The organism is Candidatus Thiodiazotropha endolucinida (genome assembly GCF_001715975.1).
In the GTDB taxonomy this organism is placed as follows: Bacteria; Pseudomonadota; Gammaproteobacteria; order Chromatiales; family Chromatiaceae; genus Thiodiazotropha; species Thiodiazotropha endolucinida.
Genome location: NZ_MARB01000011.1, coordinates 115,343 through 163,040, shown reverse-complemented (window position 1 = coordinate 163,040; position 47,698 = coordinate 115,343). Strand labels below are relative to the sequence as shown.

The 47,698-nt window shown below is 53.6% G+C and carries 42 protein-coding genes (1 of these 42 only partly in view); 16 read left to right on the top strand and 26 right to left on the bottom strand.

Features of this window, described 5'->3' with window-relative positions:
* The first annotated feature begins 271 nt into the window (after nt 1-271).
* The 4 genes from CODIS_RS20480 to CODIS_RS11120 all read left to right on the top strand — a co-directional run bounded on the left by CODIS_RS20480 (nt 272) and on the right by CODIS_RS11120 (nt 4,782).
* The gene (locus tag CODIS_RS20480) at nt 272-724 is read left to right on the top strand and encodes a CDGSH iron-sulfur domain-containing protein (protein ID WP_083220699.1); all 453 of its coding nucleotides are present in this window, start codon (nt 272-274) and stop codon (nt 722-724) included.
* A gap of 311 nt (nt 725-1,035) precedes the next feature.
* Nucleotides 1,036-1,899 (top strand): NHL repeat-containing protein, encoded by an 864-nt coding sequence (locus CODIS_RS11130; protein WP_069124885.1) that lies wholly within the window; start codon nt 1,036-1,038, stop codon nt 1,897-1,899.
* Between the two features lie 410 nt (nt 1,900-2,309).
* Nucleotides 2,310-3,509, top strand: coding sequence for a PilZ domain-containing protein (locus tag CODIS_RS11125; protein WP_069124884.1), 1,200 nt, complete (start codon nt 2,310-2,312; stop codon nt 3,507-3,509).
* 13 nt (nt 3,510-3,522) lie between these two features.
* Nucleotides 3,523-4,782: a hypothetical protein gene (locus CODIS_RS11120; protein ID WP_069124883.1), complete on the top strand. Its 1,260-nt coding sequence runs from the start codon at nt 3,523-3,525 to the stop codon at nt 4,780-4,782.
* Between the two features lie 278 nt (nt 4,783-5,060).
* Here CODIS_RS11120 and CODIS_RS11115 read toward each other — a convergent pair whose 3' ends face one another.
* The 12 genes from CODIS_RS11115 to CODIS_RS11060 form a co-directional block, all read right to left on the bottom strand.
* On the bottom strand, nt 5,061-5,699 hold the full coding sequence (locus CODIS_RS11115) for a DUF2796 domain-containing protein (RefSeq protein WP_083220698.1): 639 nt from the start codon (nt 5,697-5,699) through the stop codon (nt 5,061-5,063).
* A gap of 59 nt (nt 5,700-5,758) precedes the next feature.
* Nucleotides 5,759-6,214: a Fur family transcriptional regulator gene (locus CODIS_RS11110; protein WP_069124882.1), complete on the bottom strand. Its 456-nt coding sequence runs from the start codon at nt 6,212-6,214 to the stop codon at nt 5,759-5,761.
* 33 nt (nt 6,215-6,247) lie between these two features.
* On the bottom strand, nt 6,248-7,210 hold the full coding sequence (locus tag CODIS_RS11105; protein ID WP_069124881.1) for a metal ABC transporter substrate-binding protein: 963 nt from the start codon (nt 7,208-7,210) through the stop codon (nt 6,248-6,250).
* A 27-nt stretch (nt 7,211-7,237) separates the two neighbouring features.
* On the bottom strand, nt 7,238-8,104 hold the full coding sequence (locus CODIS_RS11100; RefSeq protein ID WP_069124880.1) for a metal ABC transporter permease: 867 nt from the start codon (nt 8,102-8,104) through the stop codon (nt 7,238-7,240).
* Nucleotides 8,105-8,141: 37 nt separating this feature from the next.
* On the bottom strand, nt 8,142-8,879 hold the full coding sequence (aztA, locus tag CODIS_RS11095) for a zinc ABC transporter ATP-binding protein AztA (protein ID WP_069124879.1): 738 nt from the start codon (nt 8,877-8,879) through the stop codon (nt 8,142-8,144).
* 129 nt (nt 8,880-9,008) lie between these two features.
* Nucleotides 9,009-10,016 (bottom strand): nickel/cobalt transporter, encoded by a 1,008-nt coding sequence (locus CODIS_RS11090; protein ID WP_069124878.1) that lies wholly within the window; start codon nt 10,014-10,016, stop codon nt 9,009-9,011.
* A gap of 8 nt (nt 10,017-10,024) precedes the next feature.
* Nucleotides 10,025-10,633, bottom strand: coding sequence for a DUF1007 family protein (locus CODIS_RS11085; protein ID WP_069124877.1), 609 nt, complete (start codon nt 10,631-10,633; stop codon nt 10,025-10,027).
* A 46-nt stretch (nt 10,634-10,679) separates the two neighbouring features.
* Nucleotides 10,680-11,138 carry an RNA polymerase-binding protein DksA gene (gene dksA / locus CODIS_RS11080; protein ID WP_083220701.1) on the bottom strand — a complete coding sequence of 153 codons (459 nt, stop codon included), beginning with the start codon at nt 11,136-11,138 and terminating at the stop codon, nt 10,680-10,682.
* A 93-nt stretch (nt 11,139-11,231) separates the two neighbouring features.
* A complete protein-coding gene (locus tag CODIS_RS11075; protein ID WP_083220695.1) occupies nt 11,232-11,468 on the bottom strand; it encodes a hypothetical protein in 237 nt (78 codons plus the stop codon).
* A gap of 4 nt (nt 11,469-11,472) precedes the next feature.
* Nucleotides 11,473-12,699 carry a zinc metallochaperone GTPase ZigA gene (zigA, locus tag CODIS_RS11070; protein WP_201259026.1) on the bottom strand — a complete coding sequence of 409 codons (1,227 nt, stop codon included), beginning with the start codon at nt 12,697-12,699 and terminating at the stop codon, nt 11,473-11,475.
* Between the two features lie 46 nt (nt 12,700-12,745).
* Entirely contained in the window at nt 12,746-13,381 is a 636-nt protein-coding gene (locus tag CODIS_RS11065; RefSeq protein ID WP_069124876.1) for a DUF1826 domain-containing protein, read from the bottom strand.
* A gap of 3 nt (nt 13,382-13,384) precedes the next feature.
* On the bottom strand, nt 13,385-14,050 hold the full coding sequence (locus tag CODIS_RS11060; RefSeq protein WP_069124875.1) for a DUF1826 domain-containing protein: 666 nt from the start codon (nt 14,048-14,050) through the stop codon (nt 13,385-13,387).
* A 133-nt stretch (nt 14,051-14,183) separates the two neighbouring features.
* Here CODIS_RS11060 and CODIS_RS11055 point away from each other — a divergent pair, with 133 nt between their 5' ends.
* On the top strand, nt 14,184-14,381 hold the full coding sequence (locus tag CODIS_RS11055) for a hypothetical protein (protein WP_069124874.1): 198 nt from the start codon (nt 14,184-14,186) through the stop codon (nt 14,379-14,381).
* A 12-nt stretch (nt 14,382-14,393) separates the two neighbouring features.
* Here the strand turns inward: CODIS_RS11055 and CODIS_RS20475 are convergent, their stop codons facing one another.
* Together CODIS_RS20475 and CODIS_RS11045 are read right to left on the bottom strand one after the other, a co-directional pair.
* Nucleotides 14,394-14,750: a hypothetical protein gene (locus tag CODIS_RS20475; RefSeq protein ID WP_083220700.1), complete on the bottom strand. Its 357-nt coding sequence runs from the start codon at nt 14,748-14,750 to the stop codon at nt 14,394-14,396.
* Nucleotides 14,751-15,197: 447 nt separating this feature from the next.
* The gene (locus CODIS_RS11045; protein WP_083220694.1) at nt 15,198-17,795 is read right to left on the bottom strand and encodes an EAL domain-containing protein; all 2,598 of its coding nucleotides are present in this window, start codon (nt 17,793-17,795) and stop codon (nt 15,198-15,200) included.
* 428 nt (nt 17,796-18,223) lie between these two features.
* Between CODIS_RS11045 and CODIS_RS11040 the strand changes: the two genes are divergently transcribed.
* Complete coding sequence (locus CODIS_RS11040; protein ID WP_069124871.1) at nt 18,224-19,339, top strand: AI-2E family transporter; 1,116 nt, start codon at nt 18,224-18,226, stop codon at nt 19,337-19,339.
* Nucleotides 19,340-19,463: 124 nt separating this feature from the next.
* A complete protein-coding gene (locus tag CODIS_RS11035; protein WP_069124870.1) occupies nt 19,464-19,667 on the top strand; it encodes a putative motility protein in 204 nt (67 codons plus the stop codon).
* A 19-nt stretch (nt 19,668-19,686) separates the two neighbouring features.
* Here the strand turns inward: CODIS_RS11035 and CODIS_RS11030 are convergent, their stop codons facing one another.
* The 3 genes from CODIS_RS11030 to dctP all read right to left on the bottom strand — a co-directional run bounded on the left by CODIS_RS11030 (nt 19,687) and on the right by dctP (nt 23,448).
* Entirely contained in the window at nt 19,687-21,051 is a 1,365-nt protein-coding gene (locus tag CODIS_RS11030; protein ID WP_069124869.1) for a TRAP transporter large permease, read from the bottom strand.
* A gap of 2 nt (nt 21,052-21,053) precedes the next feature.
* The gene (locus tag CODIS_RS11025) at nt 21,054-22,190 is read right to left on the bottom strand and encodes a TRAP transporter small permease subunit (protein ID WP_069124868.1); all 1,137 of its coding nucleotides are present in this window, start codon (nt 22,188-22,190) and stop codon (nt 21,054-21,056) included.
* A 112-nt stretch (nt 22,191-22,302) separates the two neighbouring features.
* On the bottom strand, nt 22,303-23,448 hold the full coding sequence (dctP, locus tag CODIS_RS11020; RefSeq protein ID WP_069124867.1) for a TRAP transporter substrate-binding protein DctP: 1,146 nt from the start codon (nt 23,446-23,448) through the stop codon (nt 22,303-22,305).
* A gap of 1,125 nt (nt 23,449-24,573) precedes the next feature.
* Between dctP and CODIS_RS11015 the strand changes: the two genes are divergently transcribed.
* Nucleotides 24,574-25,254 carry a VPLPA-CTERM sorting domain-containing protein gene (locus CODIS_RS11015; RefSeq protein WP_162420194.1) on the top strand — a complete coding sequence of 227 codons (681 nt, stop codon included), beginning with the start codon at nt 24,574-24,576 and terminating at the stop codon, nt 25,252-25,254.
* Between the two features lie 190 nt (nt 25,255-25,444).
* Here CODIS_RS11015 and oadA read toward each other — a convergent pair whose 3' ends face one another.
* The 3 genes from oadA to CODIS_RS11000 form a co-directional block, all read right to left on the bottom strand.
* The gene (oadA, locus tag CODIS_RS11010; RefSeq protein WP_069124865.1) at nt 25,445-27,286 is read right to left on the bottom strand and encodes a sodium-extruding oxaloacetate decarboxylase subunit alpha; all 1,842 of its coding nucleotides are present in this window, start codon (nt 27,284-27,286) and stop codon (nt 25,445-25,447) included.
* A gap of 14 nt (nt 27,287-27,300) precedes the next feature.
* Nucleotides 27,301-28,719 (bottom strand): acetyl-CoA carboxylase biotin carboxylase subunit, encoded by a 1,419-nt coding sequence (locus CODIS_RS11005; RefSeq protein ID WP_069124864.1) that lies wholly within the window; start codon nt 28,717-28,719, stop codon nt 27,301-27,303.
* Between the two features lie 284 nt (nt 28,720-29,003).
* A complete protein-coding gene (locus tag CODIS_RS11000; RefSeq protein ID WP_069124863.1) occupies nt 29,004-30,224 on the bottom strand; it encodes a class II fructose-bisphosphate aldolase in 1,221 nt (406 codons plus the stop codon).
* A gap of 155 nt (nt 30,225-30,379) precedes the next feature.
* Here CODIS_RS11000 and CODIS_RS10995 point away from each other — a divergent pair, with 155 nt between their 5' ends.
* Nucleotides 30,380-31,303 (top strand): LysR family transcriptional regulator, encoded by a 924-nt coding sequence (locus tag CODIS_RS10995; protein ID WP_069124862.1) that lies wholly within the window; start codon nt 30,380-30,382, stop codon nt 31,301-31,303.
* A gap of 287 nt (nt 31,304-31,590) precedes the next feature.
* The gene (locus tag CODIS_RS10990) at nt 31,591-34,305 is read left to right on the top strand and encodes a cation-transporting P-type ATPase (RefSeq protein ID WP_069124861.1); all 2,715 of its coding nucleotides are present in this window, start codon (nt 31,591-31,593) and stop codon (nt 34,303-34,305) included.
* 124 nt (nt 34,306-34,429) lie between these two features.
* Here CODIS_RS10990 and CODIS_RS10985 read toward each other — a convergent pair whose 3' ends face one another.
* Complete coding sequence (locus tag CODIS_RS10985; protein WP_069124860.1) at nt 34,430-35,986, bottom strand: methyltransferase regulatory domain-containing protein; 1,557 nt, start codon at nt 35,984-35,986, stop codon at nt 34,430-34,432.
* 267 nt (nt 35,987-36,253) lie between these two features.
* Here CODIS_RS10985 and rsmA point away from each other — a divergent pair, with 267 nt between their 5' ends.
* From rsmA to CODIS_RS10970, 3 genes are all read left to right on the top strand, one after another.
* A complete protein-coding gene (gene rsmA / locus CODIS_RS10980) occupies nt 36,254-37,045 on the top strand; it encodes a 16S rRNA (adenine(1518)-N(6)/adenine(1519)-N(6))-dimethyltransferase RsmA (RefSeq protein WP_069124859.1) in 792 nt (263 codons plus the stop codon).
* 307 nt (nt 37,046-37,352) lie between these two features.
* Nucleotides 37,353-38,213: an HD domain-containing protein gene (locus tag CODIS_RS10975; protein WP_069124858.1), complete on the top strand. Its 861-nt coding sequence runs from the start codon at nt 37,353-37,355 to the stop codon at nt 38,211-38,213.
* A 272-nt stretch (nt 38,214-38,485) separates the two neighbouring features.
* Nucleotides 38,486-39,016 carry a pentapeptide repeat-containing protein gene (locus CODIS_RS10970; protein WP_069124857.1) on the top strand — a complete coding sequence of 177 codons (531 nt, stop codon included), beginning with the start codon at nt 38,486-38,488 and terminating at the stop codon, nt 39,014-39,016.
* Between the two features lie 81 nt (nt 39,017-39,097).
* Here the strand turns inward: CODIS_RS10970 and CODIS_RS10965 are convergent, their stop codons facing one another.
* Nucleotides 39,098-39,787 (bottom strand): class I SAM-dependent methyltransferase, encoded by a 690-nt coding sequence (locus CODIS_RS10965; RefSeq protein WP_069124856.1) that lies wholly within the window; start codon nt 39,785-39,787, stop codon nt 39,098-39,100.
* A 447-nt stretch (nt 39,788-40,234) separates the two neighbouring features.
* On the opposite strand from CODIS_RS10965, the gene lon reads away from it, so the two are divergent.
* The 3 genes from lon (at nt 40,235) to CODIS_RS10950 (ending at nt 44,434) form a co-directional block, all read left to right on the top strand.
* A complete protein-coding gene (gene lon, locus CODIS_RS10960; RefSeq protein WP_069124855.1) occupies nt 40,235-42,625 on the top strand; it encodes an endopeptidase La in 2,391 nt (796 codons plus the stop codon).
* Between the two features lie 114 nt (nt 42,626-42,739).
* Complete coding sequence (locus tag CODIS_RS10955; protein ID WP_069124854.1) at nt 42,740-43,939, top strand: NnrS family protein; 1,200 nt, start codon at nt 42,740-42,742, stop codon at nt 43,937-43,939.
* A gap of 171 nt (nt 43,940-44,110) precedes the next feature.
* The gene (locus CODIS_RS10950) at nt 44,111-44,434 is read left to right on the top strand and encodes a sulfur globule family protein (protein WP_069124853.1); all 324 of its coding nucleotides are present in this window, start codon (nt 44,111-44,113) and stop codon (nt 44,432-44,434) included.
* Between the two features lie 228 nt (nt 44,435-44,662).
* Here CODIS_RS10950 and CODIS_RS10945 read toward each other — a convergent pair whose 3' ends face one another.
* The 4 genes from CODIS_RS10945 to CODIS_RS10930 form a co-directional block, all read right to left on the bottom strand.
* Entirely contained in the window at nt 44,663-45,205 is a 543-nt protein-coding gene (locus CODIS_RS10945; protein WP_069124852.1) for a thioredoxin family protein, read from the bottom strand.
* Between the two features lie 34 nt (nt 45,206-45,239).
* Nucleotides 45,240-45,686 carry a single-stranded DNA-binding protein gene (ssb, locus tag CODIS_RS10940; RefSeq protein ID WP_069124851.1) on the bottom strand — a complete coding sequence of 149 codons (447 nt, stop codon included), beginning with the start codon at nt 45,684-45,686 and terminating at the stop codon, nt 45,240-45,242.
* 66 nt (nt 45,687-45,752) lie between these two features.
* The gene (locus tag CODIS_RS10935) at nt 45,753-47,132 is read right to left on the bottom strand and encodes an MFS transporter (RefSeq protein WP_069124850.1); all 1,380 of its coding nucleotides are present in this window, start codon (nt 47,130-47,132) and stop codon (nt 45,753-45,755) included.
* Between the two features lie 288 nt (nt 47,133-47,420).
* A protein-coding gene (locus CODIS_RS10930) for a porin (protein WP_069124849.1) crosses the window boundary here: on the bottom strand, nt 47,421-47,698 show its 3' portion. It continues 736 nt past the right edge of the window; the window shows 278 of its 1,014 coding nt (coding positions 737-1,014); its start codon lies off the right edge, out of view; its stop codon occupies nt 47,421-47,423.

The window sequence follows — 47,698 nt, the reverse complement described above, 5'->3', positions numbered from 1 at the left end:
ATCAATCGCTAGATTGAGCGGTAATTACACCGCCAAACGAATTTGACGGCTGACGACGGGTAAAAATCAACAGCCTGCTAGCAGTATTCGGATTGGGCGGAGTGGGTGATTAGGCGGAACAAACGATTCCAAATGAACTGTTGTGAAAAGGGATTCTTGAAAACTGTCTGTACCGCGCACTGGCTCTATATCCCCAGCAAAATACTGATTTCTCTATTGTATCTAATCCAGTAAATTCGGACCCAAAAATCAACAGCCTGCTAGTGGCGCACTGGTCTACAGAACCAAAGATGGCCGGATAACTGAAACTGCAACATCTGAAAACACTTTAACCGTAAGTTACCAGGGCCCCTATTTTTTAACAGGTGATTTGGCAATCGAACAATCACCCAGCGATATGCCCGGCATTCAATTTCGAGCAGCATTATGCCGCTGTGGTTTATCAAAAAACAAACCATTTTGTGATAATAGTCATGAAGGACAATTCAAAGACTATGGTGCGGTGGGAGAAACCGGTGAGCCATTAAAGGAAACCGGCGGTAAATTAAACATTACCCCATTAAAAGATGGTCCGCTCTTGTTATCGGGAAATGTCACCTTTAAAGCCAGTAGCGGCCGCACCGCCTGGTATGGTAACAACGCGGCCTTATGTCGTTGTGGTGCTTCGAAGAACAAACCGTTTTGTGATGGTACACATAAAAATATAGGGTTTAAAACAGACTAGTCATGAATCTTGACAGGTACGAGTACACGGCAGCTTCATGAATGGAGCTGCCATTTAACATGTGTATGTGAGATTGAAAAGCGACTTAGCCAGTCACAAAAAATAGAACACAATCCTTTTGTTCAGCATCACACCAGGAAAACGATTGACCGATGCCAAATCTGCGATCAGCACAACTCTCATTTGAAGAGTTACAGAATAAGAAAAGAGGAGTTGTAACGATTTAACAGACCGCATTTTAGGTCTGATTTCCAGAAAATCACCTATTATTTGATAAGCACCTTAACTCCACAGAAAGTGAGGCCATTGACATGCAATCTCATATCGTTGCCGCATTGCTGTCGAGTTTGGTGGCCTGGCCGTTGCACGCCGAGATCACGGCAAGGTTTGTGCATGCCAGCAAACCCATTCTCTCAAACCCACATGACCTCAAATTGACTCCGAATGGTCGCTATCTGTTCGTCTCTGACGTGGGTAACGATCGTATCGCCATCCTCGACCCGGAATCACTCGACTTGATCGATGCATTTGGGGAAGACCATCAATCCGGCACTCACGACATCGACTTCGATCTCAAGGGCCAGGCATATGTCGCCGATACCCACAACAATCGTGTGATCATTTACTCGGTGAGCGGCACCAATGCCAGCCAGATCGGTGAACTGACAACAGGCATCCGGGGCCCTGAAGGCGTCCTGGCCCACCCTAATGGTCGCATCTATGTGGCCGGCGCCTGGTCGAACAACCTGGTCGTATTCGAAAACGGAGTAATGGTCAATGAACGTCGCGGCCTCTCAGCACCGCACGATCTCGAACTTGCGGCCAATGGCTCAGATATCTGGCTGGCGGACGCGGGTAATGACCGTATACTATTGTTATCGGCAGACCTTGAGGTCAAAAGTGAGCTGACCCGTGAATTCTACGACTTCAATGGTGTGCGGTACATGGATCTGCTCGATGACGGCAGCCTGGTCGCGGCGGACAAGAACAACCACCAGGTCAAAATCATCACACACGATGGAAAGCTTGGCCTGGTACTCGGTGACGGCAGGCCCGGCCACGGCCCCGATAAGTTCAGGACTCCGGAAGGCGTGGAAGTGCGCGGAACCGATCTTTGGCTGTCGGACTCCGGCAACGACCGCATCGTCCGTTACCGTTTGATGTTGCCGCCCTGATTACGCCTTACGAGATCAAGCACTTGTTGCAGACCATATATGCGCCTATAGATTCAACATCTTAGTATTATTTGACAAACCATCGATCCCGAGCGGCGACCACCACTGGCCCACTTCAATTAACACTTGTTTACAAATCTGAAAATGGTGCCCGCCGGTTTAGATTCTCACGTTTTATGTAACAGCGCTCCAATTTGAAACCTGAACTATTACTTTTTGATTTTTTTAAATATATTTTGAATTTTCATTATGCCCTCGTCGTTTCATCAACCCTCCCAAATCCTGTAAGCCCCACTGAAATAGCGGGCTTTCCTACCCGAACCCGACGGGTTAACGTCACCCATGACAATCAGACCCGTTAAAGATTAAAGCCTAATTGGCGATACGAGCTGTTAACCAAGAATGAGTAAATGACAGTAACGACCAATCTGATGCAAACGAAAAGAATACGATCAGAAAGGACAATCAGCGCCAGGCAGGTACCGAACGATTCAAATGAGTTTCTTCAGCGGGTTGAGCGCCAACGCCTTGACAGCGAGTGCCTGCGCCCGTTGGATCTCAGATCGCATGTAAAGCATCCTTGCAAACGCTTCTCCTATCGCGGTCGAACCCTGTGGCTTGACCCGGAGGGACACCAGCTCTTTCTCGATGGATTGAAGAAAAATGCCGGGGTATTTACCGTAGAGACCTATGAATCTATTCTCAGGCAAGTTGCCGGCGAGGTAACGAAGTCAGCACAGGTAAATAACGCAGGAAACCGTGACAGCGATACAGCTGGGTCCCAAATCATACCTGTCTTATTATCATCAAATGCTTTAGTTTCGGATCGGGCCGTCAACAATCTCGCAATCGACCTCTCCTATTTTGAAAAACGGGTCTATGACAGGTTTAAGATTTCCCTGAATATGGATGTCATCTGGAACGGGCAGACCTATGAAGCTGAAACCCGTGATATCTCCCAATCCGGTTTGCAACTACGTGTGAAAATGCCGATTGATATTTCGGAGAGCGACCTGGTGCGCGTGGATGTAATGCCCTCCGTCGGGCGTCAGCTTGACCATCCTGAACTCGATTATCGTGTTGTGCGAATTCGTCGCCTGTTGAACGATACCCTTTTGGCATTACAGTGTATTGAGAGTGAAGCTAAGGATGGCCTGACGGTGATTTCAGACCATATCAAAACTTCAACTAAGGCGGCATTAGCTGAACAGACTGATCCCGAAGATGCACTGCTGACTGTGCAAGCCCTGTTGGCGGAACGCTTTTACATGCGTTCCACATCCATACTGCCGTTCTTTATATTTGAATGCCAGGATGGAGAATCACCTTTGCGCATCATCTTCGGCAATCAGGTAAACAAGCGATCCTTGAATGTATTCGGTAACTCACAGGGTAATTACGATTTCACTCCTCTGGTCACACCAAAGCGCATCAAGCTGTTAACCAGACTGGCATTACGTGACAGCAAGGCGGACACGCTGATAGCAGTCTATCGTTCCCCGGAGCATGCGGAACCGCAAGTCATAGCCGATCTTGAGTGCAAAAAATTACAAACAATGGTGTCGACTTCTGACGCGATATTCGGATCAGCCGGGATTCCGTATATTTAAGGTCGTCGCGCGGGTGGCCCGCCGGCCCGTGGAGATGCGAATTGAGGATGCACTGGATCCGCTTCCCGATCAGAGTGACAAGTTTGTACGCAAACTACTCATGGATGCCATAGCTCTATCGATCGTAGGTGCCATGATCGACGTGACTGACCAGGTTCGTAATTGGCCTCATGACGACAGCTTTGACCGCAATCTCTATGAGGAACCGATCATCTATGGTGATGACCAGCAATCCCTTGAACCTCCTCAAATGGTACCCATTCACTACATCCAGGAAAACCGAAGCGAAGACCGCTTTCTGGGGCAGATGCAGGTTGAGGTCGGTGTCGCCGGACGGCTCTATCTGGGCAAGACCCGGGATGTATCTGCCCACGGGTTGTCCGTCGAGATTGCAGATTCAAGTCTCGCTTTAGTCAGTGAGCGCAAGGCAACGATAACCTTTCCAAAACTGGAGGCGAGAAGCTCAAGCCTGGCACGTATCAAAGGTACCTTTCGCAACGTACCGGCAGAGATCGTAGGTGGACCGGCGAATGGGGAGCAGCTGTTACGTCTCAAAATCAGTAATGCCAACAAAGGCCGTCAGTTTTCCAATGCATTTTCCGGATTCCTGGCAAAACGCCAATCTGGCCTGCTACTCGAGACTTCGCATACGCTGCGTGCCGCCACATCACGCCTCTACTCATCGATCTTTATCGAAAGCAGCTCGACCCTGCCGGTCTTCATCTATTGCAGATCCCAGAACGACTGGACTTTCCGACTCGGCATCACTGCCTCCCCCTCACCGTTGGTTAATTACTTCGAGGTTGCCGACGGCGAATTCGATTTCAGTGTCTTGACCATGAATGGCCGCTTACAGCGGATTATGCAGGAAGTGATCGAACAGGGTTCGGCTGAGATCATCCTCTACCTCTCTAAAGAGCGTCGCGGGAGCATACCTGAATTTGAAATCAAATCCCTGGCCGAATTCGAAATTAGCGATGAAACACAACGAACTGATTTCGTACATCATGCTATGGGCCATGATTTTCGCTGTATCAAGATAGTCGTCAACCATCCTGATGTACCACCGAAAGCAGAGATTGAACAGGCGATCGATCGACTGGTACAACTTTCCCCTGGCCGCTGTGAACGCCTGAAAACCGATTTCAATAACCTGATTGCCATTGGAGACGTTGTTGATATCACCGGGCTGGTTGAGGACGTTTGGAATGAAACACCGATACCCGGCGCTACTGGAGATACAAGCGGGACAAATGAAAAGTCTGTTACCTAAATTGTAGAAATCTAAACTTGATCTGACAGATAGAAAACCCAGTATCAATATCATCTGACAGTGTCGCGCCCAGCAAAGAACGGACATAAAGAGATTTCTGCTTAAATGCCCGCTACGCGACCTTTTCAGACCTCATGAGTTGACATCGATAACGTCTGCTGATGACCTAGGAGCAGGTTTTCAACCTTAAGCTCAGGCGAGCGGTATCGCAGAGCGACGAAGAAGCGGTGCGGCACAGGGTGACTGGCTTAAACCCCGAACCTAAACAAGCCAGCACCTCAGAACTTGACGACATGGTCCTTCGCTGTAAGCTCTCTCGCACCCTGCTTGCTCTCGATGACGTACTGAACGTTAAGCACTTCCGTGGCGGGGAAGACCTCGAACAGTTCGACGGTCAGCTGCGTCAGTTTAGCGGGCAGTTCACACTCGAAGTGATAGGTGACTTCGATATCCGAGTGAGTTTCCTCGCCCTCGTGCTCCTCATGTCCATGTTCGCCTTTCCCTTCATGGTCGTGATCGTCCGAGTGCTTGTCAGGGTAGTCGTCATGCTCTTCCTCAAGCAATGCGGAAGTGACTATCGCTTCTTCCATGCGGCAGCCAGCCTCGTTGTTAAAACGGAAAAGTTGATCACCATTCTTCAGTGCGGCCACAGCCTCGTCCAACGCGGCATGGTCTGCCTCCGACGAAGGTGCATGTTCGAAGCCGACGATGTTTGCGGCCGGACTGTCGAGTTCAATATGAACCTCTTCGCCTTCGAGTGCTAGGTTCAGCGCAGTAATGCCGTGTACGTGAGCATCGTGTTGGCGATGTTCTTGATCATGGTCGTGTTCGTGTTTCTCATCCGCGGATGCCCCGAGCGCGACGAGCACAAAAGGGGTCATCAGAGAGGCAGTCAAAGCGATGTGTTTCAGATACATAACGGATTATCTCCTTATCATTTTGGGTAAACAGGGTTTGAAGTGGATAGGGTGCAGGTCTATTCGTCTCGCTTCTTGATGCACTGTGCACAGGTCCCCATAAGTTCGACGACCGGCCGCTTGGTACGGAACCCAACCGCCTTGCCAGCCGCTTTCAGGCTCTTGGCCACACTGGGGTCTAAGACCTCAGCCACCTCGCCGCAGTCATCACAAATCAGAAATTGGCTGGCGTGTGGATGGTCCGGATGTGCACAGCCCACATAGGCGTGCAGGCTCTCGAGCTTGTGCGCCAGACCTTGCTCGAGCAGGAAATCTAGTGCTCGGTAGACCGTCGATGGTGCAGGATTCTTGACTACGCCACGCATCTGCTCCAATAGTTCGTAAGCACTGAGTGGTTTGTCCGATACGCACAGCAATTGAAGGACGCTCTTTCGTTGTTCGGTCAGCCGCACGCCGCGCTCATGGCACAGCGCGTCAGCTTGCTCCAGTACACGGGAAAGCGTTTCATTATTCACGGTTTTCTCCTTGCCACGTACCTCGCGTGGCGGCTATTTACGCACGGCGGCGACCAGCACTCGGATATTGTGTCGCATCATGCCAAGGTAAGACCCGGCTGGTCCGTCGGCCTTCGACAGGGCGTCGGAATAGAGGGTGACGCCAATCCGCGCCCCGGTTTCCCGGATGATCTGGTCGAGTAGGCGGCGATCGGAGATGTTCTCGACGAAGACGGCCAAGATCTTTTCCTTCTTGATCTGACGAATCAGCCTAGCGACGTCACCCGCGGATGCCTCCACTTCGGTGCTGACACCAACCGGTGCATGGAACTCGATACCATAGGCTGCCGAGAAGTAGCCGAAGGCGTCGTGGGATGTGACCACCTTGCGCCGTTCGACCGGGAGTGAAGCGACCGCCTCGCGAACCTGAGCCTCGACCACGTCGATCTCCTTCAGGTAGCGCGCCGCGTTGCTGCGATAGGTTTCAGCCCCTGCGGGGTCAACCGCAGCCAGTCCCTCTGCGATATTGCGGACATAGATCTGGGCATTGGCCAGACTCTGCCAGGCATGGGGATCGATTCCGCCGTAGTCGTGATCTGCTTGCCCGTATTCTTCAGTGTCTTTCTCGTGCTCTGCTTCGTGTTGCTTTTCGGCTTCCTCCATCTTGAGAGGCACGATACCGGCGGTCGCCGTCACCACCCGCCCCTTGTAGCCGGACGCCTCCGTCAGGCGATCCATCCAGCCCTCGAAGCCCAATCCATTGACGATTAACAGCTTGGTTTCGGCGACTGACCGAGCATCCGCCGGGGTCGGCTGATAGACGTGCGCGTCGCCGCCCGGGCCGACCAAGGTAGTGACATGAACCCGGTCACCACCCACCTGTTGAACCATATCACCCAAAATGCTGAACGAGGCAACAACGTTGATGAGAAAGTCGGCCCGGGCGGTCCCTGGCCCGAATAACGAGACCAAACCGAAGGCGAAGATGGAAGAGAGGACAGATCGTCTGGATATCACAGAAATACTCCTAGTTTGGTATAGGGATTATGCTTCTAGATGACGGCGTGGCCTGAGGCGCGTCATGATGACGCCGTCAGGACCAAAGGCCAACGACAACAGATAGAATGCCCCCGCCGTCAGGATGATGGCCGGGCCGGAAGGCAAGCTGGCGTGATAGGACAGCAACAGGCCGACAAACCCACTCAGGAAGGCTCCAAGCACACCGATGATTAGTAGGTGGGTGATGTCACGCGTCCAAAACCGGGCGGCTGCGGCGGGAAGGATCATGATTCCGACCGCCATCAGGGTCCCCAGGGCATGAAAGCCGCCCACCAGATTGAGGACCGCCAGGACGAGAAAGCCATAATGGGCCACCGGACTGAGGGGACTGACCGAGCGGAGAAAGCCCGGGTCGAAACATTCGATCACCAAGGGGCGGTAAATCACGGCAAGCCCAAACAGGGTGATCGTGGCGATTCCGGAGATAAGAAATATGGCCTCATCGTTCAGGGCGAGCACCGTGCCGAACAGGATGTGCAACAGGTCGACATTGCTGCCGCGCATCGAGACGATCACGACGCCGACAGCGAGGGAAATCAGATAGAAGGCAGCGAGGCTGGAATCCTCCCGTGCCACGGTGGTTCGGGCCACCAGTCCGGAGAGTATGGCCACAGCCACCCCTGCGATCACCCCGCCAAGCGTCATAGCGCCGAGTGACAGGCCTGCCACGAGGTATCCGAGCGCCGCACCGGGAAGAATTGCATGGGCCATGGCATCCCCGGTCAGGCTCATCCGGCGAAGGGTCAGGAACACGCCGATGGGTGTCGCCCCCAGTGACAGGGCGAGGCACCCGACCAGAGCCCGGCGCATGAAGCTGAATTCGACAAAGGGGGCGAAGATGGCATCGTACATCACGCGCCCTCCACCGGAAGGGAAATAGCCTTGGCGTTCATCGCCCACATACGGCCGCCTCTTCGTCGAAGGCCTCGGTAAGTCGGCGCGCTTGATCGAGATTCGCTTGAGTAAGGACGGTCTCCGTCGAACCGGCGGCGACCTGCTCGCGGGCCAGCAGAAGGGTCTCCGGGAAATCTGCCCGAACCTGATCCAGGTCGTGCAAGACGGCGATCACCGTCCGCCGCTCCCCGTGCCAGCGACGAATGAGTCTCTTAAGATCACGTACCGTCGCCGAATCGATGGCCGTGAACGGCTCATCCAGAAGAATCAGCCGCGCGTCCTGAAGCAGTAAGCGGGCGAACAGGGAACGTTGCATTTGCCCACCGGAGAGGGTGCCGATAGGGCGCTTTTCGAATCCAGCCAGCCCCACGATATCCAAGGCTTCGCCAACCCTCCTGTCGCCGTCCCGCCCGAATCGACGAAAAGCCCCCGACTTTTGCCACAATCCCATGGCTGCCATGTCGAAAACCGAGATCGGAAAGCTTCGATCGATATCGGCCTGTTGAGGTAGGTACGCGATTTCCGAGGCTTTAATCCCTGCCAACCTGATCTTACCTTCGAGAGGCGCGAGGCTGCCGACGACCCCTTTGAGAAGAGTCGACTTTCCGGCACCGTTCGGTCCTACTACGGCGACTAGGGCACCGGCGCGAATGACGTAATCGAGATGATGGACTGCGGGATGGCGGTCGTATCCGAGGGTCAGGTTATCGAAATGCAAAATCGTACCGTCCATTGGGGCACTCATAGCAGAGCCCAGGCGACCGCAAACCACAACAGACCGGTGGCGACGCCGGCAAGCGTGAGGCGCGCGCCGATACCGGCTCGAAAGGGGGAGAATGGTAGCTTCATCAGGATAGTCCTCTTACAAACCCATTGCCGGTTTCATCACAAACGAGGTGTTCAGCAGCCACAGTGCCAAAAGTAACAGCAGGGCACCGCCAAGCGCACCCACACCACCGGCCGCCAACGACCACAACGGTGACCGGTGAGCAACCACCGCACTCGCCCAGTCTCGCGCTTTGGTCGCAAGAATGGCCAAACTGACAATGGTGATCGCGGTCCCTACGGACATGCCTATCACGGCAAACGCGCCATGCCACATTAGATCCATCACGGTAGCAAGAATCAGCACCAACACTGCACCACTGCACGGGCGCAGCCCGATGGCCAAAACCACACCAGCCGTCGCATGCCGACTGCCGACGGTATCGATCTCGACAGCAGTGGGCAGGTGCCGGCAGCCGCAACTTTCACCGTGAACATGACCGTCATGGTCATGGTGGACATGGCCGGCTTCGTACCGCAATCGGCGCACAGTGCCAAACAAAGTCCGTGCAGCGCCTACCAGTAAGTAGAGTCCGACCGTGGCAAGCAGAATGAAACTGACTCGCGCGGCCCACAGTGATGCCGTTTCTGTCTCCCGCGGTAGCCAACCGGCCAAACCGACCAGACCGTACACCAGCACCAGCGCCGTCACGCCCTGCAGGAGCGCAGCAGCGGTGCCCATGGCGATACCGCGATTCAGGCGGCTTTGGTGGGTCAACAGGTAGGCCGTCAACACCGCCTTGCCATGCCCAGGCCCTGCGGCATGCAAGACACCGTAAAGAAAGCTCATCAGCACCAAAGCCCAGCCGACGCCTTCCTTGCCGCGCAGCTCTCTTAACTCACGCGTAAGCGCACGGTGAAACTCGCGCTGTTTTGCCCAGACCCAGGCCGCGGCCAGTTCCCATATGCCAACAGCCCGTTCTGTGCTGGCGTGGTTACCATCCCTGGACTGCTCGGTGGTGGCCCGCTCACCTGGTAATAAAGTTGTCGCATGCGATTCGGCCGAGAAAGCAATGGCTCCCATCCACGCGAGAACAATGAACATAAAACAGCTTACTCGCATCGAATGGTCACCGTTTCAGCAAACTGAATGCCGAGACCATCCCCGCCGCTCTCATTTACACCGAGCGAGGCCGCGTAGGCGACCAGGGCCGCATCCGGTTTTGGCGGTTCAAGGCGGTATCGACACGAAGGGGGCGCGTCTTTGAGTACGATGACTGGGCTCTCCTCGGCGTGCAGCATCTCGAAATAGTAGGTCGGCTCCGCGATCTGATAGACGATATCGCTGTGCCTCGGGTCGAGCGGCACTGTTATTGGCAGCAGGAACTCGATCTCGATTCGATGGTTCTGCACACCGATGGTGGCTTGTTCGTGGGTGCCTAAACTGGCTTCTCCGCCTTCGTGCTCGATCTGAAGAAAGTAATGATGCTTAGCAGTATTGCTTAGTATCTTATTCAGGATCGCCTGTAATTCCTCTCCTGTAGTTACGGCGTCGTCAACCAGCAGAACCGAGTAGTAATCATCGAATAACCAGCGCAGTTTCACGCCGCTGATCAATCCCTTTGTATCGAACTGCCACTCGGCGAACACATCGATCCAATGGTGAGGATGGGCCTGTAGCGAGGAGCTGCCGAGTAACATCCCCAGCATTAATCCTGCCATGCCGCATCTGTAGTAATGCTGTAGACCCATCGTTAAGAGACCTAGCTCAGTTTCTGTCGTGATCCTTGCCCGTCAGCCGCTCGCGCAGCTCGCGTCGCTCCTGAGCTTCCACACAGAGCGTCGTGACGGGGCGTGCCTCAAGCCGAGCCAAGCCGATTGGTTCGCCGGTGTCTTCGCACCAACCGTAGGTACCGTCGTCGATACGGTCGAGGGCAGCGTTGATTTTGCCCAGGAGCTTGCGGTAGCGGTCTCGCGTGCGCAACTCCAACGTCTGGGCAGCTTCGCGGGTGGCTCGGTCCGCTTCATCGCCGACCTCATGGTGGCAATCGTGACGCAGCTCCGCGAGGGTCGTGTCAACCTCGTCGAGTAACGCTGATCGCCAGTCCAGGAGCTTCTGTCTGAAATAGGCCAACTGGCGCGGCTCCATGTAGTCGTCGTCGATGGGTGGTTCACTGTCGGAGGAGCCAAGTGGCTGCACGTGTCGCTCTAATTCGTTGTCTTTCATGGCCATATCACTGTGTCGTTGTGTTGGATACTGAGGACATAGCGGCCGGGACCACTGCAGCCGGATCGCGGCGACGCATGGTTAAGCCCGTCATCATGCCTCGGCGGCGGCGCGCTGGAACCACACCAGCACCTGCTCACGCCATGGCTCGCCATACACGCTCGCGAAACGTCTTGATTCCTCGTGGTGGGGATCACCGAGAACGGCAATACGTGCCTGCACAAACTCGGGCGTCAAGGCCAGACCGCATTTGTCCTCAATGCAATAGCGCCAGCTCGCGTAGTCGCTCGGGAACATTTCGTCGGCGTATCGTGCAGTGTCTTCGACCATAGGGTCAGCCCTCGTCTGGCTCGGCAAACCACGTTGGGAAGGGATCGTCGAGTGTCTTCCAGCCCTCGGGGCCGGCATCCATCTCGGCAGACGTGAGAAGACAGCGATCGAGGATCATGCGGGTTTCCATCGGTTCGAGGTGTTGGCCGATGAAGACGATCTCCTGGCGCCGGTCACCGTACTTTCCGTCAAGTAGCGCTTCGATGCGGGCGCGGTATTCTGGGTCCTCTGGCCAATGCTCACACGGTACGGCAGCCCACCACATGCCTGCAGGGCCATGGCGCACAATGCCTCCGGCCTGTGACCATTTGCCCGCCGCATCGGGCCTCGAGGCAAGCCAGAAAAAACCCTTCGAGCGCAGGACATTTCCCGGCCAATCGCTCTTCAGTGCTTCGGCAAAACGGGCCGGATGAAATGGGCGGCGCGCTCGATAGACGAAGCTGCCGATACCGTACTCTTCCGTCTCCGGCGTATGCTCGCCACGGATCTCAGCAAGCCACCCTGGTGACTGCACTGCACGCGCGAAGTCGAAGCGTCCGGTACCGATGAGACGATCCAGCGGTACTTTGCCAAAATTGGCATTGAGGATCTCGGCATGCCGGCTGAGCTGGCGCAATGCATTCTCCAGCCGCTCACGTTCGGCAGCCGTGATCAGGTCGATCTTATTGATGACAATAACGTCCGCGAACTCGACCTGATCGATCAAAAGGTCGGACACTGTACGCTCATCATCCTCACCGAGTGACTCACCGCGGGCTTGCAGACTGTCTGCCTCGTCGAGGTCGACGCTAAAATTCACCGCATCCACAACCGTTACCATGGTATCGAGATTGGCCAGGTCTGACAGGCTGGTCTCCTCCTCATCACGGAAGGTGAAGGTCTCTGCCACTGGCAACGGCTCGGAGATGCCGGTGGATTCGATCACCAGGTAATCGAATCGGCCCGCCTTTGCCAGGCGGCTGACTTCGACCAGCAGATCCTCGCGCAGGGTGCAGCAGATACAACCGTTGCTCATCTCGACCAGCTTTTCCTCGGCGCGATTTAGCTGGACCTCTTTGTCCACGAGGGTGGCATCGATGTTGACCTCAGACATATCGTTGACGATGACGGCGACGCGCCGTCCTTCGCGGTTGTTAAGGATATGGTTGAGCAGCGTGGTCTTTCCGGCACCCAGGAAGCCGGAAAGCACGGTGACCGGTAGTTTACGGTCAATGTCAGGTGCAGAAGGCATTTCAACTCTCCTTTACGCAATCGATGCTAGCTGCGATACGGCTGACTCACTCGCGCCACAGGGGATCTAACGTAACCACTGTTCGCAAGCCGGCGCCGGGGGCGAGCTCCGGTGAGCGGTGCACGGCGCCGAAGCCGTCATTGCCCTGCCAGTGGGCACCCTTGAGCAGTACCAGCTCCCCCGGGAGGGCCTGAATGACGGCGTCTTCTTTCGTCCGGCTAGCATGAAGGTCTTGACGTTCTACAGTCTGGTCATCCAGCCATTCTGTGCCGGGTCCCTGGTAGGTACAGACGAGTCGGATACCGACCCGGTCGAGGTGCCAGCCAGGGCACATGGCGTATCCCACGCGCGCGAGACGCAGACCGGCTTCAGAAGAGCCCAGAAGTTCACAGACAACCTCGCTCAGCAATGCCAAATCATCCATGAGCGACGTCCTTCCATATCCGGCTGGCAGAGACTCGAGCCTCGGTCGAGCGGATGGCGACAAGGTTTCGATGACCTGTAATTCCCCAGCTTGATGAAGTCCTGACAGGTAGGTCCCGATGGCGGGATCGATCTCCCGTTGCCAGCTACAGACCTGGAGACTGGGATCGAAGATCTCGGCCAGATCGGCGAGTTCGGGGACACGCCGCCAGGTCGGCGCCTCAGGGGTTAGGTCGGACAGGAGCTTAGCTTCGGCCATGGCTCAGCAATCCAGACAAAACAGCACGCGGGTCTGGCCTGAACCCTTGATCGGCGGTGAACGGTGCACCAGACCGTGGCTGGCGTTGTCGGGGAAAGCGTCGCCCTTCAGAATCCCCACCCAAAACGGCTCGAACTGAGAAGGGATACCGAAGCGAATGATATCCTCATTAGGCGCTCCCGTAGCTTGCGCCAATCGATCAACTTGATCGTTGGTCAACCATTCTGTTCCAGGTCCTCGATAGGTACAGAGCAACCGCAAGTTTGTGCGATCAACATGGAATCGACGACATTCATCATCATCAGTAGTCACCAGGCGTAATGTCACATCTCGATCATCGCTGAGGCTGAAATAGAGATCCGCCAGCCGGCGTAAGTCCTTGCGCCAGTTAGTGAAAACCAATGGATCAAGGCCCTGCTGCCGCAACAGCGCGCTGACGTCATCGTCGAACGAATCCAGCGACGCCGGACAACGTACGTCCGGCAGGTGTGATGCTTGGAGGATTGATAGCTCTCGAGTTATCGCCGTTTGGGGTAGGCGTTGCCACAGGCTGAGGTTCACGCCGGGGTCGAGGATTTGGTGCAGTACATCGGGGCTATCACCGATTATATGGGATGTCGCACCGGGTGTAGAAGTCGCGGATTCTTGGGGAGTCAGGATCTGGTACATATTACAGATGCTCGTTCGCTCCTAATAAACATGAATGTTATATTATAACATAACATTAAGAACACAAGCCTCCATCATGCACCAAGCATTTTCTGAGGTGAAATCTCACCCCAAGTGCTGGAGTACATCACTGATGTTGAGTAGAAAACTACTTAGCGCCGCAATTGTGGCAAAACTGGCTATCCCAGCGACGGCCACCTCCGCCGACAGCGTGGAAATGACCAAAGTTAGTCGCGTGTTCGAGCAGATGAAGGCCGAAAACGAGCGGAAGATTGAGACCCTCGAAAAAAGGCTTAAGGCCGCAGGTCACCGAGATATCCCGGTGCAATGATTCCGTCATTACTTATTTCTTCGGATTCTCCTCCGTCTCGACCGGGCCGTGGTCGTCGCAGTGGTCACCGTGGGGGTGATGGAGCCGACCATTGACGATGTAGTCGGTGTGGTCGCTGTGTGGAACAGCCTCATGTCCACAGCCAGGTCCGTGGACGTGAGTGTCTTCATGTTTGACAGGCTGGCATTGGTCTGGATTTTTTTCATTGACTTCAAGGCGATGTTCATCATAGTGGTCGCCATGTTTGTGGTGCATGTGACCATCATGCAGGTAGTCGGTGTGGTCGCCATGTTTAATCTTGGTGTGACCGCAGTGTTCACCGTGCTCATGATCGTGGTTTTCATGTGTTTCACATTTTTCGATAGTCATGATCCGCTCCTTCTGCTTTTCACTATTCAATATGAATATAGCTCTCTTAAGCAATTTTTACGGAATTTCCCATGTAACTCATGCCACCAATTACAGTGACTGGCACAAAGAAGAGGCCACCTGTCACGCAGTGTAGTCGCGCAATCTACCCGACCTTACTTGCCGATAGATACAGGGCGTCAGTTTTGCTAGTCACTCCAAAGTTGGCCCCTTGGCAGTGAACTTCCGCTTGAAGGTGATAGTAGCCTGTCAGCAAGGGTGTCTCGAACTTCGACTTCTTGGCCGATTTCTATCGGTACAACAGGCTTTGATGTAGGTCTGTTTTGGAGAAGTAGGTCTTCCTCTCTCTCCATTGCCAGATGACTTATGATTAAATTTTAAAAATGGTGTTAGATCTAGTCCGGATTTCTACACCTGAATGTTGAGATTTTGGCAAGTGTCCGGCAATCACTTCTTGCCAATTAACTGCTTTTTATTTCCGGGAATGTGTTGAACGGCCTGTGGCACGAAATGCGATATATCCATCGGTGGTGAGAGAAAGTGCCCTTGTACATAGTCGATCCCCGACTCATACAAGAACCTTAAAATTGCCGCGTCCTCCACATATTCAGCAATGGTTTTTTTACCCAGGGAGTGCGCAATATCGTTGATGGAGTGGACAATCGCACGATCGCTGGGATCGGTCGCCACGCCCCTGACAAACAGGCCGTCTATCTTGATAAAGTCCACCGGTAGATTTTTCAAATGCGAAAACGACGAGAATCCACTGCCGAAGTCGTCCAATGCAAAGCGACAACCAAGGGCACTCAAGCGTGTAATCAGTTCATTGGCTGACACCAGATTGGATACAGCCGAGGTCTCGGTGATTTCAAATATCACTTTACCAGAGTCGACCGAAGAATTGACGACGAGTGTTTCGATTTCCTCGATCAATTGCTTATTGGTGATTGTTTGACCCGACAGATTGATGGTAAACATTCCCGTATAGCCTGTCTGCTGCAGCAATGCCAGTTTCTTTACAGCTGCGTTGACAACCCAATAGTCTATTTTGTCCATCATATTAAAGCGTTCCGCCGTGGGCAGGAATGCACCGGGAAAGACAATTCCCCACATGGGGTCATCAAGTCGCAACAACAGCTCACTGATCTGTTGTTCCTGAGGCACAATCGATAGAAGCCGTTGGTAAATTGGCCCCTCGGTCTCCAGCATCAATTCCGGAGAAATAAACTCGACCGGGATAATCGGCTGATAGTGAAGCACAAGATGGTCCTGCACCAAGGCATTGTGCAGACGCGATGACCAGCCAAGATCCAGATCCATCGCTTTTTTGCTATCACTTTCAGGGATAAAAAGATGCGTACGGTTACGACCTTCACCTTTTGCTATATGGCAGGCAATATCCGCGTTGGCGAGTATTTCACTGGCTGATTCGGAATCCTTGTCAATCAGAGCAATACCGATTGACCCGTTCACCTTATACTGTTTCCCGTTATAGATGAACATATGGCTATCAAGCATCTCACGATAGTCATCGGCCACCTGGTGGATACTTTCCTTGCATACATTACGTAATATGACGGCAAATTCATCACCGCCCAGCCGGGCTAGCAAATCGGTGCTTCTAAGGCGCTGCTTTAACTGTTGTGCGATTTCCACCAGCAATCGATCACCCGCCACATGGCCCGCGGTATCATTGATATATTTAAATCGGTCGAGATCTATATATAGCAGAGCGCTGGTCTCTTTACTGCGCTTGAGCCGACCAGCCTCTTGGGTTAACTGTTCCTCGAAATAGCGCCGATTGTATAGTTTGGTCAGCGCATCGTGACTCGCTTGCCAACGCAGTTCTTCTTCAAGCAGCTTTCGTTCAGAGATATCCCGAAACGCAACTACTGAACCTTCGCGTTTACCCTTGATAGTCAGGGGATAAACCGTGCACTCCACCGGTATCGAATCACCTGACTTATGCCAAAACAGGGTTTCCCGCGCGTTGAGAGGTGTACCATCTGCATAAGTATGTTGTAAAAAACATTTCGTTTCATCGATCGGATTACCCTCTTCATCGGTGTAATGAAAAAGCTCAAGTGCCGACTTTCCGATCAATCGCTCATCAGGCGCATATCCCAGAATTCGCCTGCAAGCCGGATTGACGAACGAGATATAACCTTCGGAATTCACCCCGTAAACCCCCTCGCCAACCGATCTGAGGATACCACCAAGGCGTTCGCGCTCTTTTTCGATCGATTTATGGGCCCGAATATGCCTGCTCATGGCATCTATTCGGGTCAGAAACAGATCATCGCTTTCATTCTTGAACATGCATTCAACCGCACCCGCTTCGAGTGATTGTTTGATTGCCTTATCAAGATAGGTACCGGTTATGATCGCTGTGGTGATTCCGGTAGTCGTTGCGTTGTCACGCAGTCGCTGACAAAGTACATCACCTGTGGCGTCCGGCATAAAGTAGTCAATGATTGCGATATCGAACCGGGAATCCAGTGCCTTCTCGTAACCCTCCCCTACTGTGGCGGCTGTCTCGGCCTCATAGCCATTGGCCATCAGCAGCCGTTGATACTTCACGCGCACCGTGCGTGAGTCATCCACAAACAGTACTCGAATTGGTTGAACAATTGAATTCGCGGTTGCCTCTGTGCGTTTTCGCTGATTCGCATCGATAAGCAGTTTTGCGATGAGTTCCGTGCTCTTCTGATAATCCTCCCAGAGTAGAAAAGCAGAATTGTCTCTTCTCTCCACCCTCCTGATGAGATCGGCATCCGATTCATGGGCAAGTGTAACCAGTGGCAGGGATGTATAGGTGTTTTTCTCCAGCAACGTATACAGTTCGTCTGCTCCGTGAACGGCATCACCGGGCCATCCCAAAACTACCGCTTCGAAGGTTCCTCCATCATAAGAACCCGGTACAAAGCGCCTAAGCGCAGAATTGAAGTCGAGATCGGCCTCAACCTCATAACCCGCTTTGATCAGGAGATTTTTTTCAATGTGCCGAATCGTGGCAGAAAGTTCGACCAGCAATACTCTTGGCAAAACTATTTTTCCTTAAATAACAGTTAGATACAAACAATCCCAAAACCCATATCAATTGTACTGATATCGGAAAATGCCACTATTTCTTTAGCGCAGCCTCACCCTATACCCATTTGTACTGAGAAACAGGATCATTTCTCGAAGGTAGATCCTCAATGCACAGGGTAAACAGCGTGGTGACAATAGCGTTGATAGGAAGAAAATTCTCATCGATGCGTCTTAATCAGAGACCTGATCATTGCGATTGCTCAACATAGTCAAGATCGATTTCCGGCATCACAGGTAATCAATCTACTATCTGGGTAACAAAGCTGTTTGAGCAAGGCATGCTCGCGATCTTTCTACTATTCAACCTTGGCAAATATCCCGATTTGTAGGTTAAAGTAGAGCTATTTTCAGCAGCAACCATTTGGCGTCGTGTTACAGAAATGAGCAATCAATCCAATACTCCTCCTTACCAAGACGGTTTTCTCATTACTCTGATAATTCTCGCGATCGTTGGACTGATCTGGCTTTTTCTGCCATTTCTGGCTGCGTTATTCTTTTCCCTCATCGTAGCCACCGCCACCTATCAGTTGTTTCTGAAACTTCAACATCGATGGAAACTCAGCGATACGGTAGCTTCCACTGTAATGAGCATTCTGATTTTTTTCACCGTAATTGCGCCCATCACTTACCTGCTGGTTGAAATTTCTTTGCGCACCGGCGAGCTATACGGATCGGTTCAGGGCTGGGTGGATGCACAGGATTCGGAGAGTCTGAAAAAGATCTATACCGAAACAGCCAAGAAACTTCCGTTCGATTTAGGTGATCAGAGTGCACTCATTGCACAACTGGATGCAAATCTCACTAAGCTGATAACGGTTGCGAAAAACACGGTAGTGTTTCTGCTGCGGAGCATATTCAGCAATACAGCCGGCTTTCTCACCTTCGTGTTTCTATCGGTTTTCGCTCTGTTTTTCTTCTACCGGGACGGCGATGATATCGCACGTCAAATCAAAGTGCTTTCACCACTACCGAATCGCTACGATGAGTTGTTGATGGTACGTTTCAGCAGCCTGGCAACCGTGTTGACCATCAGTGTTGTGATCGTGGCACTGTTACAGGGTGTGAGTTTCGGCATTCTGATGAGTTTCCTTGGATTGCCTGCACTGTTTCTCGGCATTGGCATTGCGGTTACTTCCTTTATCCCGGTGGTGGGATCCGCATTGATCTGGATACCGGTGGCTGTCTACCTCTATCTTCAGGGAGAGGTCTGGCAGGCGATCCTGGTAGTCGTTTGGGGCATGGTGATAATGGGGTTTGTAATCGACAATGTCCTGCGTCCGGTGATGATTCAGAAGATCTCCAAAGGCCTGCCTGATGGCGGTAATCTCGGTGCGCTGGATCACACATTACTGACAGTTTTGTCGACACTGGCCGGTCTGATCCAGTTCGGCATCATAGGCATGTTGTTCGGCCCTGTCATCGCCGCCATGGCCATCGCTATTTTCGATGTCTACGAACAGATCCATGGCGACACGCTCGATCGGGAGAATTGTTGAATCATCATTACGAAAGAATATAAGTCGTGCTGAATTCGAGAAGCCTGTTCCTCATCAGACATAGAGTTTCAGCTTAACCTGCCGCTATAGATATGAAGATCCCGCGTGACCCAGAGGTAATATTATGGACGTTTCCGGAGCCGGCTCCCCATCTGCCAGCATGCTAGCGAACATCGCGATCAAAACAGAAACCAGTGTGGCTGTGCAAAAGAAAGAGATGGAGATGGAAAAACAGACCGCAGCGCAGCTCATCGCATCTATAGAGCAGAGTGCGCCGAAAGCAAACGCCAGCGGTTCCATTGGCGGCAATATCGATATTATGGTCTGAATCGGTTTTACGAAGATCATCAACCATATACTTGCCTCGGCAGCCATAAAACGACTTCAGGAAAGACGATACAGATAGCCAGCCCGACAGCCTGCAGGAATAAAAATGGAAGCGATGAGCGATAGATCTGCCCCATGGTCACCTCGGGCGGGGCCACGCTCTTGAGATAGAAGAGGGCGTAACCGAAAGGCGGACTGATAAACGACATCTGCATATTGACCATATAGACCACACCGAACCATAGGGGCAGCTCCTCGGGACTGACGCCCGGCAGACCGAAGACCCCATCGAAACTCATGGTCTTCATCAAGGGGATGAAGATTGGCACCGCCAGTAGCAGAATCCCAACCCAATCCAGAAACATGCCCAAGATCACCAATATCACCATCATCAGAATCAGCACACCATAAGGACCCAAGCCGGTGCCGGCGATGGACTCATTGACGAATTCCTGCCCGCCATTCACCACATAGAAGCCGACAAACAGCGTAGCCCCGAATATGATCCAGAGCACCATACCAGTAACCCTCAGGGTTGTGATGGCGGCGGAGCGAATATTGTCGATGGTGAGACGTCGATGCATGGCGGCCACTACCAGAGCACCGAAGGTGCCGACTCCCGCTGCCTCAACCGGTGTAGCTATCCCGGCAAAGATGATTCCCAGGACCAAGGCCACCAGAGCCAAGGGAGCGAACATATTGGCCAGCAGGCGAATCTTTTCCCGGGTACTCACCCTCTCCTCTTTTGGTAACGGTGGTCCCCAGGTTGGCTTTATTGTGGTGGCTGTCGCCACATAGAGGATGTAGAGGCCGGAGAGGATCAATCCAGGTATAACCGCGCCGATGAAGAGCTCACCCACCGACTGCTGTGCGATCACGGCAAACAGGATGGCCAGGATCGACGGCGGGATTAAAATCCCCAGGGTGCCTCCAGCCAGAATGGAACCGCAGGCGATGGTCGGATGGTAGTGGCGGCGAATCATGGCCGGCAGGGCGATCATGCCCATGGTGACTTCAGTGGCGCCGATGACACCGCACATAGCGGCCAACAGGGTGGAGGCGATAATGGTGGAAATGGCCAAGCCTCCGCGCAACCCGCCGAGGATCTTGTAGACCATGTCATAGAGCTCTTCGATGATCCCTGCCCGTTCCAGCATCGAGGCCATGAATATAAACAGCGGGATCGCCGACAACTGATAGTTTGTCATCAGGGGGAAGATGCGTGACGGCAATATATTCAGCATGGCGGCATCGCCGAACAGAAACAGAAAGACACAGGCCAGACCACCGGTGACGAAGGCCAGGGGCAATCCGGCCATCAACAGAACCAGCAGCGAGCCGAACATAAGGACGGTCAACCAGACGATATCGATTTCCAGTCCCATAGCTAACCTTCAGGTCTCACACCAGCATCCAGTTTCGCTGCGTCGGGCTTGATTACCACCGAAATATCTTTCAGCAACTGGGCGACGCCCTGTATCAACAACAGCAGCGCCCCCAGAGAGAGCGCCAGTTTGATTGGCCAGTATTGGATACCCCATTCGGAGATGGAAACCTCGTTCACTTCATAGGAGTCGTAAAAGAAGGTCCATCCAGTCACCAACAGGGTGAACATAAAGATAAAGAAGAAGATAGAGGTGAAGAGATCCACCATCGCCTTGCCGCGGTTGGATAATTTGTTGTAAATCACATCCACTCTCACATGTGCCCCTTCACGCAGCACAAAACCACCGGCGATGAGATACTGCATACCGAACATGAGAAACATACTCTCATGGGCCCAATTGGTGGGTGAATTGAAGACATAGCGTGCAATCACCTCGTAGTAGTAGACGAATACCGCTATCACCGACCAGTAAGCGACAAATTCACCGGCCAGGCCGTTAATGTGCGAAATCACACGGTTAACAAGAAAGGGTTCAAGACTATCCTGGTGCTCCGCCTCGACGCTGGGACAATGGAAGCCGTCATCCGGCCGCCGCTTTTCGACTCGGTTACGCATTTGAATCAGTTTTGGCATCCAAAGCAGATCTGCAAGCAGCAGAAGGAGCATGCCGGCTCCCAGGGCCTGCGCAAAATTGTTCCAGTGTTCACTCCCCTGTTGCGCCACTTCAAGTGACGCCGTGGCGTTGGTCAGCCTCTTCCTGGCATCGCTGAGACGTTGTTCCGCATTACGACGTCCCTTGTTGACCGCTTTTTCTGCACGCTGCACTTTAAACTCGGCCAGCTTGACCCCGTTCTGCGCAGCCGAGAGATCGTCACGCATACTCCGTACTTCTACATTCACCACCAACAATGAAGTAAAGATCGCTATGAATGCCAGAGCCCAATAGCTCTTCAGGTAGAGCCTGTGTACACCGAAAAAGCCGCCGACAACAAGCAGAAAGTAGCCGAGAGAGAGGGAAAGGGGCTCGCCCGGTTCCTCGGGTGAGGCTCTGCGGAACAACATCATGGCAAACAGGGGAAACAGGATCAGACCACTCCAGTAGAGCCAGTGCGGCAGGACAAAACTGATCTCAGGCATGGGATCGGGTCTCCCGGCGGCACCCTAACCCGGGTGCAGCTGTTATTCTTCGATGGATTATCGGGCAGTCCGGGGCCTGCCCCTGAGCAGACCCCATCAGCTTATTACTGGATCAGGCTTTCAGACTGTGCCCTTTGATCATCTCCTTATCCACGTATCCCAGGGAACCTGACATCATGTACTCCAATTGAATCTTGAAGGCCTTGGCTGCGAAGGCATCTTTGTTCGCCCATTTGTACCAAAGGGGTACTGAGAGCAAAGTGAAGGCTTCCACATCTTCCTCGGAGAGACGGGTGACCTCAGTACCGGCTTCCTCGAATTTCTTCCACGCCTTCTGATCGGCCGCCTGAATCGCCGCATGATGCAGATCGGAGTAGGTGTGCACCTCCATCTCCACAAACTGCTTCATGTTCGCTGACAGCTTATCCCAAGACTTTTTGGAGACGGTGAGATCCATCAGATCCACCGGTTGGTAGATGGACATGAATCCCGGCGGTCCCATGGAAATGTACTTGGTCACCTGATGGAAACCCAGTGCATGGTTGATTGCCGGCCCGACATAGTCCGCCACATCGATTGTTCCCTTCTCCAATGCGGGAAAGATCTCGGATCCCGGCAGCAGTGTTGTCTTCGCACCGGCCGCCTGGAATACCTCCGCCACCATACCGCCGGGCAGGCGCATCTTACGGCCGCGGAAATCGTCTATCGATCGGATCGGCACTTTGGAGTGGATGATGTTGGGACCGTGATGAATCGGTCCGACGAAATGGAGTCCCACCTTGCCGAAGGCTTCCCGGGCCAGCTCCAGACCACCAAGACCATAGTAGAAGGTATCCCATTCGTGCGGATTGCGCAGACCCAAGGGATAGGAAGAGAGAAAAACCGCCAAGGGCATGCGCCCGGCCCAATAGAGCGTGAAGGGATTCATGGCATCAAGAACCCCGTTCTTCACCGCATCGAACAGCTGGAACTCTCCCACGACATCCTTCGCACCGAAAGGCTTGAATGCCAGCTCGCCTCCGGTTTTCTCCACGATTCCGTTACACCAATCCTTGAACACTTCGAGGCCGATACCACCGGGCCAGGAGGTCTGGATCTTCCAGGTGGTGGTCTCGGCCGCGACTGCGTTGCCGATGAAAGGTGCGCCGCTGATAGTCAGTGCACCGGCGGCAGCCGAGCGCTTGAGAAATTGACGACGCTGCATGTCAGCGGTATTTTCAGATGCTCTAAACTCCCGACCTTGTCTCTTTTGAGTCATGTAACCCTCCTCGATTGTTATTCGCTGCAACTTCCGATTGGCCTATGGCCGCTCGAATCTAAATGCATTGGTTATCTGTATCCTTATCATCAACTCCAGACTAGCAGCCACAACTGCTGCCGACCAGTTGGCTGCGATCCCGATACCCTTGCCTATCCGGAATTGCCGAAAATCATGAGTCCGGCCCGGATAGATATCTTACAAGTTAAGTTATTCAGTCAGCTTTGAATTTTCGTGTTACGATACCAACATGAAGATCGATCCGGATTCGGATCGGATCTGAAATTTCCTACCCGGAAAGTTTGTATGGATAACCCCAAGCCCAGATCCTTGGCAGCTGAACACTGCGCTATCGAGTTTTTTGCAAACAGCCTATAGAGTCAGAATACGATACGCACAAGATCCTTTAGTTTTATGATCTTGCTCACCATGGCATGCTGTTTGCTTCAAGCTGCAGGAGGCTTTCTATGCCGAGACCCTATGGTTTGCTATTCGAGGAAGCAGTAACTGATCAACTCGATCTTGAAACCATGAACCTGACATACCCGATCCGCTAAAAACTGCTTTCTTCAACTTCCAGAATCGCCAAGCTCACATTGGCAGTGAGTAGGAAAAAGAGTAAACAATGAAACTGTATTTTCATCATACTCTCCAAAATTGTGCGGTTGCTTGCATCTCAATAAACAGAAAGATTCAATACAGCCAGTTGGTTGATTGCCGCTTACAGGAGAGGGATTAAGCAACGGGTATGGCAAACATACAGTATAGTTTGCTTCAGTCATATGTTTAGGCCTGTCTGTCAATCCATTGGATCAACTGCTGTGACAGATAGAATGACAGGAAACATAAACAACGTATCGTCGTACCCTTGAAAGCCCCAAACTTACCTCGAAATACCCAGTTTACAATTCATCACAGGTAAAGTAAGGGATATTTCAGAAGCGGTTGATCGAGGTATGTACGCCATTATCAATAAAGTAGGCAATATTGTGGTTTTTTTATATAATGTGGATTGAGTTATAATGCCCCGCAATTGAAACTTTTCGTTCTCTAATTTTTTATAAGACATTCTGTTACTGTAGTTAGAAAACTGATAGTCAATAAATCTAATGGAGTTCCATGATCATGGACAAGAACTTGTTGTTGGTATCTATCGCGTTTTTCACTGCATGCCTGTTCACGGGCCCTACTCGGGCCGCCCTTTTCGATAGAGGTGGCGGGCTCATCTATGACACTGTTTTGGATGTCACCTGGCTGCAGGACGCTTCCTATGCCGAGACTTTAGGGCTCGGTGTTCAGGGAAGCGGTAAAATGAATTGGGTGGATGCAGATAACTGGGTAAGCAATCTGCAGTTTTATGACAACGTTCGTGATGTCACCTGGAATGACTGGCGAATGCCTGCCACGTTCATCGACAAATTTGATTCGGTAGGGTTCGACGAGACGGGCCAGAGCAGTGAAATGGCCTATATGTACTACGTCAACCTAGGATTCGAAGCAAATCCATCACTGGATGTCAACGATCCCATTCCGATGTCCGGCAATTACAATCCATTTGATAATCTACAGTACCGCAGTTACTGGTCTGACACACTGACGGACCTCACTACAAGTGCAAGGGCGTGGAATCTGCATTTCCATTTCGGCTACCAAAATTTCACTGGAATTCTGAGTGACGAGCTAAACATCTGGGCTGTCAGGGATGGTAACGTTTCCCCCGTCCCGCTACCGCCAGCCATACTATTGATGCTATCGGGTTTAGCCATTTTAAGCATGCTGAGGCGGGATAAAAAAGCCCAACACTGATATAACAGCTTAACGCAACTCATGGGACAGTTGGTCCATCACTACTTATGCTTTCAGCTATCGACCCGTGTGCTGGCACCGTAAGCGCTCCGGAACATACCAATCAGGCATACGGCAACAGATCAAACATTTACCTTGATATCAAAGGCGTCTAGCTCGTCAATACCCGATTCGAAATCAAGCCGAAATATTAACTTTCGTCTTCGATCTCGACCAGCGTTTCATCCGGGCTCACCGCATCGCCGTTCTGCACATAGATCTTCTTGACCAACCCCGCGATAGGGGACTGCACCTCGGTTTCCATCTTCATCGCCTCGGTGACCAGAATCGGTTGACCCATCTCGACCTTGTCGCCCTCGCTGACCAGGACTTCGACGATGTTGCCCGGCATGCTGGTGGTCACATGCCCTTCCGCTGAAGGTTGTGGACGCTTGCCGGCGATCGAATCCTTGACCGCGCCTTCCGCACCGCCGTCGAGTACAACCTCGCTCAACGTTTCGATTAAAACCTCTTCCGGCACACCATCGACCGTGAAGTAGAAGTGGCGCTGGGCCTCGCCCCGGTGTCCGGCGCCGGTAACCTTTATATTGTAGGATTCTCCGTGGAGGTTGATATTGAACTCGGTTGGTGCCGCAATTCCCGCCGTTGAGTTGTCTGCTGAACTCGGAATCGGTTCCAACGGTTCGGGACGGAGCGTACCGGCCTCCCGTTCCTCGAGAAACTTGCGCCCCACTTCCGGAAACATGGCAAAAGAGAGGACATCCTCCTCGCATTGGGCGAGGGGAATAATCTCGCGGTGCAGTCGATCCAGCTCGGGCTGAAGCAGATCGGCAGGCCGGCATTCGACCAACTCCTCGCTACCCACGGCTTGTTGCTGAAGGGTGGGATTGACCACTGCCGGCGCCAGTCCATACCCACCCTGCAAGTAGAGTTTCACTTCGTTGGTAATGGTTTGATAGCGCTTGCCGGTCAGCACATTCAATACGGCCTGAGTCCCGACAATCTGAGACGTTGGCGTGACCAGCGGCGGATATCCGAGGTCCTCGCGCACTGCGGGAATTTCTACCAAAACCTCACTCATGCGATCCAGGGCGTTCTGCTCCCGAAGCTGATTGGCCAGGTTGGAGATCATACCGCCGGGAACCTGATTGACTTGGACCCGGGTATCCACACCGGTGTAGTCGCTTTCGAACTGGTGGTACTTCTTGCGCACCCCGTAGAAGTAGAGCCCGATCTCCTGAATCGCTTCCAGATCCAGCGCCGTATCGTATTCAGTACCACGCAGTGCAGCCACCAGACTTTCGGTGGGCGGATGGGAGGTGCCTCCCGCAAAAGACGAGATAGCCGTGTCTATGTGACGGCAGCCGTTTTCAATCGCCTTGAGCTGACACATTTCGGATTGACCGGCAGTTGCATGGCAATGCAGATGCAGGGGTAAATCCACCGCATCGGTCAATGCCTTCACCAGCTCTGCGGTGGCGTATGGGGTCAACAATCCAGCCATATCCTTGATGCAAATCGAGTCGCAGCCCATCGCCTCCAGTTCCCGTCCCATGGTGACGAAGCCGGCAACGTCATGCACCGGGCTGACGGTGTAAGAGATCGTACCTTGGGCATGTTTGTCGGCCTCCTTGGTGGCCTCGATGGCGGTACGAAGATTTCGCAGATCGTTAAGTGCATCGAAGATACGGAAAACATCCATGCCATTCTCTGCCGACTTGCGCACGAAGGCACGCACCACATCATCGGAGTAGTGCCGGTATCCCAATAGATTCTGGCCGCGCAGAAGCATCTGCAGCCGTGTGTTCGGCAGCGCTTGACGCAGCTTGCGCAAGCGCTCCCAGGGGTCCTCTTTCAAAAATCTCAGGCAAGCGTCAAAAGTTGCGCCGCCCCAGCACTCCAGCGACCAGTAGCCGACCCCATCGAGCTTCTCGCAAATCGGCAGCATGTCCTCCGTGCGCATGCGCGTGGCGATCAATGACTGATGGGCGTCACGCAGGATGACATCGGTGACTTGTACCTTGTTGGACATTCGCAAACTCCTGATCAAAGCCCCGTATGGGCCGCTGTCGCCGCCGCCAAGACCAGGGCCAGGTCTTCGGGGCTGAGTTTCTGGGAGAATTGGGTCAGTTCCGGATGGGCCTCGACAAAACCGGTATTGAACTCACCCGAACGGAACTGCGGATGGTGCAGGATTTCAAGATAATAGGGTATGGTGGTTTTGATGCCTTGCAAACCCATATCGCGCAAGGCACGCTCACCCCGATTGATGGCATCCTCCCACTCCTGCGCCCAGACAATCACTTTGGCCAGCATCGAATCGTAATAGGGGGGAACCGTGTAACCGGTGTAGATGGCGGCATCCGTCCGCACCCCCGGTCCACCTGGCGCATAGTAGCGTGATATGCGTCCAAAGCTGGGCAGAAAACCGTTTTTGGGATCCTCGGCATTGACACGGAACTGGATTGCAAAACCCTGGTGCACGATCTCATGCTGCTCGAAGCGTAGGGCCAAACCCGCTGCCACCCGGATCTGTTCTTCCACGATATCCACCCCGGTGATGGTTTCAGTGATCGTATGCTCCACCTGTACCCGGGTGTTCATCTCCATGAAATAGAAGCGCCCATCGGCATCGAGCAGAAACTCGACTGTACCGGCGTTGGTATAGCCCACCGCCTTGGCGGCCAAAACCGCAAGCCCGCCGAGATATTGCCGCTGGGCCTCATCCAGTTGCGGCGAGGGCGCGATCTCGATCAATTTCTGATTGCGCCGCTGAATCGAGCAGTCGCGCTCATAGAGATGAATGGCGTTGCCATAATGATCCGCCAGCACCTGAACCTCGATATGGCGAGGGTCAACGATGCACTTTTCCAGGAAGATATCGGCACGGCCGAATGCCTTGGTGGCTTCCGAGATAACCCGCTGATAATTGCGCTGCAACTCTTCCGCCGTATCGCAACGACGAATGCCTCGACCCCCACCGCCTGAAGTTGCTTTCAGCATCACCGGATAACCCAACTCTTCCGCGAGTTCCAACGCCTCCTCAATATTTTCCAGGTTACCGTCAGAACCCGGCGTGACCGGCAGGCCCGCAGCCTTCATCGCATCGCGCGCCTCGGTCTTGTCACCCATGCGTTTGATCACATCGGCGCTGGGACCGATAAAGGTGATGCCACGTCGCGCACAGGCCGCCGCCAGTTCTGGGTTTTCCGACAGAAATCCGTAGCCCGGATGGATCGCATCGCAACCGGTCGATGCCGCCAGGTTGACAATGCGGTGCACATTCAGATAACCCGCCAAAGGATCACTACCGAGACTGAAGGCTTCGTCGGCCTTTTTCACGTGCAGGGAGAACCGGTCCGCCTCGGAATAGATCGCGACAGAACGAATACCCATATCCGCACACGCACGAATAATACGAACGGCAATTTCGCCCCTGTTTGCGATGAGTATTTTACGAATCATAAATTATAAAAACACCCTTTCTTGATATACCTCAGCTCGCGGACATCAGATCTTATATTTCACTGCCGGACTCTAATTTCAGCAGACATCGACGCCCGCTAATCCACTCATGCCGGTCATGGTTGTTGGCTGAAATATAATATTATGGCGAATTATTGAATCCACTATTTTGAGAGAAATCAATTTTTGTCGCTACCCACAGCTTGCCTCCTATTCACAGGAATGTTCCGCAGCAAATGAGGGCAACCTATTATAGTTAGGGTTCATTGAATGAAAGTATGCCGTTAGGCACTTCTCCTGATGCCTTTATCCCTGTCAGCCAGGGTACCCCTATCTTCCACGCCCTGGTAATCGATACTGATACGGTCACCCGCAACAGGACGAAAATGGTTATCGGCAAAGGCAACGTGATCCGGGTGTTCACGATAACTGTCGATCACTGCCGGGTGACAGAAACGAACCAGCCAGGTAAAACGATAGCGCGCTGCATCCTGCACCGCATTGCCGGTGAATACTGCCCTGACACCTGGAATTCGGGAAAGCACCCGCTGCCCTTCAGCCATCATGTCACGCACCTGCTTTTCACTCGCATCGGCGTTGTAGATAATCAGGTGTTCAACCGGTACCCAGAGATCGCAGGCCTTTAGAACTTCGTCGGCGCGACCGGCCGCTCCCCACAGACGCATGCACCGCTCGACCTCTTGTGAGATGACATCCGCCGTACCGTTCACCAGTGCGGTATAGCCCCGCTCTCCACGCTTCGCATTCTGTTGTATACGATGGCCTGAGGCATCCGCCAGCGCGGTATAGTAGTTTATCTTGCTGATGCCGTTGGCAATAAGCCTGCTGTACTGTTCATCAGCGAGGCCGGTGCCGCCGTGGAGCACCAGTGGAATGCGTAAAGCCTCGTTGATCTCCTGAAGTCGCGCATAGTTGAGATCGGGTTCCCCTTTCATCCTTCCATGCACAGTACCGATGGATATGGCGAGAAAGTCAACGCCGGTACGCTGTACATACGCTTTCGCTTCAGGGACAGTGGTATAGACCAGTTCACCGGGATGGCGCTCGGCATCCTCTCCCTCGATACCGGGCACGTAGCCAAGCTCACCTTCGACCGGCACACCGCAACCCCGCGCCATCCCCACGACACCCAGGGTCAACGCTACATTCTCTTCAAATGGACAGTGCGAGGCGTCGACCATGACCCCGTTACAACCGAGCCTGATGGATCGGACAGCCGACTCGATGCTCATACCGTGATCGAGGTGGATCGCCACCGGAACTGTCGCCCGTTGCGCTGCGTGTTCCACCGCACTCATGAGCAGCTCGAAGTCGAAATGCGCAAAGTGGGATTCTGCCAGTGAGAGTATCACCGGTGAGCGGCAGCGTTCGGCAGCCGACATGATACCGGTGAGAAAATCGAGACTGACTACATCAAAGGCGCCGACCGCATAGCCATTGCAGTAGGCATGATCGAGCATCCCCTTCATATCAACGATCGGCATAACAATCTCCTGAACAATAAAGCGCCACAGCGCAACGGCAAAGGCCGTCTGCGGTAAGTGGCACTCCGGGTGAATCCTGATGCCACTTTACGTGCATGTTCAGATTAATATAATTTAAACATCTAAAATGTATCGTTTTATTTTAATATAACCCTATGTACAGACGACTGACACTCCACCAGCTCGCCATCTTCACTGTACTGGCACGCCATCAAAACATGACCCGGGCCGCTGCTGAGTTACACATGACAACACCGGCCCTTTCGATACAGATCAAACAGATGTCTGAGGCGATGGGCGTACCGCTGCATGAGCAGGTGGGAAAACAGCTCTACCTAACGGATGCGGGTCTCAGGGTTGAACAGGCGGCCAGGGATGTGCTGGCGAGACTGGAGGGGCTCTCGACAGAACTGGCGGAGCTGCAGGGGCTGGAGCGGGGTACACTGAAGCTCTCGATCATCACCACCGCAAAATATTTCGTACCGCGTCTGTTGGGGGAATTCTGCCAGCAACATCCCGGGATCGAGGTGGCGCTGGAGGTCATAAACCGGGACCAGTGCCTGACTCGCCTGAGCCAGAATATGGACGATCTCTACATCATGGGTCGGGTACCCGCCAGCCTGGATGTCGAGGCAGTGCCGTTTATGCAAAACCCCCTGGTGGTAATTGCGCCTACAGGACATCCCCTTGAAGGCACAAAGCGCTTATCCGCAAAGCGGTTGTCCGATGAACAGTTCATCATGCGCGAGCAGGGCTCGGGCACGCGCCTCGCCGCCGAGCGCTTTTTCGAGGAGCGAAAGATGGAACTGAAGACACGCATGACCCTCGGCAGCAACGAGGCGGTCAAGCAGGCCGTCGCAGGCGGCCTGGGAATAGCCATCGTCTCCCAACACACGCTCAGTCTGGATGCGGCATCCGGGGCCTATACTGTGCTGGAGGTAAAAGGATTCCCACTGCTGCGGCAATGGTACGCGGTCTATCTCAAGCGGAAGCGACTTTCAGCCGTCACCGAGGCCTTCCTGCAGCACCTGATCAATGAAGGTGAAAGTCAGACTAAAAGAGAAACTAATACCGGATGACTTCAGCGAACCCACTCGTTGTTTCAGAATGATTCCAGTATGCAAAAATATCAGGTTTGCATCCCAGGACCTGGTTACGCTGATCCCATCGGTGATGCCGTTACAGTCAGTCAAAAGCATGTTTACTCCTAATCCACAGATGTAGAACGGTTAATTTTTTACCATGCCTTAGCAGTTCTATCTGAGATAGCCCGAAACTGGCTGACCGATGATAAATCAACATGATGCGGTAGAATACAAGAATGAAGAAGAACTGATCTTGCTATAATCACGGTTATTGACTGAATATGGATACATTACTTTCCAAACATTGGCATCATTTATCAGCAGATGAAGTCGAGGGGCTCCTGGAGTCCAACGCGACAAAAGGGCTCGATATCTTTGAGCTGGAGCATCGTCACGCCCATTTCGGCCCAAACCGTCTAACGCCGCAAAAGGGCAAAGGTCCGCTGGAGCTTTTCTTTCTGCAATTTCATCAGCCGCTGATCTATATCCTGCTCGCCGCGGCACTGATTACTTTTCTCCTGCAAGAGTGGGTCGACAGCGGCGTCATTTTCGGGGTAGTGCTGGTCAATGCCATCGTTGGATTCATCCAGGAATCCAAGGCGCTGAAGGCCATCGAGGCCCTGGCACAATCCATGGAAGGTTCAGCCACGGTAGTCAGGGCGGGCAAGAAAACCGTTATTCCCTCTTCTGATGTGGTCCCCGGCGACCTGGTGCTGATGCAATCCGGAGACAAGGTGCCTGCCGACCTGCGTCTGGTGCATTCTCGGGAATTGCAAATCGATGAATCCACTCTGACTGGAGAATCTGTGCCGGTACAAAAGCGGACTGAAGAGTTGGTCCAGGAAACCGTGCTGGCCGATCGTCACAATATGGCCTATTCATCAACCCTGGTGACCCACGGCACAGGTGCCGGGCTGGTGGTTGCCACCGGCGATTCGACCGAGATCGGCCATATCAATGCACTTATTTCCAGTGCCGAGATACTTGCCACACCGCTGACGCGTAAAATCACCCAATTCAGTGGTGTTCTGTTATGGATCATTCTGGTCCTGGCCGGACTGACCATTCTGGCCGGGTGGATGCATGGCGGCTCATTGCTGGAAACCTTCATGGCCGCAGTAGCGCTGGCCGTGGGCGCAATACCGGAAGGACTGCCCGCCGCCATGACTATTATGCTGGCCATCGGCGTCGGCAAGATGGCCAGGCGCAATGCCATCATCCGTCGCATGCCGGCGGTGGAAACACTGGGCAGCACCACGGTCATCTGTTCCGATAAAACAGGCACACTGACACAGAACCAGATGACCGTTAAGGAGGTTTGCGCCGGTGGCGGATGCTATGAGTTTGCCGGCACCGGCTACGCGCCGGAAGGGGACATTTCCCTCAGCGATTCCGTCATCGACGTCGAAGCGCATGGCGTGTTGACCGAATGCCTTCGCGCCGGTCTGATGTGCAATGATTCCCGTCTCATCCATAACGAGAATACATGGGGAATCGAGGGAGACCCGACCGAGGCCGCCCTGGTTTCCGCAGCTCTGAAAGCGGGCCTTACGTTGGAATCCTCCGAGCAGGAATATCCCCGTGTCGATACCCTGCCCTTCGAGTCCGAACATCACTATATGGCAACCCTGCACCAGACAGCCGCCGAAGCCAATGGCATTATCTACATGAAAGGATCCGTGGAGAGCATCGTCTCGCGTTGTCAGGACGCATTGAATTCCAATGGAGATCGCACGCCGCTCGATACGAACCTGATCGATCAACAAGTAGAGGAAATGGCGATACGCGGTCTTCGCGTGCTGGCTTTCGCCAGAAAGATTCCAAACGCACCTACCTCATCAGTCGATCACGCTGACGTGAGCGAGGGACTGACTTTCTTGGGCCTGCAGGCAATGATGGACCCCCCCAGACAGGAAGCAATAAGCTCTGTAAATACCTGTCAGCAGGCAGGGGTGCGGGTGAAGATGATCACCGGTGATCATGTGGTAACTGCTGCATCCATCGCTCATCAGATCGGTCTGGATGGCACCACGAAGGACAATTTGGATGATTTTGCGATCAGCGGCCACGCGCTGACCCAACTAACCGATCAGAACCTGGTGGATGCCGCTGGAAAGATCGCGGTATTCGCCCGTGTTACGCCCGAACAGAAACTACGTCTGGTCGAGGCGCTCCAGGCCCAAGGGCATGTCGTGGCAATGACAGGCGATGGTGTCAACGATGCGCCTGCGCTCAAACAGGCCGATATTGGTGTCGCCATGGGCATGGGAGGAACAGAAGTGGCCAAGGAAGCGGCTGACATGGTACTGACCGACGATAACTTCTCGACCATCGAAGCGGCTGTCGAGGAAGGACGCGCAGTATTCGATAACCTGGTCAAATTCATCACCTGGACACTGCCGACAAACGTGGGGGAAGGTCTGGTGATTCTGCTGGCGGTCTTTCTCGGCGTCGCTTTACCCATCACCCCGGTACAGATTCTATGGATAAACATGACGACTGCCGTACTGTTGGGTTTGATGCTTGCCTTCGAAGATAAGGAGCCGGGTATCATGACCCGGCCACCCCGCCGCCCCGAAACACCTGTGATTACCCAAGAGCTGGCCATACGGATCGGGGTGGTGAGTTTGATGCTGGTCACCGGTGCTTTCGGTCTCTTCGAATGGGTGCTGAGTCAGGGCCAAAGCCTTGAAATCGCAAGAACCGTGGCCATGAACATGTTCGTATTCGGCGAGCTTTTCTACCTGTTCAACTGCCGCTCGCTGCATTACAGCATGTTTCAGCTAGGTTTATTCTCTAACCGATGGCTGATCCTGGGCGTGACAGTGATGACTGGGTTGCAGATACTCATGACCTACGTCCCAACAATGAACCTGCTTTTCGGGACCGCACCGATCGGTCTAATAGAATGGGGTCTGATCCTGGGTGGCGGCCTCGCGATCTATACCGTGGTGGGCACTGAAAAATGGTTGCGGCGCCGTGCACATAACACGTAACAACACCCTAATATTGGAACGGGGAAAGTTGTTTGGGTCAGTCAAATAGAAGCGCCAGTTGAAAGCGCTTTCCTAAACCGTACCGATGTGAATATGAAGCGACATGAAAGCAAACCCTTTTACCTTATCCGAGCACACCATGTTTTCTAAACATGGCAAGGAGCCGCTCCAAATGATGATCTAAATGGGCTATCAACTCATCGGCGGACAACCTTGAATCGACCAACCCCGCCAAATCACCACCGGGCTTGAAATCTTCCAAAAGTTTATGGAGCAGTTTTTCTTTATCCGTGGCCCCATCTATATATCTAATAACACGTGCGGCGAACTGATCCAGATGTATTCCCGCATGATGAATAGTTGGAATATGACCATCCCCACGCAATATACCCAGGCGAGCTACTGCATCCATCTGCCAATCGGGCAGGCCGACTGTGTCACCGACCATATCTATTGGTCTTGCATGGAGGATGCCCTTCGCATAAAGCATCAGCATTTCATTGAGCATTTCATTTTCCTGCGTTGCAAAATGATCGCCACCGTCGCCACGCACCCATTCTGCCGCTCGACTCACTAATTCAGCAAAAGAGACAGGTGTTGGAAAACAGTCTGTCAACAGGGCTATTCCCGCCTTGGTCAAGGGATGGGCAATTTCGTACTTCTGACCTTCCGAATGCCTGAAAGGCGCCGGCTTGTTTCGGCGCAGGTCCAGTTTTTTAGGTGGGCGTAAATCAGCTATCCATGCGAAGTTACGCAGCTGCTGTATATCCGGCGAGCGAGAAGGCTGCCTGGCTTTATGACACAGCAGGCTTTGATGAAAACTGCGGTTCAATAAAAAATCTGCCTGTTGCAACCGTTCAATCGGATCGTCAATCATGTTGAGAAATCGTTCAGCCTCTTCTCCCAGGTAACCGGGAAATTGCATCTCAAGCACAATATCACCGACATAGTCCAGACCATGTTTATTGGCCTCACTGATGAAATCGGTAAGCAACACAGGTTCATTATAGGTTTCCAGATACTCATGATAGAGATAGCTGGGATGTGCGTGGCGTATGCGCTCTATTTCATCTTTCAAATAGTACAAGAGCGCTTGCTCCGATCCCCCCAATCCTGCTTCGAGAAGATCCAGGTAATTTTGAGCGGCATCCAGCCTGGCACGCGGCGATTGGATATTCCGCACCTGATACAGCAGCATATCGCGCAGCATCCCTCGCATACGCCATCCCGGATAACTGTTATAACTGATATAAGCCACGCCCTGTGGGCTGAGTAACCGCGAAGAGAGTTCGATTATCCGTGCACGAACCTCGGGAGGTGCCCAGGAATAGACACCATGGGTGATGATGTAGTCGAAGCTGAGTCCCTCATCCTGCAGATCGAGTATATCCGCCTGCCTTATATCGCAGTTTGACAAACCAAGCTCAGCAATCCGGGATGCCCCTTCCTGTGCCTGTTCAGGAGATAGCTCAATACCCAGAAAATAGCTATCCGGCAAACGCGCTGCCATGGGTATCAGGTTACCCCCGCAGGCACAGCCAAGCTCCAGGACATTGCACTTTGACGGTGGAACGGAATCAATCCCATACAAACGCGCCAGACATGCCAAATGCCCTGGATGTGTTTCGGGTAAAGGAGTTGATTCGTAGGGTATTGCGTCGTAGCTATCAGCAATACTCATGGTTATCTCCTGGGATAAATACTTGGTTTGAAGCGATCATCACCGGTTAAACCAAGACTCTTATCATGAAATTCATTTTTGACCGAAATGTCCCGCCAACGCTTGAATTATTGATGCCCAACCCAAAAAGCTTGTCGATCCCGACAATAGCACCAATACGACTTTCAAAGCGACATGCAATCACCCCACACCAGGACTTAACGTGGTGATATCATTGGGCTTATCCAATTAGCCAAATTTTAACTGACTGAAATAACGAATAAACGCATGGTTAATCCGCCAACACACAGGGCCAGAAAAAGATTCGGCCAGAACTTCCTCCACGACCCCGGCATCATCCAGCGCATCGTTCAGGCCATCGATCCGCAACCGGACGACAACCTGATCGAGATCGGGCCCGGACAAGGCGCCATCACCACGGAGCTGCTGCCTCTGATCGGCCGTATGCACGCCGTCGAACTGGACCGCGATCTGGTGACACCGCTGGCAGAGCATTGCGCCTCATTGGGGGAGTTGCAGATTCACAATACGGACGCCCTGAAGTTCGACTTCGCTCAGCTTGCGGAAGCTGAGCGACCGCTCAGGGTGGTGGGAAACCTGCCCTACAACATATCCACACCGCTGCTGTTTCACCTCCTGGACCAGGCCGACCAGATCCGCGACATGCACTTTATGCTACAGAAAGAGGTGGTGGATCGCATGGCGGCGAAGCCAGGGAGTAAGACCTATGGCCGCTTGACGGTGATGCTGCAGGCCAGGGCCGAGGTCACATCGCTGTTCAACATCGGACCCGGCGCCTTCAATCCGCCACCCAAGGTGGAATCCGCCTTTGTACGTCTGCTGCCGTTGAAACCGCCCCCTTACCAAATTGATGACTGGGATCACTTCAGCAGGCTGGTCAACCAGGCCTTCTCCCAACGACGCAAAACCCTGCGCAACAGCCTGGGCAAGCTGTTGACGGCGGAGGCCATCACGGCAGCCGGTATCGATCCCGGCAACCGTGCGGAGCAGCTCAGCGTGGCGGAATTCGTCAATCTGGCGAACCAGGCTTCCATATAACCGCTGAACGATAACACCCTGGTCAGTCTGTCTGCGTATCGAGAGCCCTGGGTAGAACAACCGTCTCTCCAAACTCAACTGAGTCAAATCCATTTTCCGATATGCCCTTGGTACAAGACCGGAAAATTGAATACAGTGAATGTCACCGACCCGTTGGCCCGGCAAGGCCATTGGTAATATTCACCACAATAATGTGACATTCTGTGTCAGGCTAACGAATACACAATACCCTGCAAACCAGTCAATAGCGTTTGTCTATACTCTGGTCATACTGCTCAGAATAAACAAATCAAGACAGGGAAGTACTATGAAAATCACTACGCTGATTATAGAGACGCTCGGCAACCATATTGAGGAAACCTACCTTAGCCTCTACGGTCCACAGGAACCGTTGTATCCCAAGGCCCTCAACTCCGCCGCACGCATGGTGCTGGAACTCATAGCAAACAGCGACGCCCTGTATCACGATGTCCACCATACCGTGCAGGTCACACTGGTAGGCGAGGCGATTCTGCGGGGTCGTCACATGATCAAACGTATCAACCCTGACGACTGGCTGCATTTTATGGTGGCCTGTCTGCTGCACGACATCGGGTACATCCGCGGGGTATGCCCCGGTGACTCCGATACCGCGTTTGTCATCGATGCAGAAGGAAACCGCATTACGCCACCGCGCGGCGCCTCCGATGCCTTTCTCACACCCTATCATGTCGACCGCGGCATCCTCTTCGCCAAGAACCGCGGAAAAGATGTACCCTATGTCGACACCGAACGCCTGGCACGTGCCATTGAATTGACGAGATTTCCTGTTCCGGACTCGGCAGATCATCAGGAAACAGATACAGAAGCCGGTCTGGTTCGTGCAGCCGATCTCATTGGCCAACTTGGTGATCCCGACCACATGCGCAGGTTGTCAGGGCTGTACTACGAGTTCGTTGAAACCGGGACTGCCGAAAAACTTGGCTATAACAACGCCGCCGATCTTGCGGAGGATTATCCGGTCTTTTTCTGGAACAAGGCGCAGCCCTACCTGAAAGATGCCTTGCGCTACCTTCAGCTGACCCAGGAAGGCAAGCAGTGGATTGCGAATCTGCATTCACACGTGTTTGCCGTGGAACACAACCAGTTCTACTTGGGACCGTTCAGCGGTAAAAAGACTACTGATTAGCATTATCTCATCCAACCGCAGATGCTGCCTGTTGCTTGCGGCTTCACCGCCAAATGGCTCTATTACAACGACCGTTCGACATCGACTGAGAGTGACAACGACATGGAAGTAGCTCAGGCGTAGAAGCGGATGCTAATTGTCATAAGTCAAACACATCATAGACGCACTATACAGAATAGGATGCCTGACCTACCCTATCTGAATCAGGTCACTCCTATCGCGACCCTGCAGTAGATACGCGATATCTAACTCTTACACCAGGGAGCGAAGCCATGTGCCAGACAAAACATTCCATTCCCTTGATCCTCACGGGTTTTTTCCTGATATCCTGCTTATGGCCCCTATATGCCAATGCCTGGACCGACGACATCACCGAGACGGCCTATGTCAATACCGTCTGCGAACTGACACCTGAAGCGCAGTGTTCCTGGGCCATTCTAATCGATCTGGAAGCCCCGGGGGTGGATATGCATGAGTCTTCCCTTGCATCCGCCCGTCTCGACAGATCGAATTTCGAGCGAGCCAACTTCTCACGCTCGATATTTCAACTGGCCAATCTCAAGGACACCAATCTCATGCTGAGCAATTTGGAGCACGCACACATGCACGGCGTCAATCTGCAGAACGCCAACCTGATGTTTGCCAATCTGAGCGGCGCCAGTCTTTTCGATGCTGACTTGAGCGGAGCAGATCTGCGGGGAGCGAATCTGGTAGGGGCCATCCTGATAAAAGCCAAACTCGATGGCGCAACCTGGACTGATGGCCACGTCTGCGCAGAGGGCTCTATTGGTGAATGCAAATAGCTTAATCGTAGCGGCATAAATCACTTCGGCTCAACATTCAGGGTCAGGCCCTTTCGACTCTCATCGATTGAGCCTGTCGGATCACCGCGGAGTGGCAACCATGGAGACTTCCTGCGCCGGCTTCAAGGTATGCGCAGCCCACCTGATCAAGCGAAATCCCGATTCGCCAAACCCCAGCCGTTGCGCCCAATTGGCCGCAAAGCGATCGTAGCCAAAACGGCGCACGCCGCTTGAAGCGATTTCGAATCCACAATCATTCACCAGATTACCCAATGTCTGTACATTCCATGCGTACAGATGATGGTTGGGTTCCTGCGGATCGTATTTCCGATAGCGCTTCTCTTTTTCATAGGGAACGAACAACAGCAGCTTGCCATCATCTTTCAGCAAGCGGCGTATTTCCGCCAATACGTCAATCGGTACAGGGACGTGTTCAAGCACATGGTGACAAACCATCACATCCACTGAGTGGTCCGACAGGGTGGAAGTATCAGAGATGAACTCGATACCCTGCCTTTTCAGCATGGGCTCCAGATGCTGCGCCAGATCGAATCCCAGACGTTTGTGGCAATTCAGCTTGGCCATATTCCAGCCAAAGCCGACACCATACTCCATCACCACATCGGACGATCTGACCTGCGGTGCGATCTTCTCATATCTGAGCTGGGCTACCCAGGGAAAGGCATCGTCCGGAATTTCGCGTTTCTTGCCATGATACTCGCGGCCCTGGTCACCCTGATAACGCTCTTTGATTCGATCTTCTGTATTCATCTAACAGCCTGGCGACTCCTCCATCAATTTAAATAACTATACCATGGCCACTCTCCGATACTCGGGACAAGTAGGATTGCGGCAATCCGTCACCCACCGAAAATACCAATGATATTTACAATTGCCCCTACTAGGTCGCTCGATCTTTGTAGGCTTGCAACTCGGCAAACCGACCCCATATGCTGTAGATCACTGAGATTTTTCGTTGAAAGCCGCTCACAATCGAATTGATACGACATAAAATTAAGAAGCTAACCGCAAATAGACGCCAATCATCCCTATTATAAAAGGCAAATCCTTTACCACTGTGGGTATTTTGGTAGATGTCCGCAGATTAAACATTATATTGATTTGTGATATTTAACGGTGACAAGCGCTTATTTAACGCCAATCTTTCATTCTGTTGTAGATTGATTTCAAAGGGCAATAAATCATAAAGGTACCGGCATGCAGGAAGAAGAAAACAACCAAGCAGAGATTATCGAGGTTCTGAGCGGCAATACACTGGCACGGTCCAACGAGGTACTGCCAAACCTGATTCATCTGCTGCCTGTTTCGGCAAGACCGTTCTTTCCTGGTCAGGCGGTACCTTTACTGATGGAGCAAGCCCATTGGGAGGAGACCATGGACGCGGTGATGGCCTCACCCCACAATCTCCTCGGCGTGGTCCTGTCCGATGCGGAGACCGCTGAAAGCGCCACACCCGAGAGTTTCAAGACCATAGGAACCGTTTGCCGCGTGCATCGGGTGCAACGGTCAGATAACCGGTTACAGGTGCTTGTGGAGTGTCTGCAGCGTTTTCGTATCGACGAGATCGTGCGCCCCGAGACACCGTTCACCGCCCAAATCGAATATTTGCCGGAACCCGCCAGCGATAGCAAAGAGATCAAGCCTTACGCAGTCGCAATCATCAATACCATCAAGGAGCTGCTGCCCCTGAATCCGCTCTATGCGGAAGAGCTGCGCATGTTCCTGGACCGCTTTGGACCGGATGATCCGTCCCACCTGACCGATTTCGCCGCCAGTCTCACCACATCGGATAAGTTTCAGTTGCAGGCGGTACTGGAGAGTATCGAACTCCTGCCCCGCATGGAGAAGGTGCTTGAACTGCTGCACCGGGAACTCGAGGTGGTCAAGGCCCAGGCATCGATCCGCAAGACCGTTGAAGAGCGGATGGAGAAGCAGCAGCGGGAATTTCTGCTGCGTGAGCAGTTGAAGGCGATCCAGCAGGAGCTGGGGATAGAGAAGGACGACCGCACGGCAGAGCTGGATAAGTTCCGCGAACGCATAGAGAAACTGACTCTGACCGAACAGGCCCAGGCCCGGGTCGAAGAGGAGATGGACAAGCTTGCGGTGCTCGAGCCCGGCTCACCGGAATACTCGGTCACCCGTAACTATCTGGACTGGATCACCCTGCTGCCCTGGGGTGTCCATTCAAAGGACAAGCTCGATCTGCAGTTCGCCCGCAAGACCCTGGATAAGGATCACTACGGCCTTGAGGACGTAAAGGAGCGCATCCTGGAATTTCTCGCTCTCGGCATCATGAAGGGTGAGATAGCGGGTTCGATCATCCTGCTGGTGGGCCCACCCGGGGTCGGCAAAACCTCCATCGGTCACTCCATTGCGGAAGCCCTTGGGCGGAAGTTCTACCGTTTTTCGGTGGGCGGCATACGAGACGAGGCGGAGATCAAAGGCCATCGCCGCACCTATATCGGTGCCATGCCGGGCAAATTTCTGCAGGCGATGAAGGATGCAGGGACCGAGAATCCGGTAATCATGCTCGACGAGATCGACAAGATCGGGGCCTCCTATCACGGCGATCCGGCCTCTGCGTTGCTGGAAGTGCTCGACCCCGAACAGAACAGCGACTTCCTCGACCACTATCTGGATCTGCGCTTCGACCTTTCGAAAGTGCTCTTCATCTGCACCGCCAATCAACTCGATACCATTCCAAGACCCCTGCTCGACCGAATGGAGACGATCTCGCTCTCTGGCTATATCGCCAGTGAGAAGCTGCAGATCGCCAGAAAATACCTGTTGCCTCGCCAGCTGAAACGTGCGGGATTGAAGCGCAGTGACCTGAAACTCAACAGCAGCATCCTGCGCGCCATTATCGAAGGGTATGCGCGGGATGCCGGTGTGCGCCGACTGGAGAAGCAGATCGGAAAGATCGTTCGCAAGGCGGTAGTACGCATCCTCGAGGGAGGAAAAAAGCCGATCGAGGTAAAACTGGACAATCTGAAGGATTACCTGGGTGGCCCCGTTTTCAAGGATGAGCGCAATCTGAGCGGTGCAGGGGTGGTCACCGGCCTGGCCTGGACCGCCATGGGCGGCGCTACGCTCAATATCGAGGCCGTCGCCACTCATGAATTCAATCGCGGCTTCAAGCTCACCGGCCAGCTGGGCGATGTGATGCGCGAATCGGCCGAGATCGCCTACGGTTACATCGTCAGCCATGCGGCAGAGTTCGGTGCGGAACAGGCGTTCTTCGAAAAGGCCTTCATCCATCTCCATGTGCCAGCGGGAGCCACCCCCAAAGACGGCCCCTCCGCCGGCATTACCATGGCCTCGGCACTGCTCTCCCTGGCGAGGAACAAACCGGTCCGCAATATAGCCATGACCGGTGAGCTGACCTTGACCGGACAGGTCTTCCCGGTGGGCGGTATCCGTGAAAAGGTGATCGCCGCGCGTCGTGCCGGTATTCGGGAACTCATCATGCCGGAAGATAACCGTAGCGACTATGAGGAGGTGCCCGAACATATTCGCAAAGGACTCAAAGTCCATTTCGCCTCGGTCTTCGAAGACGTGGTGCCGCTGCTGTTTCGCGGTAAAAAGTGAATGGCCTTTTCTGTGCGGCAAGGGATATGGAAAATCGTCATTGATACACATCAAGGTGGCATATCGATCAGCGGATTAGGGTACGCCTGAAAATCGATTCGAGGTAGACAAGACATGGGATTGATCCCTCTCGGCGAACGTCCCGCGCCATCCACGCCACCATCGGGATGGGCGCCATTCGCATTGGGTTTTCGCCCCTTCTTTGCCCTGGCCGGACTATCCGGACTGATATTAATGGTCCTGTGGATCGGTTTTTGGCACGCTGGCAAGGCGCCCCCCTCTGCCTATTTCACGACCATCGACTGGCACAGCCATGAGATGCTGTTCGGATTCACCCTTGCCATCATCGCCGGTTTTCTCCTCACTGCAGTGCGAAACTGGACAGGCATCGACACCCCGACCGGGAAACCGTTGGCACTACTGGCGTTGCTGTGGTTGCTGGCCAGGTTACTACCGTTCGTCCCCTCTATCCCTTCATGGCTGGTCGCACTGACCGACCTGCTGTTCATCCCGGCATTGATCTACGCCCTCTATACACCACTGACGAGGGCTGAGAATCGCATCAATCGACTCTTCCTCCCCTTGCTGGCGGCGATGGCTTTGGCCAACCTACTTTACCATTTACAGGGACTCGGAGTGACCTCCACGGGACCGCGGGGACTTACCCTGATGCTCAATCTGATTCTGCTGCTGATTTTCGTCGGCGGAAGAGTGTTGCCCTTTTTCACCGAAAAGGCGGTCAACGGCGCAGCTCCCCGGTTCAACAAGCAACGGGAGCAGTTTGTCTATGCTGTCTTCATCCTCTGGACTCTGGGAGAGCTGCTGCTCCCCCAATCAGGGTTACTGTTTCCTCTTGCGTTTGGCGTGGCGGCCACCCAGGCCTGGCGTCTCGCCGACTGGTACCACCCCGGTATATGGCGGCGGCCGATCCTGTGGGTGTTGTTCAGTGGACTGTTCTGGCTCTCACTCGGCTATTTTCTAAAGGGCTTGGCCCTGCTGGATCTGTTCCCCGCCAATCTCGCCATCCATGCCCTCACGGCAGGCGCCATTGGTGTCTTCACCCTGGGTATGATGGCCAGAGTCGCTCTGGGACATACCGGCAGGGAGATCGAACCCAGCAAACTCATCACCATTACATTCATCCTGATCAACCTTGCCGTGATCATAAGGGTATTCCTGCCGGTGACAGGACTACTCGGGTACGAAACCTGTATCGACCTATCAGGCTCCCTGTGGGCACTCTGTTATCTGCTCTTTGTTCTGACCTACCTGCCGATCCTGGCACGTCCGCGGATTGACGGACGTCCCGGCTAATTCTCAGGTTATCTGGCGAATCGCCACTAAAATAGTCTGGCGCTATCAAAAGTAACCATGTGATAGATTATTAGTTATTGAATATTTTAGTAATTACTAATATTCTTTCGCTCCATAAGTGACGCAGTAAATACTTTACAACTTTTGCAAACACAAACTGAGGAAAAACTCATGTCCAAAATCGTAAAAATCGCAGCCGCTGCTGCTCTGATCGCCGCTTCTGCTTCTGCTTCTGCATGGTGGGGCAATCCTTGGAATAACGGCTGGGGTAACGGCAATGATTTCATGGGTGACGGATTCGGTGACGGAGACTTCTCTTTCAACATGAGCGGTAGCGCTCGTGGCGCAGGCAACGGTTACGGCCGTGGCTACAACAACTACTACAACCGTCCTTACTACGGTTACGCGCCTTACGGTTACGCCCCTTACGGCGCTCCGGTTGCTCCTTACGGCGCACCTGTCGCTCCTCAGGCCGCTGCTCCTGAAGCCAAGTAATCGGCTTTTAGCCGGCTTGTAAGTCCTGTAACAAGGACTCGAACACAAAAGCGGACTTCATGTCCGCTTTTGTGTTTTATAGGCGCAGATACGCTTCGCTTGGACAGTAACACCCCTCACCCCTGTCGATGGTGAACCGCTAATTTCAAGCTTTACATCTTACCTAACCGCTCAAAAATCCTTTGATTGCAATCCCGGTTCAGTAAACGGATCGGATCTGCCCTTTCATTACAGATCCCAATGCGGATCACTACCCAACTGGTCCTGGCTATTGGTTATGTATCGATAGGGTTCGCCCTGTTTGACCGCCGCCAGGGAATCCTTGAGCGATTCATCGAGATAGTAACCGTACAGCTCGATTGTATTGACCCCAAGCATGCGTTTATGCACTTCCTTGCCTTGGTGGTCCAGAAACAGCAGGGTAGGGGTTACCCAGATGTTGTAGCGCGAGGCGATACTGCCCGGATCGACACTTTTACCTTCAAAGTTGATCACCTCATCGCCCACGTCGATAAGCAGCTCACTGATGACGACCCTCTCATCGTAGTCCCCGCTGATTAACATAGGATTCAATATCTCACGCTTGAGCTTATGGCAGAACGGACAATGGTCCTGTGAGACCATCAGCAGTATCGGTACCTTGTCAGCCCGGGCCTTGTTCGCCAAATCGGTGAAATCGCGCACCACTGTGACTTTTCTGCCTTCCCAATCGGCCCAGCTCTGATCAGCGATCAGGCATCCAACGATGATAAGAATCAGCCACCGCGACATGATCGGTCAAGGATCAGAGGGGCGCTAACAGGCCCTAGAACGGGATATCATCATCAAAGTCATTATCCGGCACTGAGGTGGGTGCCGATTGCTGGGGTCTGGAAGCAGCCTGAGCCTGCGGAGCATCGAATGAGGCTGTCCCGCCACGGCTGTCGAGCATCTGCATCTCGCTGGCCACGATTTCTGTGGTGTAGCGGTCCTGTCCGTCCTGCCCCTGCCATTTGCGGGTACGCAGGCTCCCCTCCACGTAGACTTTCGATCCTTTCTTCAGATACTCGCCGGCTATCTCGCCCAGGCGGTTGAAGAAGACCACCCGGTGCCACTCGGTGCGCTCCTGCTGTTCACCGGTATTCTTGTCCTTCCAGCTCTCAGAGGTCGCCAGGGTCACGTTGGTGACGGCGCCGCCGCTGGGCATATAGCGGGTCTCCGGGTCCTTGCCCAGGTTGCCAATCAGGATTACTTTATTGATTCCTCGAGCCATTGGTAGTTCTCCAGTAGTGTTGCCGCCCCTTCCGTTGGGGTCTTGATTCTGAATCAGAGGTGAAGTCTACCCTTGCACGGCATATCCATCTAGGACTTCTTGATCGACCCGCTTCAAATCAACCTTGAGATAGGCGACCCGATCCTCCGGTATGACGACCGCCTCGGCGACACCGTCGAGATTTTTCAGCTCCCCTTCCAACAGAAAGGCCTGATCCTCGTCCAGCAATCCCACCGGTATCAGGTAGTTACTCAGGTAGTCGGGCTCAGACATACCCCAAGCCACCAGCAGCCAGATCGCGGCCATGGCCGCACAGAGCAGGAAGGTGCCGTCGATCCCGTAGCGGGTATGAAACCAGCCACCCAGGGCGCCGCCCAAAAACGCGCCGATGAATTGTGAACTGGAATAGACTCCCATGGCGGTTCCCTTGCGTTCGCCGGGGGCAATCTTCGCCACCAGTGAGGGGAGTGTCGCTTCCAGCAGATTGAACGCGGTAAAGAAGATCAGCAGACCCAGGACCATCCCCGCAAGCGAATCGTGATAACCGAACATCAGCATCGACGCGCCGACCAGGGCCGCCACACCGCCAATGAATACCGGGCGCATGCGACGACGACTCTCCGCCAGGATCACGAAGGGTATCATGGCCGCCATCGACAACAGCATCACCGGCAGATAGACCCAGGTGTGTGCGTTCTCCTCCACCAAGGCCTGCAGTGCAAGCGGATAGGCGAGAAACATGGCGGTCAGAGACATGTGCAGTGTCATAATGCCGAAGTCGAGACGCAACAGCTCCGGTTCCCGCAGGACCTTACCGAACTGTCCCGGCACCGCTTCGGCATCCCGGTGCACATGGCTCTCTGCCGGGGCGGGCACGACATGCGCGACAATGACGATCCCGCCCAGCGCCAACACTGCCGTCAACCAGAAGATACCCGGTACGCCGATCAAACTGTTGAGGATCGGACCCATCACCATCGACGCCGCGAATGCAATCCCGATACTGATGCCCAGGATCGCCATGATCCGCAGGCGACGCTGTTCCCGGCTGAGATCTGCAGCCAAAGCCATGATGACCGCCGCAATGGCGCCGCTGCCCTGCAGGGCACGCCCGAGGATGATGCCGTAGATGGTCTCGGCGCTGGCCGCCACCGCACTGCCCACGGCAAATATCAGCAGTCCGGCAATCAATACCGGTTTACGCCCGATCCTGTCCGACAACATGCCGAAGGGGATCTGCAACAGCGCCTGGGTCAAGCCGTAGATGCCGATGGCGAGTCCGACCAGCAACGGTGTGACATCGGGCAGCTCCTCAGCATAGATGGCGAATACCGGCAGGATCATGAACAGACCCAGCATGCGCAGAAAAAAGAGTGCGGAGAGGGAGTAGGCGGCTTGTCGTTCTACCGCATTCAATCCAGTATCGTTACCACGCCCACTTCTCATCAAAACTTTGCTTTGCCTGTGAAATAAAGGAGGGCGTATAGTATCAGGTTCGCTCAATTCAATGCAGTACTACCTCAATAAGTTTATGGACACCGCCTATATCCGTTTCTTATTCATGTTGTGCAAAAAAAAAAACGGGGCCAGAAGGCCCCGTTACCCATCAACTTATCGTCCCGGACGATATAAATTGTTATGTCGCCCCCCGCCCGGCAATCCTTAACCGCGCCGTCACCTCAAGACATCCTTGTTCGACGCATCTCAGGGGCGATGATTTATCTACTGAGCTGGTTAGAATTTATGAATCAAGCCACCATAGAGGGCGGTCTCTTCATAATCTGACTCATCCTCTTCATATAGCGTGTAGCCAGCATGCAGTTTAGTCTTCTTGCTCAGGGCATGTTCATACCCCAGGCCCCACTGGCTGACGTCGTTGCCCTCACTACCGTCAGACACCTTGACAGCAGGACTGATCGGCGCCTTGCCGACCGGCGCATCACCCGACAGGTACTGAGCCTTGATCTTGCCATTGCCGCCAACCTTGACATTGCCGCTCAACCCGTACGCAT

Coding starts and splice junctions, on each gene's coding strand:
- CODIS_RS11130 (WP_069124885.1), top strand. CDS start 1,036: ATGCAATCTCATATCGTTGCCGCATTGCTGTCGAGTTTGGTGGCCTGG.
- CODIS_RS11125 (WP_069124884.1), top strand. CDS start 2,310: ATGACAGTAACGACCAATCTGATGCAAACGAAAAGAATACGATCAGAA.
- CODIS_RS11115 (WP_083220698.1), bottom strand. CDS start 5,699: ATGTATCTGAAACACATCGCTTTGACTGCCTCTCTGATGACCCCTTTT.
- CODIS_RS11100 (WP_069124880.1), bottom strand. CDS start 8,104: ATGTACGATGCCATCTTCGCCCCCTTTGTCGAATTCAGCTTCATGCGC.
- aztA (WP_069124879.1), bottom strand. CDS start 8,879: ATGGACGGTACGATTTTGCATTTCGATAACCTGACCCTCGGATACGAC.
- CODIS_RS11090 (WP_069124878.1), bottom strand. CDS start 10,016: ATGTTCATTGTTCTCGCGTGGATGGGAGCCATTGCTTTCTCGGCCGAA.
- CODIS_RS11085 (WP_069124877.1), bottom strand. CDS start 10,633: ATGGCAGGATTAATGCTGGGGATGTTACTCGGCAGCTCCTCGCTACAG.
- dksA (WP_083220701.1), bottom strand. CDS start 11,138: ATGAAAGACAACGAATTAGAGCGACACGTGCAGCCACTTGGCTCCTCC.
- CODIS_RS11075 (WP_083220695.1), bottom strand. CDS start 11,468: ATGGTCGAAGACACTGCACGATACGCCGACGAAATGTTCCCGAGCGAC.
- zigA (WP_201259026.1), bottom strand. CDS start 12,699: ATGCCTTCTGCACCTGACATTGACCGTAAACTACCGGTCACCGTGCTT.
- CODIS_RS11065 (WP_069124876.1), bottom strand. CDS start 13,381: ATGGCCGAAGCTAAGCTCCTGTCCGACCTAACCCCTGAGGCGCCGACC.
- CODIS_RS11060 (WP_069124875.1), bottom strand. CDS start 14,050: ATGTACCAGATCCTGACTCCCCAAGAATCCGCGACTTCTACACCCGGT.
- CODIS_RS11055 (WP_069124874.1), top strand. CDS start 14,184: ATGTTGAGTAGAAAACTACTTAGCGCCGCAATTGTGGCAAAACTGGCT.
- CODIS_RS20475 (WP_083220700.1), bottom strand. CDS start 14,750: ATGACTATCGAAAAATGTGAAACACATGAAAACCACGATCATGAGCAC.
- CODIS_RS11040 (WP_069124871.1), top strand. CDS start 18,224: ATGAGCAATCAATCCAATACTCCTCCTTACCAAGACGGTTTTCTCATT.
- CODIS_RS11035 (WP_069124870.1), top strand. CDS start 19,464: ATGGACGTTTCCGGAGCCGGCTCCCCATCTGCCAGCATGCTAGCGAAC.
- CODIS_RS11030 (WP_069124869.1), bottom strand. CDS start 21,051: ATGGGACTGGAAATCGATATCGTCTGGTTGACCGTCCTTATGTTCGGC.
- CODIS_RS11025 (WP_069124868.1), bottom strand. CDS start 22,190: ATGCCTGAGATCAGTTTTGTCCTGCCGCACTGGCTCTACTGGAGTGGT.
- dctP (WP_069124867.1), bottom strand. CDS start 23,448: ATGACTCAAAAGAGACAAGGTCGGGAGTTTAGAGCATCTGAAAATACC.
- CODIS_RS11015 (WP_162420194.1), top strand. CDS start 24,574: ATGGACAAGAACTTGTTGTTGGTATCTATCGCGTTTTTCACTGCATGC.
- oadA (WP_069124865.1), bottom strand. CDS start 27,286: ATGTCCAACAAGGTACAAGTCACCGATGTCATCCTGCGTGACGCCCAT.
- CODIS_RS11005 (WP_069124864.1), bottom strand. CDS start 28,719: ATGATTCGTAAAATACTCATCGCAAACAGGGGCGAAATTGCCGTTCGT.
- CODIS_RS11000 (WP_069124863.1), bottom strand. CDS start 30,224: ATGCCGATCGTTGATATGAAGGGGATGCTCGATCATGCCTACTGCAAT.
- CODIS_RS10995 (WP_069124862.1), top strand. CDS start 30,380: ATGTACAGACGACTGACACTCCACCAGCTCGCCATCTTCACTGTACTG.
- CODIS_RS10990 (WP_069124861.1), top strand. CDS start 31,591: ATGGATACATTACTTTCCAAACATTGGCATCATTTATCAGCAGATGAA.
- CODIS_RS10985 (WP_069124860.1), bottom strand. CDS start 35,986: ATGAGTATTGCTGATAGCTACGACGCAATACCCTACGAATCAACTCCT.
- rsmA (WP_069124859.1), top strand. CDS start 36,254: ATGGTTAATCCGCCAACACACAGGGCCAGAAAAAGATTCGGCCAGAAC.
- CODIS_RS10975 (WP_069124858.1), top strand. CDS start 37,353: ATGAAAATCACTACGCTGATTATAGAGACGCTCGGCAACCATATTGAG.
- CODIS_RS10970 (WP_069124857.1), top strand. CDS start 38,486: ATGTGCCAGACAAAACATTCCATTCCCTTGATCCTCACGGGTTTTTTC.
- CODIS_RS10965 (WP_069124856.1), bottom strand. CDS start 39,787: ATGAATACAGAAGATCGAATCAAAGAGCGTTATCAGGGTGACCAGGGC.
- lon (WP_069124855.1), top strand. CDS start 40,235: ATGCAGGAAGAAGAAAACAACCAAGCAGAGATTATCGAGGTTCTGAGC.
- CODIS_RS10955 (WP_069124854.1), top strand. CDS start 42,740: ATGGGATTGATCCCTCTCGGCGAACGTCCCGCGCCATCCACGCCACCA.
- CODIS_RS10950 (WP_069124853.1), top strand. CDS start 44,111: ATGTCCAAAATCGTAAAAATCGCAGCCGCTGCTGCTCTGATCGCCGCT.
- CODIS_RS10945 (WP_069124852.1), bottom strand. CDS start 45,205: ATGTCGCGGTGGCTGATTCTTATCATCGTTGGATGCCTGATCGCTGAT.
- ssb (WP_069124851.1), bottom strand. CDS start 45,686: ATGGCTCGAGGAATCAATAAAGTAATCCTGATTGGCAACCTGGGCAAG.
- CODIS_RS10935 (WP_069124850.1), bottom strand. CDS start 47,132: ATGAGAAGTGGGCGTGGTAACGATACTGGATTGAATGCGGTAGAACGA.